Genomic DNA, 57,671 nt, shown 5'->3' with positions numbered 1-57,671 from the left:
TATACAATTTTATACTAAAATGGCCCTGATAGGAAATCTTTTAGTACTTAATATGTTGTTTTTATTACTGTTTAAAACAAATACCTTTATCCTGACAATGTCTTTTTACCAGCTCATAAACCGCATCAGCGTCTAGGTTTGAGCTATCCAGCACTAATGCATCTTCTGCAGGCTTTGATGGCGCTGCTTCTCGGTTTTCATCACGCTCATCACGGGCTTTAATCGTCGTAAGAATCGCATCAAAATCTGCCGTTTGACCAGCCTTTAAAAGCTGTGTGACACGGCGCTCAGCACGGGCTTTGGCACTTGCCGTCAGATAGACCTTAACATCGGCATCTGGAAAAACCACTGTGCCCATGTCGCGCCCATCAGCAACCAGTCCTGATTGGGTCGCCATGTCTTGCTGCAGTTTGAGCAACGCTTGACGCACCTTTGGATAGACCGCAACTTGTGAAGCATAACCGCCAACCGTCTCGTTACGTACTTGCTCGCCAATCTTCCCGCCATTGACAATAATATCTATGCGGCCTGACTCACTATTAGGCTCAAAAACAATCTGTAAGCTTTTGGTCAATGCTAACAGCGCCGCCTCATCAATGCTTTGCTTGCCTTCTGTATCCAGCAAACCTGCTTCAAACGCCTTTAGACCAACAATGCGATATAACGCCCCAGAATCTAACAGCTGATACCCTAACGCTTGGGCTAAGCGCCAGGTAACCGTGCCTTTACCCGCCCCGCTTGGACCGTCAATACAGATAACCGGATAGCGCAATGATGGCATGTCCCTATTATCATTAGCATCAGGTGTGAAGGCAGTCATAACACTCACTTAATCGTTGGCATGGCTTAGGGGTAAATAGAGTAAATTTTACAGGTTTATCAGACGCTTGCACGCCAACAGACTGGTTCGTAAGCAAATAGGGCAATAGTATAGCAAACAAACCTTCTCATCACTAGCAATGACAATAATATCTTGTTAACAGTTGATGCTGACTTTCTATTTTAACGTTTGTTCTTTACTGCTTGCCGGCGCTCACGAAAAAAAGCTTTTAGCATGTGACTACTCTGCTCACGGCACAAGCCTTTATGCACTTGAATACGATGATTATAAAAAGGCTCGGCAGCCAAGTTCATTTGACTGCCCACCATACCTGCCCTTGGTTCACTTGCGGCATAGACAAGCCTATCGACGCGAGCATGAATCAATGCGCCAACACACATGGTACACGGCTCTAAGGTCACATAGAGCGTCGTTTGTAATGGCAAGCGGTAATTGTTTAGACGCGTACAAGCATCGCGTAACGCAACAATTTCAGCATGAGCGGTTGCATCATGACGTCCAATTGGCTCATTAAACCCTTGCCCTATAACCTGCTGCTCATGTACCAATACCGCCCCTACGGGCACTTCTGCACGCTTAGCACCCTGCTCGGCAAGCTCAAGAGCTTTTTGCATCCATTTAACATCTTCATCTGACCAAAACTTACCTGTAGTAAGTTGGCTATGAATTGGCTGATATGGCTGCAAGCTTATATTTTGTATATTTTTCATTTATTGCGGCAACTGCCAATCAATCGGTTTTCGGCCATGCTGTACCAGATAGTCATTGGTTTTAGAAAACGGCTTAGAACCAAAAAACCCACCACGGTTAGCAGCAAGGGGCGATGGATGCACAGCGGTTAAAATTAAATGTTTATCAGTATTGATATATTTGCCCTTTTTCTGGGCTTTACTGCCCCATAAAATAAATACGGTATGCTCTGTTTGCTCATTAACCACATCAATCACCGCATCAGTAAATTGCTCCCAGCCTTTATGTTGATGGCTGTTTGGCTCGCCTTCTTGCACAGTCAGTGAGCTGTTTAATAATAAAACGCCTTGCTGCGCCCAGTAGGTTAAATCACCATGTTTTGAAGGGGCGATACCGATATCATCTGCCATCTCTTTTAGCACGTTGTTTAGGGACGGCGGCTTTGGAATGGTTTTTGGCACAGAAAACGACAGCCCCATTGCTTGACCTGGACGATGGTAAGGGTCCTGACCCAGTATCACGACTTTGACCTGCGATAAAGGCGTCAGATTAAAAGCATTAAACATCAGCGGTGCTGGTGGATAGATACTGTCGTCTGACTGATACGCTTCTTTTAAAAACGCCCGTAAGTCATCCATGTTAGCAGAAGTCAATTCTTCTGCTAGGGCTTTTTTCCAGTCTTCTGGCAAGCGTACATTGTCTAAAATTGCTTTTTTTTGCGCCTCTGTTTTTACAGATTTTTCATCGAACTTTTCCATGATGTGGCCTTTTTTATTTGTTATAGGATAATTGGAGGTACTGTTATTCAATAAATTATAGCAATAAAAAAACGGCTACCATTGTAACCGTTTTATAACGCCGTAACCTTGTTGTTATATCAGTAGCAAGAACTTAGCTGGCTAGTGACTCAGAATCTGGACGCGGCTCATGCGTCTCAACGACCGTTAAGATAATACGGCTGTCTGATGACCCTATATCCGAAGATTTAGCGCTATTTTTCTCAAGCTTAACAGACGCGCCGTCTTGCTCACTATCTTCTTTTGGCTCTAAGCTTAGATGTACGACCCCGCCATTCACCAAGTCACCAAACAAAATCATACTTGCGAGTGGCTTTTTGATCTCGTCTTGAATTAGGCGCTGCATAGGACGCGCGCCCATTAGGCGATCATAACCTTTATCCGCCAAGTAATCACGGACTTCATCGTCAATCTCTAGCGTCACTTGCTTATCATCAAGCTGTACTTGCAGCTCAACCAAGAACTTATCGACCACTGAGACCACGACCGAGGTATCTAACGCGTTAAACTGAATAATCGCATCCAAACGGTTACGGAACTCAGGGGTAAAGACACGTTTGAGCGCTTCTGTATTATCGCGGCTGTGATCTTGCTGGGTAAAGCCCATAGAAGAGCGGCTGATACTTTCAGCACCGACGTTGGTGGTCATGATGATAATGACTTGTTTAAAGATAGCCACGCGGCCATTGTTATCAGTCAAGGTACCATGATCCATGACTTGTAATAACAAGTTAAAGACATCAGGGTGCGCTTTTTCGATTTCATCAAGCAGCAAGACGCAATGCGGATGCTGATTGATTTTTTCGGTTAGCAAACCACCTTGGTCATAACCGACATAACCCGGAGGCGCACCAATCAAACGTGATGCAGTATGCGCTTCCATATACTCTGACATATCAAAGCGTACCAGCTCTACGCCGAGTAAGTTGGCCAGTTGACGCGACACTTCTGTTTTACCAACGCCCGTAGGACCTGCAAACATAAACGAGCCAATTGGTTTATCCGGCGCTTTTAGACCGGCACGCGACAGTTTAATCGCATCCGCCAAGGTTTCAATCGCTTCATCTTGACCAAATACCAAGTGCTTAAGATCACGGTCCAAGTGCTCAAGAATGCTCTTATCGTCACTCGATACTGATTTGGGCGGAATACGCGCAAGCTTAGCAATGATGGCTTCGATATCGGCAACATCGATTTTTATCGGCGCGCGTTTGGCTTTAGATTTTTTAGCGCCACTAGCTTTATCATTGGCTTTTGCCGACTCTGCTTCCGCTTGCATTTCATTGGCAGTGCTTGCGTCATCAAGGCTGTCATCGTCACTATCGCCAGCAAGACCTTCTTCATCGGCCTCGATTTGCGCATCAAAATCTTGCTCTAAATTGGCAATAAAGTTTTCTTCGGCATCAATATCATCCAAATCCGCGACGATGCCCAAGCGCTTATAAGCACCCGCTTCATCGATGACGTCGATGGCTTTATCGGGTAAAAAACGCTCGTGAATGTGTTTGGCCGATAATTGAACGGCGGTTACTAAGGCCTCATCGGTATATTCGACATTATGAAATTCTTCATAACGTGGTTTCAGCCCACGTAAGATATCAATACTGTCATCGACACTTGGTTCTTTTACGTCAATTTTTTGGAAACGACGTGACAAGGCATGATCTTTTTCAAACACTTGACGATATTCAGTAAAGGTCGTTGAACCAATACAGCGCAGCTCACCATTAGCAAGGGCTGGTTTGATTAAGTTTGAGACATCCATATTGCTGCTCATTGACGAGCCTGCGCCAATAATCATATGAATCTCATCAATAAACAAAATCGCATTGGGTTTTTTCTTTAATGCATCAAGTAGCGACTTCATGCGTTTTTCAAAATCACCGCGATACTTAGTACCAGCGATTAATGAGCCAATATCTAGGCTATAAATCACGCAGCCATTTAAAGGTTTTGGTGCTTTATCATTGATAATCAACCACGCCAAACCTTCGGCAATCGAGGTTTTACCAACGCCCGGCTCACCAACAAGTAGGGGATTGTTTTTACGGCGACGGCATAATACTTGGGCGGCGCGCTCAATTTCTGGGCCACGACCAATCAATGGGTCAGTTTTGCCTTCAGCGGCGCGTTGGTTTAAGTTGGTGGCAAATTCAACCAACGGGTCTTTACTGGTTTTTTCTGACGCACTGCGGCGCTCACCAGTCATCGAAGCACGTGGCTCAGATGGCTCGTCCTTATCTTGACCATGTGATAAATACTGGGTCAATTCAAGACGGCTGATGCCCTGCTTTTTAAGCAAATAAACGGCATAGGTGTCATGCTCTGAAAACATGGATACCAAAATATCAGAACCTTCAACCAAACGACCGCCACCGATAGACTGCACGTGGAAAATAGCACGCTGCAAAATACGGTCAAAGCTCTGGGTTGGCTGGGGTGATTGTTCAGAATCTGCGTCTACTGTTGGCGTATGCTTATTGATATAAGCTTCTAGCTCACTACGCAACGTTGACACATTGGCATTGCAAGCAGTCAACGTATTGGCAGCATTGGTATTTTCCAATAATGCCAATAGCAGATGTTCAACAGTGAGATACTCATGCGATTTTTGGCGCGCAAGTGTCATTGCTAAACGCAAAGAAACTTCAAGATGACGACTTAACATAAGGACTTCCTACGGTTGTACCTATCTTATTATTGATAGCTTTATGAATGAGTTAGTAACTAAATCAGGGCGATAGATGGATTGTTCAAGGGCAATGTTGAGATTATTAACAGACATGACTGTACATTATTGAATGATGCCTTCCTTGGCTTGAGTGTTATTTGCGTCTTACCTTTATCTCAACATGATACTTAAACATAGTCAATCTTTTAACGCTTACTAAAATGTATCGAAGTGTCCAGCACGTCTATGATCGGATATAGAATCTCGGATATAACATAAATAACAGACAATAAAGCACTTCAATTAGATATTTTCGAAATTAACGGTTGGCTAGGATAAAAATAAAAAAAGGTCAAAATGACTGGTAGAAAATGAGGGGCTAGATGCCACTAAGTGTACAAGAGTATACTTGAATATATAAGGCTATAGCGGCGCAAAATCAAGTCTGAAATTAAAGGATAGAAAGAGTGAGAGGATAATAATTAAAAGAACTACTACCACACTTATAGGAGATAAGTATTTTAGAGCAAGCCCGTGAATAACACGTCAGGCCTGCTCTATGTTAGAAAGATTTGTTGAGGGATAGAAACGAGAAAACTAAAAAACGGTAAGAATTGAAGAAGAATGAAAACAAAAATACGCTAAAAATTATTCGCCTTGATGCGGCTCGATCTGAGTCAATAAAGGATAACCTTCACGGTGAGCAAGACTATTAACCTTTTTGGCTTTGGTTTCAGCGATGTCTTTAGGATAGACACCAGCAATACCTTTGCTACTATTGTGAATCGTCAGCATAATCTCAACGGCTGTCTCCATGCTGTGACGGAATTCGGACTGCAGCACATAGACGACGAACTCCATCGGAGTGTAGTTATCGTTGTACATGACCACAGCATACATCGGCGGCTTTGCTACTTCTGGCTCTGCCACTAATACATCAGCTTGCGGAGAGGTTTCAGCCTCAGTATCGCCATCTTGCGCCAAATGCAGAGGCATATTTGGAAGATGCCAATCTGCAACGGTGGGCGTCAATTGTAATATGGTTTGTTTTGTCATAATTAAAATATAAATTAACAGAGAGGTTTATAACAGTATAAGGAAGAATGAAAAAGGATCAGCAGACATGTCACATGACATTAAACATTAGGCATAAGCCGTTGGACACAAAAATTTTACAGATGAAAAAATAAAAGCTCAATCAAATACTAAAGGATTAAGGCTCAACGGGGCTTTCATCAAGCTCTGGTAAGTCTAGCAACGACAACGGCATACTATCAACCTTATCGCCAAGCTTCCAGTCATATAACTGCTCTACTTCTTGTCCGCCTGCTTTTAAGTTCAGTTTAACCTGTAAAGGTTTAAAGCCTGCTGGCAGCATAAAACGACCACGAATACGCGCTATGCCTTCAATGGTATAACTTGATGGGTCCAACGGTACTTCTACAAAATCATTGTCATTAAGCAAGGTTAAAGTCGGTTTTAAGCGCTTAGCTTTGCCGTCGCTGGCAAGCATACCAATATCGAAGCCGTATTCAAAAGCATTCTCAGGCAATGGCTCAATCTTAGCGCCCAGTATTTGTAAAGGCATACCGCCTTTCTCGCTAATAATTTCGGCATATATCTCATTAAGCTGTGCCACTTGCTTGCTTTCAACCGTCAGTTCCTGCTGATTTTCGCGCAGCTCTTTTAGGTTTGCCAAGCTTATTTCTAACTCTTGTTTAGCGGTAGCTGCTTCGTTGGCGGCTATTTTGCTACTAAGGCGTAAATCTTTTAGCTCCTGCGTCGCTTCTTGGCTGGTAATAACCGCTTGCTTGGCTTCGGTCTGCATCGAATAGTAGCCACGCTGATAACCAAGCTTATGACCAAATGCCAGACTAACCACGGCCGTTACCAATATCGCCACTACAAATAATGCCAAAACTAAGGTAGAAGCACCTTGCTGTGTACGACTAATAGCACGACTGTTTATCATCGCATCATTGCGGTAATACTTAGAATAAGAGAGATGCGAAACGCGCCCCACATCATAGGAAACAGAGTCTTGGCACGCTAAACGTGCAGGCTGTTGGCAAAGGCGTGGTGCACTCTTCAAACGCATTTAGACGATATCTCTTAACAATAAGGGCAGGTTATTATAGCGGAATTTATAATCAATACCTAGCGCCATTAATATGAAGGATTTGATAGCTAATAAACATCTGTTAAGGAACGATAGGGGCAAAGTTTAAGCCCAGTGTTTCATCGAAACCAAACATCACATTCATATTTTGTACTGCTTGCCCAGCGGCGCCTTTCACCAAATTGTCTTGCACAACAATCACCGTCAGCTCGGCACGCTCATTGTCTTGGTAAATACCAATACGTAAGCGATTACTGGCGCGCACACTGCGCGTATCTGGATAAACGCCTCTTGGCATCACATCAATAAATGGCTCTGCCGCATAGCTTGTCCCAAATACTTGCTGCCAATCAATAGCAGCGCCCGCCTCTGTCAGCTCTAAATGGATGGAGCTCAGCATGCCGCGTATCATCGGTACCAGATGCGGTAAAAAACGAATACGATGGCTAAATTGGCTTTCTAGCAACTGCGCAACGCCTTGCTCAATCTCTGGCAAATGCCGATGACCTTCAACGCTGTAGGCTTTAAAATTGTCTGTCGTTTCAGCATAGTTAAGGGCAAGCTTTGCCTGACGACCTGCACCCGAAACACCAGATTTTGCATCGATAACGATACGTGACTCAACCAACCTCTCTGCTTGCTGATTTTGCGCATCAATAATGGGCTTTAGGCCCAAAATAGCCGTGGTTGGATAGCAGCCAGGGTTGCCAACGACCAAGGCATTGGCAAGTTTTTCTCGATTGATTTCAGGCAAACCATAAACGGCTGTCCTTAACAATTCAGGACACGCATGCGCCTGCTGATACCAATGTTCAAAATCGGCTAATGACTGCAAGCGAAAATCTGCCGCCAAATCAATGACCTTGACGCCCGCTTCGGTTAACGCCTCTGCCTGCTTCATTGCTACGCCATGCGGAGTGGCAAAAAACACCACATCGCATTGTTGTAAGGTAGCAAGCGTCTCATCACCTAAGTCACTAAAAACGATATCTGAGATACCGCGTAAGCTTGGGAATATCTCATCAGCGCGGGTGCCGGCTTCGCTACGCGAGGTGAGCAAATCAATAGACACTTCAGGATGGGCAGATAATAAGCGGATGAGCTCAATACCTGTGTAGCCTGTGCCACCAACAATCGCTGCTGAAATCATAAGATATCCTTTTTTCTCTTAATGCATAAAAATCTTGATAGCTAATCTAGGCAGCCATAAGGTCTAAAGTTAACATTAAACCTTATTAGCTGCTAAATATGAGCGCTATTACTAGCACTGTTAAACGCTCGCTCATTTAATGGTTAGCGGTGTTAAATTTTATAACTTAAATTTATGACTTAAATTTTATAGTCATGCACCGCATCGATAAATACTTTGGCATTTTCAGGGTCGACCCACTGGGTAATACCATGACCTAAGTTTGCCACATAGCCCGTTTTTTCGCCACTGGCGTACGCGCTATCGAGCATGGCATTGACTTCAGCACGGATGGTTGCAGGCGAGCCGTATAAAGTCGCGGGGTCTAGGTTACCCTGAATGGCCTTGCTGCTTTGTAGTTTTTTATGTTGTTTGGTCAATTGACGCTGACTTTCCGTCAGCACTTGACGAGCACGGTTAATTGGCATCGTCCAGTCTAGACCCAAAGCATCGGCCTCGCTATCGGCTTGCACGTCAAGCCAAATTCCGCCGCCTTTGGTAAATAGTACGACGGGTATATCGGGATGGCGCACTTTTAGCTCAGCGACAATGCGCTTATTATAGGCATGCGAGAAATCGACAAATTGACGATGGCCAAGGGCGCCGCCCCAGCTATCAAATATCTGTAAGATTTGCGCCCCAGCAACCACTTGCGCATCCAAATAATCAATCACCGCTCTTGCTAGTTTGTCTAATAATTGATGTAAAAAATCAGGATTGCTGTATAAAAATCCTTTGGTATAGCGATAATCTTTTGAGCTACCGCCCTCAATCATATAGGTTGCTAGCGTCCAAGGACTACCAGAAAAACCAAACAATGGCACTTGTCCGTTTAGCGCTTTACGGATACTTGTCACCGCCCGCATGACATAATCAAGCGAATCATTAACATCCAGCACTGGCAATCTGTCTAAATCCGCTTGCGTACGAATCGGATGTTTAAACTTCGGGCCTTCACCCGTTTCAAAATACAACCCAAGCCCCATGGCATCAGGAATGGTTAGAATATCACTAAATAAGATGGCGGCGTCTAAATCAAAACGACGTAACGGCTGCAAGGTAACTTCAGTCGCACGCGCGGTATCTTTACACAGGCTCATAAAATCACCAGCTTCAGCGCGCGTGGCTTTATATTCTGGTAAATAACGGCCGGCTTGGCGCATCATCCACACAGGCGTCGTATCTATGGGCTCAAAGCGGAGTGCTCGTAGCAATCTATCGTTTTTTAAAGGCGCAAAGTTCTGCTCAAGCGCATGGTTACTGTCTAAAGCACTCATGTACAACTCTCCAAAACAGCCCTGTATTAAATAAAATGAATAACAGGGCTAGATAAAATAAGTGAAAGAAAAAAATAATAAACGCTTATCACCGATAGATAACGGCATTTAACTCTAAAAACTCTATCGTCAGTCGATAGCTGCTTTTGTATGTTAAATGCCCTTTACTATTAAGCTTTGAAAACACCTACTAGGGTATGACCGTCATTCAGTCGATGGCCCTCTCAATAGGCCAAAAATGGCTACGCTGTTAACGCCAAGCTACGCTGTCAGCGCCAAATTGTCTCGGTGTACCATAACCACACGCTCCTCCTTACTACCAAGGATTCTATCAAACTGCTCGGTACGCTCACGAGCCACACGGCAAGCGTCACGCGATGAGAAATTCACTTGACCGACCGCGATACGCTCGCCCGTGTCTTGGTGCACAATCTCAACCACGTCGCCTTCATCGAAATCACCGCGTACTTCGACGACGCCGACTGGCAATAAACTCTTGTGATGCTCGACGACCGCTTTTACAGCGCCCGCATCGACAATCAACGTGCCAGCCATACGCAAATGCGCCGCTAGCCACTGTTTACGAGCGATGATTTTATCTTCATCATTGGTGGTCAGTAGCGTACCGACAGCTTCACCAGATACCACACGCGTAATGACATCGTCGATAGCGCCGCTGACGATAACCGTCGGACAGCCGCCCATAGCAGCAAGCCGACCGGCACGGATTTTGGTGAGCATACCACCGCGACCAAGTTTGCCGCCATCGCCAGCAATATCAAATAAATAGTCGGCCATCGCCCGCTCTTGGCGTATCATTTTGGCGTTTGGATTATGGCGAGGATTGTCGGTAAAGACCCCTTCTTGATCGGTTAAGATAATGTACAAATCAGCATTAACCATCGCCGCGGCCATTGCGCCTAAGGTGTCATTGTCGCCGAATTTGATTTCGTCAATGGTGATGGTATCGTTTTCATTAATCACTGGTAGTACGCGCCACTCTAACAATTGCGTTAGCGCCCCCGTCGTGTTCAAATAGCGACTACGGCTAGATAAATCATCATGGGTCAGTAGCAGCTGCGCGCTTTGAATACCATGCTGAATCAATGCCGACCACCAAGTTTCAATCAAGCCCATCTGGCCAATAGACGCACAGGCTTGTAGCGCCGCCAGTTTTCTTGGGCGCTCATCCAGATTCATGCGTACCACGCCTTCAGCGACGGCACCTGATGACACTAGTAAGACTTCCACGCCTTGCTTATGCAGTTTTGCAATCTGCTTTGCCCATTCGTAAATGGCAGTTCGATCGAGCCCTCGTCCATTATTGGTTAATAACGATGAGCCAATCTTGACAATAACGCGCCGAATATCAAAGTTGCGAGCTTGCTTAACAAACCTTGCTTCTTCTGTCGTGTTCTCTATGTCAACTGCCATATAAACTCCTGTTGCTAGGGTAAATGAATTACGTGGATTATATTAAAACTGTACGCCCACCTATGTAAAAAACGAAAAATAAACGCTTGTTGATTTAGCCTTGGGCCTATTTAACCTTAGCGATACTTAAGGAACGTATACCACTTCAACGCCATCGTCGAAATCGTCATCGTCGTCTAAATTCGTTCCTTCACGCGCCGCCTTACGAGCCGCACGATAGGCTTCCCGCTGCGCTTCGGTATTTAAACGCACTTCTGCTTCTAAGCGCTCAAAACGCTCTTTTTGGGCTTCTGCAAACATAGGATCTTCGATTTCGCGCTCACGCTCACGCTCAATCTCATTCATTAAGTGGTATTTAATCGTATCAACGCCTTCGCCGGTCAATGTCGAGGTACGAAATACCATACCTGTCCAGCCAAGCTCAGCCACAATATGGGTACAAAGCTCGTTTAAGTCTTCTTCGGCAACCTGATCGATTTTATTTAGTACCAAAATTTGTGGCAGATTGGCCAATTCAGGCGAAAAACGCTCGAGCTCATTTAAAATAACGCGGGCATTTTCTACGGGATCGCTGCCATCGACCGGTTTTACATCAACCAAGTGTAGCAGACGACGCGTACGAGCGACATGTTTTAAAAAACGAATACCAAGACCAGCGCCTTCTGAAGCGCCTTCGATTAAACCTGGAATATCGGCCATCACAAATGAGCGATGACGACCGATATCCACTACGCCTAAGTTTGGCACTAAAGTGGTAAATGGATAATCAGCAACCTTAGGTTTGGCCGCAGAAACCTGACGGATAAAGGTAGATTTGCCCGCATTAGGCAAACCAACCAAACCCACGTCAGCCACGACTTTTAGCTCAAACTTAAGTACTTTTAGCTCGCCTTCAAAACCTGAAGTGGCTTTGCGCGGTGCTTGGTTGGTCGAGCTTTTAAAATGGGTATTACCCAGACCACCGTCGCCACCTTTGGCAATCAGCAAAGTCTGACCAATTTCAATCAAATCGCCCAATACTTCGTCGGTCTCGGTATCGACTACCGTCGTACCAATTGGCACGGGCAAATAGATGTCATCCGCACCCTTACCCGAACAGTTCTTACTTTGTCCGTTCTCACCGCGCTTTGCATCATAGCGGCGCGTGTAGCGATAGTCCACTAGCGTGTTGGTGTTGTCATCGGCAATGACATAAACATCGCCGCCCTTTCCACCGTCGCCGCCATCAGGGCCACCGCGTGGGACATACTTTTCTCGGCGAAAACTGGCGATTCCGTTACCACCGTCACCTGCTTTTACCGTTACGACGGCTTCATCAATAAATCGCATCTTACGTTCCTTTATTTACCATCTTGATTATCAGCTTACAGTCGGCGACTGTATTTTAGATGGTAGCTATATGTTTGGGTAGTTATAAAAAACTTAATAACTATAAAAAATTTTTTAAAAATTGTGCTGCTAGCATGCAATAGCACGCTTAGCCTTTATTATGACAACAACACCCGATAACCATTCGGACTATCGGGTGTTTGAATACTATCTTTAATAATTGACACCGATTTATCTAGGATAAAACTTACTGCTGGATAGCTATTTTTCCTTAGCATTTTAGCTAAATAGAAATAGCAAAAACAGCAGCTGTGCAAATTTTTACGCTGGGATTTGCGCGTAGCTGATACCAGCCATTTGCGTTGCCAAGCGTAGTACCTGAGTGCTATAGCCGACTTCGTTATCATACCAAATATAAACGATAGCATGATTGTCTGTCAAAATCGTCGCTTGCGCGTCAACAATACCGACATGCGTATCACCAACAAAGTCAGTCGATACCGCCTCGGTAGAGTCGGTATAAGCAATTTGCGTTTGCCACTGACTGCTATTAGACACTTTACGCATAAACTCATTTAACGCGTCTGCACTCTCTGGCGCGGTTTTTAGATTTAAGTTTAAAATCGCAAGGCTAACGTTTGGCGTTGGCACACGGATAGCATTACCGGTTAATTTACCGCTAAGCTCTGGTAATGCTTTACCAACCGCTTTTGCCGCACCCGTGCTGGTGATAACCATGTTAAGTACCGCACTGCGACCGCGGCGATCTGATTTGTGATAATTGTCAATTAAGTTTTGATCGTTGGTGAACGAGTGAATGGTTTCGACGTGACCGTTTTCAATGCCGTACTCATCATTCAATACTTTGAGCGTTGGCGTAATGGCGTTAGTCGTACAGCTCGCTGCACTGACGATAGTGTCATCGCCAACGGTATCGTTATTTACGCCATAGACGACGTTTTTGATATCGCCGCCAGCAGGAGCTGTTAGCAGTACCTTTTTCACGCCAGTTGATTGTAAGTGCTTGCCAAGACCATCTTCATCTTTCCAAATACCCGTATTATCAATCACCAGCGCATCATTGATGCCATAAGCAGTATAATCAATCTCACTTGGGTCTTTGGCGTAAATAACCTGCACAAAGCGGCCATTAACAATCAAACCGTTATTTTCATTATCAACCACCACCCCGCCAGCGAAGCCACCATGGATTGAGTCACGCTCAAGCAATGAGGCACGCTTAGCCAAATCGCCTGCTTTTGCCGGACGGACAACAATGGCTTTTAATTGTAGGCCTTTGGCACTTGACGCTTGAGATAACAACAGACGCGTTAAAATACGACCAATACGGCCAAAGCCATATAGCACGACATCAGACGCGCCATTAGCAGTGCCTTTATCATGATTAATAGACTGCAAAGCCGTTTGCAAATCACTGTCATTGGCAATTAGCTGACCAACATCGATTCGCGCTGCTTGGATATCTTTATTGTCAGCAAGCACCTTAACCATCGCTAAGGTATCCGCGATATCGATAGATTTAGCATCTTTATTACGTAGCGCTGCTTTTTGATGCAAGGCCAATATCTGACCGACAGACGTCGTATTTAGCGCATCGCCAAACAAGGTCACTTGCACATCTTGCTCGTTATAAAGCTTGTTTAATAGCCCCATGAGCTCAATGGCTTGTTGCTCTTGTTGGTTATAATTGCTCAAGTGGTCTTGATGTAATTGGCGTAAGGTATCAGCGTTGCTCACGAGAAACATCCTTCTGGTCAGTAATTAGGTAATCAGTAAAGTAGAAAGCAATATAGATAGGTCATCATTAATTTAGATAACGATTTTAAAACGATAACGCTCGGCTATTACAGCAGTGGTTATCGTCACAGTTTTTATCGTCGCAGTATTTAGATAAGGGAGATTTTAGCCTAAAACGCCCTATTTTGCTAGTGATAACCAAATTTGTCGAACTTATGACATTTTTTATGGCTTTATAAGTTGCTTAATAAAAATAAAGTCAGCTTATACAGCTAACCCACTTTTAATTGTCTAAAACCTGTCTAAAAATATGTTAAATATAAAACACTTATACGGCTACGACATCCTTAAGGCACCAGCTTCACCGTCTGATTGCTTTGCGGGGTAAGCTTAAATTCTCTTAAATCATAGCCCTGATTTTGTGCAATTTGACGATATTTTGCATAAGTTTCTTGGCTTACATTTGGTGAGCGAGCCAGCAGCCATAAATAGTCTTTATCCGGCGTGCCTACCAATGCTGTTTTGTAATCGGCGTCACGGGCAAGCACCCAATAATCAGCACGGCCGACGGGCACCCAGCGAATCCACGACGGTAAAAAAGTAACCTTTAATTTACTGCCAGTGCCATCTGTTGGTTTCGCTAACCCTTCAGCCGTAATAGCTGAGCCGTCTTGCGCTTTGCACTCATTAATCACCTTTATGCCTGAACCATCAGTTTTTTCAATATAAGTTGCCGTCACATCACTGGCACAATTACGCTGAAAATACATCGGTAAACGCCCTATTTCATACCAAGTGCCTGCGTATTTTTTTAGATCAACGCGATCGACTGTGGTTGGGGTTTTGGCAGATTTATGAATAATAGCACTCGGCTTGAGAGACAAAGTCTCGGTGGTAGTTTTATCCATGGTCGCATTAGCCGTCACATCAGCTTTAGCCGCTGCGTTGCTAGGTGGCGTTGCCGCATACGCTGAAAACGCCGCCAGCGGTATGATAATCGCCAAAGCAATACCTGTATGCTTGATGAGACCATTCATAAATACACGTTCTGGTATTGTTGTTAGACCTGTGTCTTCAGCTTCATAGGCAGCAAAAGCTTCAGAGGTGACAGGGCTTTTAACTAAGCTATCTAGCGCATCATCAATGTTGATATCCGTCGTCTTCTGCACTTTTTGATAATGATGGGCTTTTTTGTATCCACGGCCATTTTGTGAACAGCTACCTTGTAAACTGCTACCTTGTGAATCGTTGCTGCGTAATATTTGAGCGCTTTGTGCGTCTTCTTTATTGTTATTATCGCTTTTCTTAACCGATGCAGACTCTGACGCCTTAGGAATGCTTTTCTTAATGCTTTTATAGCCAAATTCGTTGTTTGTTGCTGGTTTAACTGGCGCAAAATTGTTTACTGACACGTCGTTAGCGCTATCGCTGTCATTGTGATAGCTAGCGTCATTACTGGCATTACTTGTTTGCGATGCGTTATCTGTATTGAGATAACTTTTATTGAAATAATCTTTATCGCGGTAATGCTGACTTGGCTGGCGAGTCTGCTTTGATTGAGAACCAGCTGCCTGCGAATCAGGCCATGCTGATTTAGGTAACTTATTGGTTTTCATAGGAGTACCATTTATTAATAGTGAACGTTAAAAATTCTTCATGTATCAAGCTTTGTATTGATTAACTAAGTATGAAATAATTCTCAACAATCACTTTAGAGATAAAAGAGGGATAACTGAAAATTAAATACTGTAATAGTCCATATTTACTATAATTTTTAAATGGCGCTGCAATGAATAACATAACGATAGATAAGAAGTGGTTGGATAAATAATTTCTCGATAAATCGCCCTTAACAAACTGTTTCAGCGCCCTTTAATAATTTGCAGATTTATATTAATGGCAAAGGTCTTTTAAGAACAGTGTCGCAATGTAGGAAAACGCAACGGTTTGTAAGTAATTCTATATTTATCGCCGACGTTGAATACATCGTTACTGAGTGTAAAAACAAATTTAAAATCAGTGGTTTGTCATCCTCTAAATCATGCTGGTAGGTAGCTTCGCATCTGGTTTTAGCTTTGTCCTGCTCTTCAATTTCTTGGCTTATCTTCTGGTTTAACGGTGGCTTAAAAACGCCTCTGTCATAATAAAAAAGTCATCCTAAACTTTACTAAAAAACTGACGAATCCCAGCAACTGCTACGCCGCCGTACTGCGCTACTTGCTCACTCATCTTCGGTGACAGGCCGCCTAACCCAATCACTGGCATATCTGCTAACGTCGCAAGCTCTGCCCAAGTTTGCCAACCAAGCGCAGCCGTTTCAGGATGGCTCTGAGTGGCTAGAACAGGCGACAAAAAAACACCGATAACGGGTGGTAATTGCTGCTCTAAACGCGCGTATGCCAGCTTATTAGCGGCAGCGATACTTTCAGCGTCGTGACAACTTACGATTAATGGATGGCTTGTAGAATAGTTTGCACAGGTACCGCAGTAAGATTTATCATCGCTGTAATGAGTGCTTAACCCTTGCAGCAGGTCGGTGTGAGTTAAATGTTTCGCTACAATTTGATGATGTATGATGATCTCATCTGTTTCGTTGTATTGGAACCCATCAGGCACAATCGCATGGATATCTGGTCGTAAACGCAGCAACTGCTCGATGGTATGTTCTGCATCTACGGCTTTTAATCGAACATAAACCCACGCGTTATACGCCAAGTGCGCCGCATGATACTGTAACCACGCTGCTGCTGGATGAGCCGCGTCGCTAAAATGGGCTAACGGATAGGTGATGGCTATTTGCTCTGGTAAGCGCAGCCATTCAAGAATGGTCTTATTAGCGGCTGGTAACGCGTAATCTCCCGCTAGCAGCTTTGATTTATCCACCCAAGTTAGTGCTTGTCCTTCTAATCCCTGCTCACAATCTTTATGCTGCTCATACTGCATTGCTGTCAATGCCACCTTGTACACCTGCAAGCAAACCTGCTTATCGCCATAGTCATGATGCAGCCGACCAAGCTTCACGGCAGTATTACTGGCAACATCAATGCCCGTCTCTTCAGCGACTTCACGTATCAGTGCTTGCTGAGCAGTTTCACTGCTATCTATCTTACCGCCCACAAATTCGTAACGATTACCTTGGTGTTGCAGGGCATTTCTAAATCCAAGTAAATACTGCTCCTGATGATAAATAACCGCCACCGCGACATTAACGATGGTCACTGGTTTATCCGTGCCCGCTTCATTTGTGCTTGCCTTGTTTGTATCTGATGAGTTGTTAATCGAAGAGTTTGAATGGCTGGGCATTCGAGTATCCTTTATCAATAAGTTGCTGTTTTGAGTTATAAATTAGGCTATAGCTTTGCCGCCTTTATAAATAAAGCTTTATATAAGTTTACATAATAATTGCAATTTATTTTGCAAATTGACTTGCAAAAACTATCAATGTAAATGACAATTATTATCGTTAATAGCTTATTTTAAGCCCGTACATGTTTAAAACCACTACGCTGCTTTGTCCACTTTACCAAAAGGAATTCACTATGAGCATGGTCATCTCTCGTTACTTAAACTGCCGCGAAAATCGCTTGCCTACTCTACAGTCACAGCACCTATTTGCGCTAACTAAAGAGGTCCGTATCGAGCACGAAGGTGAAGAATACCGCTTACGCTTGACGCGTAACAACCGCCTAATTTTAACCAAATAAACTGCCAACCTCATAAAAAAACGCCTTTCTCAAAAGGCGTTTTTTATTGACTCAAACTAGAGCGTGTCCTCAATTCAATCGATGAACTTCTAAATGGCTAAAAACAGCTAAATTTTACCACTAGAATTGCCAACTGTAGACCACGTCCACCGCATTTTCCGCCGCTGAGGTTGCTTCCACATAAATCCGGCGCGTCAGCTGATAACGGACAGATAGGCTGTTTTGGGCATTAAACACACCAACCCCGTAGCGAATATATAAGTCAGGGGTCACATAACCGGTGACGTTGACGTTGGTATCCTCACTACTTCCCGAGGCATCAACCGTCAAACTTTGAAAGCCAAACGCTTGACCTATCTGATTGGTCAGATTACGTGTGCCACTGAGTCCAAAGCTTAAACCTGCTGCCGCCAGATTATTGGTGACCTGTGATTTAAAGCCTTGCTCACTGATTTGGGTGGCGCTCTTATTATTAATACGGCCCGTTACCAAGGCATTCATCGCTTGCTGCTGGGTGAGCCCAGCATTATTAAAGACAATGATGTTTGGATTTTCTGTATTGCCTTTCACGCGCACGCCGACCGTTTTACCACTAATGGTTTTCACCGCCTCAATGCTCAGATTGGGTTTCATCACATTGCCGTTAAAGCGCACTTGACCATAATTAAGCTCTAGGCTCTGACCAAAGATGTTGACATTGGTACGACGAGACACCTGCACGACGCCTTTGGCGCGCATGACGCCAGTGCCGCTTTGCGTGACATTAATTGCGCCTGCTAAAGGAATCACTGCCCCAAAACCACGGAAATTGATATCGTCGCCCAAGTCAACACCAATATCGGCGTTGATTGACCAAGGTTTTGAGATGGCCAAAACCTCGTCAATATTACCAATTAAACGGCGATCGAGCACGACAGCGTCTTCGGTTTGGGTAATGATGTCTTCACTGGCTTCTGGTGGACGAATGGTCGCTGACGGCACGCTGACGGCACCGGTAATATTGACATAACGGTCGCCTGGGCGCACGATGATGTCAATATCAGGATTAATCTCAGCGACCAACAATGGCGGCTGGGTTAATATCAAACGCTCGCCAATAATGCTTAATTTAGCCTGCAATTTTTGTTGCCAATTGACCGTACCCGTCAGCGTGCCTGTGCCCGTACCGCTATTAAACTTGCCAGCAATGGTCGCCTGCGTGCCGCGAATTTTAGCATCCGCATTGACCTTGGTTAAGTTGATGGGCAAATCAAGCATCGCAATACGGCCGTCAGCCAGCTTAACATCGCCATAAAACTGCGGCTTATCGAGCGTACCACCTAAACCCCCTGCCATGGTGATATTGCCTTCTAGCACCCGCATACCAGGGAAGAATGGCTTAAATATCACCAAATTAAGCTCGTTAAGCACCAGTGCACCCGAGATTGGTTTTGGCGTTTTATAAGGGTTCACGATGACTTCGGCATAGCCACGCGCACCGCGGCCGGTATTAATATCCGTACGCAGCTTGATACCTTCAGGAACCGACAAAGCAATCACGGACACGCGCTTATAAGGCAAAGTGACGGGCTCACTATCACCATCTTGAATCAAGCCGATTTTGCCGTTGTCAGAATACAGCGTGGTATTAATCGTCGGCGGACGACCGCGTTGCCAACCGACGATCGCTTTACCATTAATCTTGGCTTGCCAATCGATGTCTTTTGGTAAAAAGACTGAGAATAGCGAGGTATCCAAATTTTGTACAGCCAAATTGACCTGACCGCTGGCTGGTGAGGCAATTAAGTTTTCACGTAAACACAGCTTGCCCGTTTGGTCGGTCGCTTGCCAACAGTGAGCGGCTAATTGCACTTTTAAGTCGGTTGAATTTTTACCTTGTTTTTTGGGTAAATTGACAATCAATTGCGCAGGCTGTAGTTGGTTTAACGTCGCATATTTGGATTTGATTCGGCCTTTACCGATGACGCCTGACCAACTGAGCCTATCGCGATTAAAACCGCCTTTAAGCCTCGCTGCGATAGCCAGCTCATCATTCGCCACCTCAAGATTGACGACGTGCGCCTGCTCTGTGCCGTTAAAGGTTGCATAGACCTTTTTAAAACTTTGCCCCGCCGCATCCAACCCTTCAGCGCTGATAATAAGCTGACTTGGGCTGTTGGCCAAATTGACCAGCTTACCGCGAATACGACCTTGACGCAAAATAAAGCCCGGCAACGCAAGGCGTTCACCAACCAAATCAATATAAATCGTCGGTAGCGCCTGTCCTGCTGGCTGCGATAAGGTGACACCGCCCGTCACTTTGCCAGCAAGCTTGTCTGAGAGCTGATCAAGACTGGTGATATTAACCTTAGCTTGTAGCTGTCTGGCATTACCATTGGCGGTGAGATAATTATCGCCCCAGCGCAGTACCAAGTTATTGGCATTTAAGCTGTCGATTAAGGCGTTAACTTGCTTATATTGCGCCTGTGCGTCTTGGGCTTGTAAGCGTTTAAAATAACTGGTCAAGTCTTTTGGCAGATGCATCTTCGCCGTCAAACTGCCTTTCGCACTGAGCGGCTGGCCTTTTAACATGCCACTTAGATTGACTTGTTTGATATTAATGGTTTGCTGATTATCGCTCCAACGCCCATCGGTATCGATGCTGCCAGTGATGGTACTTGGGATGTCTTTAAAGAAATAGCCCAAGTTAAAGCGATTCATCACCGCCTTGATATCCCACGCGATGCCTTTACGCACATCCACCGTACCGCTGGCATCGATGCTACCTGCCGCGCCCACATGGCGAAGACGCTTGATACGGATTAGCTGCGCATCACCACTGGCATCGATGGTCAGTTTGCCAGCTGGCAATTGCTCAGCGTCTAATACGCCATCAAAATTTACCGCAAAGTTTTTAAGTTGCCCTTTAGCATTAGTATTGTTTTTTGGTGCGGTTTGCCACACGCCGCTGGTTTTTAAATCACCCGTGATAATGGCCGCATTATTAGGTAAAAAATAGCCAAGGTTAAATTTGTCAAAGCGGCCATCGACGGTCCAGCCGATGTTTTGACGTAGGTCAATAACGCCATGAGCTTTTACTGCGCCCGCTTCACCATTATAGTTAAGCTTACGAATACGAATCAGCTTTGGCGTACCAGCAGCATCAAGCGCTAAGCGCCCTTTTGGCACGTCAGCGGTATCAATGTGTCCATCAAAACGCGCATCAAAAACAGATAGCTCACCGCCGATAATATCGACGCTGGCATCTCCGCCGCCCGTGATACCAATAGCACGGCTATCTTGACTGGCATCAAGGTTTGCTTGCAGGTCTGTATTTTTAAAACTAATAATATGGCGCTGACCTTTGATGCGATTTTTACTAATATTGAGCATACGCCCGCGCGCACTGATATGCCCTGTTAGGCGCTCAAGCGGCAAATCACTGCGATATTTTTTGGGTAATAAACCCGTGGTACGCGCATCAATTTGCCACGTTAGCGGACGTTTTTTGCTGGCCAGTTGTATTTGTCCCGTGCCCGATAAATCGCCGACGATGCCTTTATAGTTCAGGCGGTTGATATTGATGACATCGCCTGCTTTACGTACACGCACATCGTAGTTGCCTTTGGGCGCCGCATTTAGCTCGTTAATGACTGCCTTGCCATCGACCGATAAGTTTGAGCCGCGAATGATGACATCCGCTTGTCCGCTTGGGCTGTCAATATTGCCGATATTGGGAACATTTCGGCGCACAAGGTTTTGCCATTTGGCATCGATATAAAAAGGCGCGACTTGTTTGGATTTTGCGCTTCGGCCACGCGTAAGCGTTTTGCCGCGAACGATATTGGCATTTACGTGCTCGCCATCGCGCTGACGCAAATCTGCATCCATCTCTAGATTGCCAGCCTTGTTTTTATGCTGATAATGCACTGATAAGCGGCCATTAAGCTTTTGCGGTGCATAAGCTTTAAAATCGGCATATTGGTTAGGAATGGCGCGACGAATATCAAAATTGGTACCAGTAGCGCGCACTTTGGCATCAAAGCTGTTTTGCCAGTCTAAGATACCTTGCAATATCAAGTTGCCCGCTGGCACCTGAGCTTCCAAGCGATCAACGCGCAGCTGACTATTGGCGATGATACCGCGCCCTTGATAGTGGCCTGATGGAATGTCTTTGGCGGTAAGCTCGCTATTGATACGCAGACGTATCTCTGAGATGACGCCCGATGCCGTCGCCACACCACTTTTTAGGTGGATATTTTGGCTGTCAGCATAAGGAATCAAAATATCATCCCATTCTAGCTTCGCTTGAAACGGCGAATCTTTATCCAAGCCTTGTACGACAAAATCACCGCTGACATCGCTGTCATTATAGCGGCTACGTACTTTACCTATGGTGCGTTTAAGCGTACCCGTTGCGGTGATATTGAGTGGGTCAATATAGGCTTTTTCTAGTGCACTCACCTCGACGATGGCGCTTAAATCTAAAGGATAGTCGCCTTGTAAATCCGCCTGACCTGTTAAAGCGCTGACTTTAACAATATCAGCATACTGCAATTTGCCGCGCCCGACATTCACCACGCTACCCACCCAAGTCAAATCTCGCGCTTCGATATCATGCACGACGATAGGGTCTTTGGTCACTTGTTTATAAATGATGGTTTTTACTTTTGCCTGATCAAAGCGCAGGTTAACCGGCAAACTAAGGGTACGATAATCGTACGGCTCGCCCGTTGGCGGCTTATTATTGATAATCTCAATGGTTTGAATATCAGCATCGCGAAGATGCACTTCTTTAGCAAATATCGCACGCCAGCCTATTTTGACATAGGCTTTATCGACCAATATCTCAAGGTCTTCGTTGGCATTGATATCGATATCGCTGACCCAAATACCATCGCGCAGATTGCCACGGCCATATTTAAACCCGATACCCGTCTCAGCGCTGATTTTTTCTAAAATGAATTTTGTGCCCGATTCAGTACCGACCGCGTATAAAAATATGGCAAACATAATCGCCAGTACAATAAGAATAAGTACCGTTAATTTGAGCAAAAAAGACAATGGATACCAGTGTCTGACGGCGCGGGCATCACGCTCTGCTGGATCTTCATCCGAGGGCTTATTTGGCGGGGAATTTTTGGTCAACATGACACTCAGCTATGTTAAAGAATGATTACCAGCAAGCGCTAGAATGAAAAATTAAGGCTTTTTTGCTGCTTATACTATAGTCGATTCACTTTAGAACCAATACAGTTGGATAACCTGCTACTGGGATGAATTTTTCGCAGCCTCTGTCGGCGTAGGCACAGCAAGCAAGCAAGAAAAAATTGTACCAGTAGCATACGATTATTAACGTATCGTTTTATTTTGGACTGCCTATAAGCACGGTTTTTAGTGATGCTTTTATAGCCACTTATAGTGAGTAGCCATTTATAATGAGCAGCAACTTATAAAGGCGACCCAATAAACAGATGCAGTCTAACAGGGATACTCTCTTCCGTCACGCCAGCGGCAACATCGACACGTACCACGCCAACTGGCGACGCCCAGCGGATACCCACGCCAACGCCGACTTTGGTATCTGTCTCAAAATCTTTGTCATAGGCATTACCGACATCGGTGAAAACTGCCCCGCGAAAGCCCGGTTTGAACTCATAGTTATACTCAGCACTACCGACGGCGAGGATTTGCCCGCCAGTCAGATAACCCTTGTCGATCGGTGATAGGCTCTCATAATCGTAGCCGCGGATACTTTGATCGCCGCCAGCAAAGAAGCGCAGCTTATAGGGCACTTCATAAAAGTCATCTGCCCAGATATAACCGGTATTTAAACTGCCCAGCACTTGGTGTTTATCGTCAGCACCAAAGCTATAAATACCGCTCACGCCTGCGCGCGCTATCGCCATGTCTGTATCACTGAGGGCGCTTTCTGAACCTGCCTCAAGCGAGTAATACTGGCGGATACCGCGCGTAGGATTGGCAGCATTATCGACGTCGGTCTTACTCATGCCGTAACCAAATAGCAAGGCATGCTGCGTAGGCTTAGAGGAGGTAAAGCGCACTGGAAGATTTTCTAATTCTGCTTCATCAACTCCCGTCTCTAACTCATCCAAACGGTAGCGCACCGAGTAGCTACGATCCCAGCCATTCTCACGGCGAATATTACGCGCCAACGCCGCTTTTAGGGTTTTGGTAGACAAATCAAAATTGCCTTCGCCTTGGTCGATGACCTCTTCTTCATACGTCAACCGCGCATCCAACTTATCATTTAACGGATGCTTCCATGGTCGACTGCCATAAACGGTGACATTTTTTGTGATGCGTGAGACTTCGGTCTCCGCCCCTGCTTGATACCCTTTACGATTGATCAGATTATAATCTATCTTAGCGGTTGCCCGCACCCCAGTATCGGTACCATAACCAAGCCCGACTTGGGCATCGCGTGGTTTGTTGGCAGAGACAAACACGTACAGCGGTACTTTTTTAGTTTCTAACACTTCTTGCGGGGTTTTACGTCCCGCAAGCGTCGGCGGCACAAAGTTTTCATCGGCAAGAAGACTTTTTTCATCGGGGAATATTTTTTGTGCAATATTACTGATAGAGTCGCTGATTTTACCCAAAATACTGCTGGACGCTTGGTCTTTTTCATCCAATACCCGATCGTTTGGCAAGCGGCTTAGGCGTTCTGCTTTTTGTTTAATGGCTTGCAGTTTACCCAAAGTTTCTTCATCTGCTTCAAATTCAATGGCGGCGATATCGGCTGGGTTAACTGTTTCACCACTGTTGGCGTAGGGCTCACCATTACTGCCATTAATAACCGCGCCACTTTGTTCAGTATTATTTATATCAGCAGCATTATTGGCATCAGAAGCACCATCAGCATTACCAGCCTCATTGGTAGTAGGTGAGTTATCAAAAGCCAAGGTAGTGCTTTCAGTGCGTTCATCTGGCGGCAAAATCGTCTCGACGTTAACGGTATTAAAATAACGGGTCGCCGATAAATCATTACTAAACTTGGTCACTGCGGGACGATAAAAATGATCACCTTCTTCAAAGCCGACCAATTGCTTTAACAAGGTCAATTCAACGGGCAGCTTTTCAGGATCGCGCGTCAGCGTGCCTGACTCTTGATCATAAGTAAAAAATACCACTTCATCAAACTGGTAACGATCACCAGTGTTATAAACCAGCGACACATCGGCGGTATTGTCCGGCAAGATAATATCGACCGATTTGTTTAGCCAATATTGATCAAAGTAACCATAGGTATTGCTGAGCGACTCAAGCGCCGCTTTGCTGTCTTTATAAACGCGGTGATTAAAAATATCACCTTCTTGTGGCGGCAAATCATCTTCAAGCTTAGCAAATTCTTCTTGCTCGCTGCCTTCGCCGCGAATATCAACAATGCGGCTATCGACGCGTACCGGCTCACCTAATTTTTCAATAATGACATCAATGGTATCGCTACTGGTTTGGCGCAAACGCAAAGTCACTTCATAGTAACCGACAGCTTTTGCAGCATCTAAGGCGGACTGGCGCAGACGCGGTAGCGCGGCGGTAAAATCAACCACAGACTGCACCGTGGTGTCATCGATTGCTGCCTTGATATTTTTAAATGGTTGAACATCATCATCCGCTTTTATGAGTTTTGGTTGGGTGTTTCTGGCACTGTTTTCGGTATTGTCGCTTAAATTGTCCGGCGCTGCTTGTTGCAAATAAACGGTCGTTTCAACATGCGGTAGCATGATGGCACCGCCATTAAACAAGCGATTATAGAGGCGCTTAATGATATTGCCTTTATTGCGCGCTAAGGGTTTGGGTTTTGAAGCTTGCTCGATACTTTCTTTGACGGCTTCAGTATCGTTTTCATAATTCGGTAAATAATCATCAGGATTGATACTGCCTGACTGAGCATAACCTGACTGCTCATCTTCTACACTACTATCCACCGCCATGCTGGCCGTGCTATTACTGGGGCCACTACTGACTGCGTCGCTGACATTAATAGGACGCGACATAACATCAGCCGTCTCTGCCTGTTTAGCAGCTGTCTCATTGCCATTTCTACCTAGCGTCTCAAGATTGCTTGGGGTTGGCAGATTGGTGGCATCCAAATCCACGTCTAGACCAATTGGCGGGGCGGTATCATTTAACGTCGCGACGGGTGCATCGAATGTGTCCGACATATCCAGTTTAGAAGAGTCGTTTTTAGAAAGGTCGTTTTTAGAAAAGTCGCTGTCGTTATGGCGGCTACCATTCATATTACTAACGTCATTGCTCTGATTGATATTGTCGATATCTTGGGCGTTTTGTCTATCCATCGCCGCCAGCTCGCGATCAATCTCAGCAGGCGTCATCATCTGATAGCCTTGCTGCTGTACGGCATTTGCTTGCTGCTCTAAATCTGCATTGTCGTTAAATGCTTGAGCGTCATCCAGATAATCGACATCGTTAAAGTCATCATTTAAAAACTGCGAAGCATCAGCGTTATTTGCAGCTCCGGTCTCGTTTTTTTTAGGTTTTTTGATACCTAAGTTTTGCTCGCTATAATCGTCCAATACTGATTTATCGATAATACCTTGTTCGACGGCTTTTTTTAGACGTAGGGCATCTAAGGCGATATCGAGCTGACTATCTTCATCCGCATCATTTGCACTGTTTTTGATAAGTTGGCTGCTGCTCGGACTGTTGCTGGTGTTACTATTTAAATCGGTGGCAGCAAAAGCGGCAGGCGCGATACCAACGCTCACCCCAAAACCAACCAAGCTGGTGGTCAGCGCACTAAACAACGCCGTACGCGTAAAATAAAGACGCGGATTGTCCATACGATTAGTATGATCAGGATGAGCAAGATTGGCTGAGCACGGCGGCGCGTTTGCCACATCGCGTGGCATCACCGATAAGTTGGGCGCTAGAGTTGAAGGCTGATGTGTCATATGTATTTCCTATCACCTCACGCGGCACAAGGTTGCGAGTGGTTGCTGTCCATTTTTACCGGTGAATAAACGTAGTGCTGTTAGCTAAGATTATAAGTTTGGTCGGCTAAAATTTACAAATCATAACTTAGTTAATTATCAAATCATAGCATCGCGCGCATGTATTTTTATCAAAGCCTTGCTATTATACGGCTTAACAGCGATAAAACCTATGCTATATTTCGATAAGTTTTTGATACTGTTGATAATTGTTTATATAACAACAACGGCATAATACCCTTTTCTCTACTTTAACCGCCCTGACCCATTTTTCTCTACTTTAACCGCCCTGACCCATTTGTAGGAATTTTCATGGCCAATCAGTTTCAATTATTTAAGCGCCGCCGGTTTAGCGCCATGTTTTTTACCCAGTTCTTGGGTGCGTTCAATGACAATATTTTTAAGCAAGCGTTGATATTGGTACTGACCTATACCGCTGCCAGCCAATTGGGCGTGGAAGTGAGTATTTTAAATAACTTAGCGGCGATGTTATTTATCTTGCCGTATTTTTTATTTTCAGCATTGGCAGGGCAAATTGCTGATAAATTTGAAAAATCAAAGCTGACACGCTTAATCAAATTGCTTGAGATATGCATCATGATCATTGCTGCTGTCGGCTTTGTCTTTGAATGGTATGCGCTGTTATTTGTGGCGCTATTTTTGATGGGCACCCAATCGACATTTTTTGGCCCGATTAAGTACGCCTATTTGCCGCAAGCAATGAGAGAAGATGAGCTGGTCGGTGCCAATGGTCTGTTTCAAATGGGCACCTCGCTTGCCATCTTGCTCGGTATGATTATCGCTGGGGTACTAACCCAAATTACCCAGCCGTTATTTTGGATTAGTGTCACTGTACTATTTGTCGCGGCAATCGGTTATTTTGCCGCGCGTTTTATTCCGACCATGCCAGCGATGCAGCCTGAGCTGAAGATTAACTGGAACATTTTTACCACCAGCATGGCAACGGTGCGCTATTTATACTCCTTACCCTTTTTATTCTTTGTCATTCTTGGTAATAGCTGGTTTTGGTTTTATGGCGCGACGTTTTTGACCCAAACGCCTGAGTTTAGCAAAGTTATTTTGCATGGCGATGAGTCGGTGGTGATTTTCCTATTGACACTATTTTCAGTCGGGGTGTCGATTGGTTCGCTACTGTGCAAATCCTTGACCAAAAATCAAGTCAGCCTGCGCTTACTCCCCTTTGGTATTGCTGGGCTTAGTATTTTTGCCATTGATTTATATTTTTCTTTGTCAGGGCTCAATATCAATGCCAGCTCGGCTGAGCTATTTGGTATCAGTGATTTATGGGGTCTGAGCGGTAGCTGGCGCGTATTTGCCGACTTGTTCTTTTTAGGTTTTAGCGGCGGTTTATATATCGTGCCTTTATATGCCTCTATGCAGGCTTATGCGCCAAAAAGTCATCGCGCGCGCATCGTTGGCGCCAATAATATCTTTAACGCCATCTTTATGGTTGGCTCGGCGATATTTTCGATTGCGGTGTTAAATGCGTTGGGTCTGACCCTGCCACAACTGTTTTTAGTGACCGGTATATTAAATGTTATTTTCGGGTTATTTTTATATATCAAACTTAATAAACATATCAAACACGCCGTCATCCAAACCCATGATGACGAACGTAATCGGCACGATTAGAGCGTTGAGCAAAGTAAATCAGTAAGCTTATAATTTTACTGCCGACATTCTGTATTGTTTGCTATAGTGGTTTGATATAGTAAGGCTCATAAGAAATTAAGCAGCCTGTAAGCATGCAATTTTAAACATGCAGTTTCAAAAGAAATCAGATAACTTAAACTTGTTAATCATACGTTCTATTTATAATAACTGTTTATAATAACTATAGCATCAGGAGTGAATCATGGCCCTGCGTCCCTTATCAAAAATTGACCAGTTATTACTTGGGGTGGACAAGGTATTGCGAGCGGTCGTACCGCATTCAAATCCCAGCACTCGCCCCCTACCTGTGAGCAGTGACGAGATTCCTGAGCTCAGTATCACCGAGGCGCGTCATGTCGCAGGCTTGATGCGTATCAATCATACGGGCGAAGTCTGCGCGCAAGGGCTGTATCACGGGCAAGCGTTTGCGGCAAAAGATGATAACGTCAAACAAGCCATGCAACAGTCGGCTGAAGAAGAAGTCGATCACTTAGTGTGGTGCGAGATACGCTTGGATGAGCTTGGCAGCCATCCTAGTATTTTTACGCCATTATGGTACGGCATGTCGTTTGGGCTTGGCGCGGTAGCAGGGGCTATCTCTAACGAGTTTAGCTTGGGCTTTGTCGCCGAAACCGAAGCGCAAGTTAGTGAGCATTTACAAGATCATATCGGGCAATTACCACCGCAAGATCAGCGCTCAAGAGAGATATTGGCGCAAATGGATATTGAAGAATTACACCATCGCGAGCTGGCACTGTCCAATGGCGGCGCGGCATTGTCACCGCTGGTACGCCACACCATGCGCTGGATGGCCAATCGCATGAAAGCCACGGCTTATCATTTATAATACGTGCGCAGTACTGTAATTGGTCTTTATTATAGTAGCTACAGATAAGACGTTGTTATTTACTTTTAACAATCCTACTACTGTTCGCACTCAGATTAATTTGCTAGGGTATTAAAAATTTGTACGATTTTGCGCCATACTACAGCCTTATGACCAATCAATGGACGGATATATAACGAGTCAGTAAATACAATAACTGGTAAACGATAACGATTAAACAAGGTAATTATTTTTATGAAAGCCATCAGCCAACCGAATGTCACTAATAATGTCTCTAGCAATGTTTCTAATAAGGCACCGAAGTTTGCAACCCTCACGGCATTAGCTGCCGCCTGTGCCATAATGCTATCAGCGCCTGTCAATGCAGCAGAAGCCGATACTGCCGCAGCGTCCGCTACGAGCAGCACAGCAGTGCCTAGCGCAATCGACTCTAGTAGACGTGTGATTCGCCTAGCAAAACCGAATGCGGCCATCAGCACTACTCAAGCTGATGCACAAGCAAATATGGCGACACCAAATAACGCTCAGCAAAATAACGTGGCTCAACCAACGTTTTCTCAAGCCAGCAATGCGCAACAAGGCAATGTCCAGCAGGCTATTGCGCAACCAAACCCTGCACCTTTAAACACTGCGCAAAATGCTGCCCAGCCACCAGCCGTACCAGCCCCAGATACCTCCGAATTGACAGGTACGACGCGCGTCTATGAGCGTGGACCTATCAGCGCAACGGGGACTGATTTGCGCAGCGGTCAGCTACCAAATATCCCAACGCCGCAGGTCAGTATCTCGGATATCAGCTTTGTACCTACCGTACTCATCCCGCAGCAGCAAGGGCTTGGCACCGACAAACTCGATGTCAGCTTACTCGATGACTTTATTAAAGAAGTGTCGCCAAATGCGCGCCATTATCCGCCAAACTTCCCTAACCGTACCCAACGCCACAACGCGCGCGAAAAAATCAAGGTCATGACTGAATGGATTGAGCCGTATGCCAAAGCGCCAAATGCTTCCTATGATGTCTTGATTCGTGCCGCTAAACTCAATGGCATGGGACGTAACTTAGATTTAGGCTCAGAATATACGGTACGCGGCGGACAATATATCGATCGCGCCATCAAACTTAAACCGAATAGCGGTGAAGCCAATTTTATTTATGGCATGATGCTCTCAGAAGGCGGCGGCTTTAAAGAAGGGCAAAAATACCTCGATCAAGCGGTCAATCTTGGCTACACCGAAGCTGAGCAAAGCCTCGCGCAGTCCGACTTATTAAGCGATCGCCGCGATAAAGCGTTAGAGCGCCTGCGCCGCTTAGAGCAGCAAAACCCGGATAATGCCATTATTCGTCAACAAATTAAGCTGATCGAAGACGGTAAATTCTATATTTGGGATATCCCGGCACCAGATATTGATATCAAGCCAAGTACTTAAATCCTCGTTATTTAAAGCTTAATGGGTTAGCTGTTTGGCAAAATATCGCTCACACTTACCTATTGCTAAAGAGCCATAAAAAAGCGCGCTTCAATTATTGTTAATAATATGAGCGCGCTTTTTTGTGCCTAATTTTGTGTCTTATATACAAATATCATGCGCCATTTTCGAGCAGTGCCTTGCCCATCTTTTCGATAGTATTTCATGCTATAGGAATATAAGATAGCTGAACATAAGAGAATAAATACAATAGCCGCATAACGAAAGTTACATTACACTCATGCTGACCTATAAGTGAGCCATTTCACCATTTATTGTGCATTCCTGACTATTATTACTGGAATTACCTATGACTTTTGCTGACCCTGCCGACAGTACATCGCTGCCAAACCATAAGAATAAGTATAAAAACAAAAAGCCTATCGCTCTATTGGCAGTGGTCGCAGCGATGGCACTGTTACCTGCGTGTAGCACCGTTTCTGTTAACAAACAGCCATCAGCAAAGACCATTGCAGCCCAGCGCGGCAACATCGTCACCGATAACAAACTTAGTAGCGATACGGCTTCGGCTTTATTGTCAGCAGGGCTTAACGAGCAGGCTTGTATGCAGCAGTTTGATCTGTGCCTAACGCAGCTTACTGACAGCATGCTGAATAAACACTACCGTCCAGCGTTGGCGGTTTTTGCCGAATTGCACTATGCAAAAGCGCGCCAGCTTGGCGAATCTAAAGATTGCCGCAATGCCCTTGCCCGCCCGCCCATTGATCCTTACTATGCCAATGCGCCTTTAAGTGACGCGGATGCTAAGGCGCAAAAGGAAAAAACCCAAAGCTGTTTGGTTGACTACCAAGGACGGCTCTTTGATGCCATCAAATCCAGTTATACCTATTTATTTTATGACAGTTTAAAGCACGATTTTGAAGGCGCGGATAAAGGAACCAGCCACTCACGGGCGCAAAGCCGCATTCCAAGTGAGATGGATATCCAAACCCAAGACATCTATAACGCTGCCAGTAATGATGTCATCACTCAGCTTTATCAGTCGGCTGACGGTAGCAATAAAATGATGGGTGACACTAAAGTAGAATACCTGCCAATCTTGCCAGCGGCGGCAGACTCGCGTAAGAGTAGTGAGCAAGCGGTGATTAGCAATCGAACGCCTGTAAGCGGTAAGCCGACCGATCAAATCAAAGTCATGAAGATACAAATAGATAATTATAATCTGAATGTTTATTTGCCCAACGAAAACAACTATCTCAAAAATGCCAACCAACAAACCGCCGCGCTAGCAGATCTGGTCTCAACCTATGAGCTGCGCCTCTCTGGACTAAACTCTATCAGTAAACGCCCGGGTCTAGGTATCAGCTTGGTGGCTTCCTTAGATGACCGCTATACCACCACCATTCGCGAATTGTTGCTCTCGTCGTTATCAGGCAGACCTGGCAGGCTGCATCAAGAAGCCAGTCATCAAGAAACTAGCCGCCAAGAAGCACGTCATCAAAAAATAGATAATCGTGATAGAAAAGGGATTTCAAATGGCAGTTTAGACAGCGATGATGTCAGTGCACGCATTTACCCAACTGGTCACTTACTGATGACAGGGCTGATCAAGCCTGCGGGCGCTAGCGTGCTTGATACCCTGAGTAGCAAACAGCTTGATATACATCTATATAATCCTTACCGCAGCGAGAGCGCTAATATCTTAGGTGACGATTATCCACTGGCGGCAAACTTTTCGGCAGGCTACGGATTATGGCTAGCAGAAAATCAGCTCGATGGCGTCGGCTATTTAAACCTCATCACTCGCAAAAAAGAAGCCAGTTTACCCAAGCTCTTTATGCTAGAGCCTTATGACCCAGACAAGCGCGTCATCATCATGCTGCACGGTTTGGCGTCGAGCCCAGCGACGTGGGTGAATTTAACCAACGATATTTTTAATGACGATAAATTGCGCAACAACTATCAAGTTTGGCAAATTTTTTACCCAACCAATTTGCCCATTTTAGAAAATCGCTATCAAATCCAAAAGCTCATCAATACCACCTACCAGCAGACAGACCCAACAGGGCAAAATGCTGCCAGCAAAAACAGCGTTATTATCAGCCACAGTATGGGCGGTATCATTGCGCGTATGATGCTATCTGATGAAAATTTGGTCGATGATTTAGACCGTCTTGATGACCAAAATATCCTGTCAATGGATGAGAAACGCCGAATACGTGAGGCGCTCAAACAATCTTTGGGCAAAGAGCAGCTAAAAGAGCGTTTTGAGCTAAAAGCCCTGCCTCAAGTGGATACAGCGGTATTTTTATCGACCCCTTTTCGCGGTACCGATTATGCCGATCGCTGGTTTACTCGCGCGCTACGCCGCATTGTTTATCTGCCAGTCGGTTTGGTGAAGACGGTCACCGATAACTTGGCGGCGCTTGCTATTCAAGGCGACTTGGCCCAAAACCCGCTCGGCGCCCTTTATCTACAAAATGGCGCCAGTCAATTAAGCGATAAATCCTCTTTTATTCAATTAACCAAAGACATCAGCATCAATGAGCGCGTCACGTATCATTCGATCATCGCCAATAACGATGCCGATATCACCAGAGGTTTGGCGGAAATGCAGCCAGCTGGCGCAAAGCTTGATTTGTCCGAAGCAGCAGCAGAGGAGGATAACGCAGATGACGCGATCGAGGTCGATGATAGCAATGCGCTGTTAACGGATAGCGAGGCGTTACCAGGTAAGCCGCTGGTTGCCGCCGTGACAGTTGATGGCGAGATTGGGCAAGCGCTAACAGAACGTCTGTCAGATGGCATCGTGCCTTATACCAGCGCTCACCTCGACGGGGCTGCCTCAGAGACGGTGATTAACGGTGGTCATAGCATTCAGGAAAACCCGCAAACTATTTTGACCTTACGGCGTATTTTGCATCAGCAATTACAACAAAAAGAGGAAAACTAAGCTTCATAAGTCGCGTTACTACAAAAAACGCTGAAAGCCTATTATGGTAAATTGTTTTTTTATATTACTGTTTGGTATCTATTGATAACAATAGTTAAACAATGGCTGTTATTTAAAATAGTATTGGCTAATATTGTAAGTGCTTTATGACCGCTAGGTGTGCGATAACACACTTGTGCAACTTGCGCGTGCGCAGGGTCAGGCGCATAATACTCAAGCATTTAATCTTGAGCATTTAAACTTGGTCATATTGTCATTGATGACTATTTGATAATTTATAAGGATATAAATTATTTACTTTAGCTAAATAGTAGTAACTGCAACCTATGAGTAGGACAGCATGACAATTATTAGAACATTTATTAAAACATTGTCGTTACTGAAATCTAATAACTACTAAGGCACTGCTGTTATTAACGCTAATTTAGCTAAATTTTTCTCTTAACCACATTTGCCGCTAACTATACTTAGCGATTGCCCGTAATAATTAGCGCCCTGATTGATGGACGGTTACGGACAGTTACTTGAGCGTATCATGGAAGCCAGCGCTATTCAGCTAACAGATAAGGGTAACCGTTTATGTTCGCTACATTTATGATTGATCAAATGGATGCGTTGTTGCTTGCGCGTATCCAATTTGCCTTTGTTATCTCATGGCATATCATCTTTCCTGCTTTTTCTATCGGTCTTGCCAGCTGGCTGACCGTGCTTGAGTTTCGCTGGCTTAGAACTGGCAAGCCTATTTATGTCGAAGTATACAAACACTGGGTCAAGATTTTCGCTGTCGTCTTCGGGTTAGGCGTGGTCTCAGGCGTTGTCATGTCTTACCAGTTCGGTACCAACTGGGCCGTCTTTTCTGATAGAGCGGGTAATGTCCTAGGACCGCTACTGGCTTTTGAAGTATTGACGGCATTCTTCCTAGAAGCCTCCTTTTTAGGGATTATGCTGTTTGGTTGGGGACGGGTGAGCAAACGCATGCACTTTGCCTCCACCGCTATTGTAGCCATTGGTACGATGATATCAGGATTTTGGATTTTGGCGGCCAACAGCTTTATGCAAACGCCGCAAGGTTTTATGTTAGGGGCTGATGGGCTGTTATATCCCGTCAATTGGCTTGAGATTATCTTTAATCCTTCGTTCCCTTATCGCTTTGCCCATATGATGACGGCGGCATTTTTAACCACCGCCTTTGTCGTTGGCGGTATCGGCGCTTACTATCTACAGTCCAAAAAACATACGGAACATCGAAAGCATGGTCGCGTTATGCTGGGCATGGCGATGATTATGGCGATATTTGTCGCGCCAACACAGGTACTTATCGGTGATATGCATGGTCTAAACACCCTTGAGCATCAGCCGGCCAAAGTAGCAGCGATGGAGGGTCTATGGGAAGATGCACGCGGTGCGCCGCTTGTACTATTTGGCATTCCAGATCAAAAAAACCAAACCAATAAATACGAAGTCAGTATTCCTTATCTATCAGGTCTCATCCTTACCCACTCGTTTGATGGCGAAGTCAAAGGGCTTAAGAATTGGGCACCAGAGGATCAGCCGCCCGTCATTATCGTGTTTTGGGCTTTTCGTATCATGGTTGGTATTGGTATGTTGATGCTGCTCATCGGTTTGTTTAGCCTTTATAAGTACTTCAAAAAACAGCAGTTCAATCCTGAGAGTAAACTTTTCCACCGTGCATGGATGATGATGACGCCGCTTGGCTTTGTCGCTTTGCTCGCGGGCTGGTTTGTGACCGAAACGGGTCGTCAACCCTATACAATCTATGAAGTCATTCGTACTGCTGAAAGTATGTCCCCTGTCGCAGCGCAGCAAGTGGCGACAACCTTAATTGGCTTTATCGTTTTATATGCCTTTGTATTTGGCGCAGGCAGTTTTTATATTCTGCGTCTTATTGCGCAAGGACCCAAACCGTACGAAGATCCGTCGGACGATCATTTTTATGATCATTCTGTCACTGAAGCCCAAGGGCGTACCTTGAGCGGTGATAAGCACGCCTCTGACAAAACCGAGGGGCATGACAAAGACATGGAAGAACCTGCTGACGACGTCGATGATGGAGGGTTACGCTAATGTTTAATTATGGTGATGTATTAGATTTACCCTTAATTTGGGGCGGCTTAATTGCGCTATCGGTCTTTATTTATGTCTTGCTTGATGGTTTTGATTTGGGCTGCGGTATCTTGTTTCCATTTGCAGGCTCGGATAAAAACCGTAGCCGCATGATGAACTCTATTGCCCCTTTTTGGGATGGTAACGAGACTTGGCTGGTGCTAGGCGGCGGCGGTTTATTCGCGGCCTTCCCTGTTGCCTACGGCATCATTATGAGCGGTCTTTATTTGCCCGTTATCTTTATGCTGTTTGGTTTAATCATGCGCGGCGTGGCGTTTGAGTTTCGTTTTAAAGCAACCGCGCATCGCTACGTTTGGGATGGTTTCTTTTTTATCGGCTCTGTCGTTGCGACTTTTGCCCAAGGGATTATGCTTGGGACGCTAGTGCAAGGCTTGGAGGCAAGCAACCGCCTATATACCGGTGGGCCTTTTGATTGGTTCTCGCCCTTTTCTATCATGTGCGGTTTTGCGCTGTTAATTGGTTATGCGCTACTTGGCTCTACTTGGCTGATTATCAAAACCGAACACACGCTACAAGTATGGGCGCGCAAAGTTTCAGGGTGGCTGCTCACAGCCTTAATCGTCGCAATGATTGCGGTCACGATATATATGTACTTTTCAGATATCGAGGCGCTTGAAGGCTGGTTTAGTTTACCAGGTTTGTTATATTTAGCGCCTATGCCGATTATTGTGTTGCTGTTGTTCTTTTTTATGCGTAAAAACTTAAAAACTGAGCGCGAATATCGTCCATTTTTATTGACCGTTGCGTTATTTTTGATGGGTTATATTGGGGTTTGTATGGCGGTCTTCCCGTACATCGTACCGTATCAAATGACCATTTATGAAGCGGCAGCGGCTGATACTTCGCTCTCCTTTATGTTAATTGGCGCAGGTATTATGTTGCCTATCATTTTGAGTTATACGGCATTTGCGTATTATACTTTTAAAGGTAAAACCAACCACGAGCACATGTATTAAACAGTATTCTAAACCCCAAGTTTTCAGGAGTTCGATGTGAAAAAACTCAGTAAAAAACAGTCGCAATGGGCATGGTTTATTGGCTTATATCTCGCCGGTTTTTTGGTTGTTTTTACCATTGCCCAATTAATAAAATTGGCCATGGGTGTATAAAATCCGTCTATTTTTATCACACTTATGGGCCTAAAAAAGCAGCGCTGAGTACTAATATTCAGCGCTGCTTTTTTGTTTTAACTTTAACTGTCGTAAAACCGTTTAAGCGCCGCGATGATGATCAACGCTGTGATTTTCGATAAATTCATTGACTTGTGCTAAGCGCTCAGGGGTACCAACGTCTATCCAATTGTCTTTAATCACCTCAGCGGTAATTTGGAACTTTAGCATGGCTTGTTTTAACAATGGCGCAAGCGCTGCAGGTTGCCCTGTTACCAGCCCATCAACCAGTCTAGGCGAGATAACGCTGATACCGGCAAAGGTATATTTGTTGGCGTCGGCAATTGGCTGCTCGCTTGCCAGTCCATTATTGATGGCGAAGTCGCCGCCATTATTATGCTCAGGATTGTCAATCAATAATAAGTGCGCAAGTTGGTCAGGCCCCAGCGTATAGTCCTGCAACCGAGCAAAATCATAGGTCGTCCAAACATCGGAGTTGACTAAGATAAAAGGCTCATCGCGCAGCTTATGCGTTTGCAGCGCATGAAAAATGCCGCCAGCCGTTTCAAGCGGCTCATCGTCCTCAACCGACCAATGCAGCGTCACGCCATACTCTGCACCATCACCCAGCGTCTGCATCAGCTTGTCCGCAAGCCATGACGTATTGATAGTAATGTCAGTGATACCAGCAGCCTGTAGGGCTTTGATGTGCCAAACAATAAGTGGCTGCTCGCCCACTTCAACCAAAGGCTTTGGCGTCTCAAGCGTTAGCGGTCGCAGGCGCGTACCCTTGCCAGCCGCCAAAATCATTGCTTGCGTTATTACCGACATACACGCTCCTTGTTGTTCACTGAATTATTGCTAGTTTTTAATAATTAACCGTTAATGATTGACCGTTTTAAATGCTTTAAGCATCTTTACTTTTTTACTCTCATTTAAACGTATTGCTGGGCAAATTTATGTTGATAAGCAGGCAAGATAACCTCACGCAGCCATTCATTAAAAGGATTGACCGCTTGTTGCATATCGGGACTGCCATACTCGGCAAGCCACTCTAGCTCAAAGATTAAATCACGCATGACTTTTGGAATATCAGCCAAATAGCGACTTTTGCCATCACGTTCAAATAAGCGGATAAAGATGCCCAGCACCTTTAAATGCCGCTGTACGCCCATGACGTTGACGTCGTTTTCAAACTGCGCCGCATTATCAGCGGTCGCAAGCCCTGCTTGCTCTTGCAGTTGCCAATAATCCTGAATCCAGCTTGCTACTTGACTCTCTGGCCACTCTACGTAGGCGTCGCGTACTAATGACACCAAATCATAGGTATATGCGCCTATCACCGCATCTTGAAAATCAATCACCCCCAAGCGCGTATGATCCGCTTGGTCTTGCATCAAATTGCGGCTGTGATAATCGCGATGCACGACGACCTGCGGCTGTGACAAAATCTCAGCGATTAAAGCAGATTTAAGATTTTGCCAAAGCGATTGTTCAAGCTCAACGCCAATATAAGGGATAAACCATTCGCTAAACAAATCCATCTCACGGTTTAATAGCGCCGTGTCGTAATCCGGCAATTGGTAATCCGCTTTTGCTGTCGCCACAGGCAGCGCTTGCAAGGCAACCAAAGTACGCATCGCCAATTGATAATAGTCATTCACCTGAGCGGCTGACGCATCGACCAGCAGATGGGCAAACTCTACCGTCCCAAAATCTTGCAATACCAAAAAGCCTTTTGCCACGTCTTGAGCTACAAGCGTCGGGACATTGATTGCTGGTGACATGAGCTTTGCGACATTGATAAACTGCTGCAACGCGTCTTGTTCATCAGCCGAATCCATGACAATATAGCGCCCAGTTTCATAGTGACCAGTTTCTACGTCGTCATTGCCCAGTAACTGCATACGGTGATATTGGCGCGCGCTGGCGTCACCAGGCAGACTATCAAGGGTAAATTTCTGATTGGCAAACACGTCTTGCAGCCATTGCTCTAACTGCTGCTTGCGAGCAGCATTTACACTAGGGTCTAATAGGGTTTTATTCGTCATAAAAAACATCGCAGATTAAATATCAGTCATAACTGACTAAATTAGTGATATGGGTGGCAAATAGTTGTTAAAATAATGGGCGCGCGACTGACCAACGCAGCGGCTTTAAGCAGATTAATCATTCAGACTCTCGTGCTATGAAGCAGTGAGAAAGTCTATATAGTCCGCTATATTATAAATTTTGGTAAATAGTGTAGCTGATTTGGTTTTTTTTGACTATGATTAGTCGTCATTATATATAAAACGTTCCGATTTTCGAGATTAACGTCTGAATGACTGGTTTATTTGCCGTTAAATGGCGCTAAAATATGGCCAGCAATCCAACGCTCGCAATCCAATAGGCTCTACAATCATAGGTGTGCCCTTGTTATATTCTCCGCTTTACCAAAGCATTCGTTTGATTTTATTTGGCGCCTTGGGCTTATCCAGCTTGACGGTCAGTGCGGCTCCTAATAATGTCGATAACAACGTTGATGCGCAGATGACTGAGGCATTGGTCACTGATAACGCTAGCGATTATGTTTCTGAGGTCGCGGCTAAAACTAAAAGCCCAGTCAATCAAGACATTCGTTATCACAGCAAGCGTGCGCAAAAGACGGACAATAACAGTACCGACTTTGACAATATTGGCGTTAAAAACGCTGCCTTTAAAGAAAGCGACAGTCAAACCAAAAATATTGCCGCTGATAAAAATAAGCCGCTTCTCACTAATGATGACGCTTTAGACAATGTTATTAATGTCAACAATGTTAATAGTGATAATAACGATAATATAAATATCACAGCCATTAATGACAGCAGTGCCAGTATTAATGCCACTAGCAATGGTAATAAGCAAAACAATGCTGAAACTAACGCTGGTAAACGCCGCGTTAATACTGATGACGACAGTATTCAAGACAGTCTGATGCGTTTGGCAGAATTTTACGAATTAACGCCAGATACAGATCCTGCAACGTTAAATAATAATAAAAAAGATCACGTAGCAGACAGCAATAACAGCGATATTCAAAATGCCTTTACCGCGCAAACCATTCCAGCCGTAGGTAGCGACTTAAAGCTGCTACCAAATAGCGTCGATAGCGCCCAGCGCTGCGAAGGCCAATGGGTCTATCCCAAGAAAAATCCTAATTACCAGCGCGCTGTCAATGAAACGGGCGCCAGTAACGGTCAGCCAGCGCCCAACTTAAACGGCATTCCAAATAATCAAGCGCCGCTGTTCGCAGAATCGGATTATGGCTATTATGATAATGTCGATTATGCTGAGCTCTCAGGCAATGTCATTGTTGACCAAGGTACGCAGCATGTCGAAGCCGACAAAATCGTACTCGACCTAAATAATAATGTGGCAGCCGCGCAAGGTAAAGTGATGTTTACCGACCAAGCGACGGGGCAAAACATAAATGCCGCTGGTTCATCGCAAGCTGGCCGTGTTCAAAACGGCAACAGACAAAACAGCAATGCTCAAAACAATAAAGCCAGCCTTACTGATAAAGCGTCAACTGGTGGTCTTATCGGTGTCGCGGACAGCTTAAACTATAATACCGAAACCGGCCAATCAACAGCAAAAGACGTGGCTTTTGCCAGTGTAGAGCTGCAAGCACACGGCTACGCTAAACGCCTCAATCGCCCCAACGAAACCCAGTATGAGCTTGATGAGGTGATGTTTAGCACCTGTCCGCCGACCAATCGCAAATGGCAGTTTGATGCCAAAAGTATCGACTTAGATACCGAAACGGGTCGCGGTGAAGCTTATAATACGACTTTTAGAATTGCCGATGTGCCAGTATTCTATTTACCCTATTTTAACTTTCCTATAGACAATCGGCGCAGTAGCGGCTTTTTATTACCGAGCGCGAGTGTTGGTAGTGAAAGCGGTCTTGAAGTTGATGTGCCTTATTACTTTAATTTAGCGCCTAACTACGACGCCACCCTGAACACCCGTGTTTACACCAATCGCAACCCCATGCTATCTGGTGAGTTTCGCTATCTAACTGAGGAGTATGGTGAAGGGATTTTTAACGGCTCATACTTGCCCAGTGACAGAAAATATGACGGCGAAGATCGTAGCAGCTTTTTTTATGATCATTACTGGTCGTCTAGCAGCATTCCGCGCTTAAGTGGTGATGCAAAATACAGCTATGTGTCCGATGCCGATTATCTCAATGATTTTGATACGTTAGGTTTGTCAGACAATACGTTAAACCTACCGCGCCGTGCTCGGGTTAATTATTATAATGACTATGTTAATGGTGAATTAAAAGTCGAAACCTTTCAAACGCTCGATGCTTTTAATAATAATGGGCAGCCATTACAAGACAAAGATAAGCCCTACTCGCGCTTGCCGCAGCTCAAACTTGATTATCGCCTGCCGTGGGCAAAAAGCTTTGATATTACGGGGGTAAGTGACTCCGCTTATTTTAAAAAGTCCATCGATGATGGCTCTGAAAATGAAAAAAGTGGCACGCGATTTTATAATAAGCTAAGCGCCGTTTATCCAATGGAAAAATCTTGGGGCTATATTAAACCTAAGCTTAGCTTACAGCATCTGTATACGTCTTATGATGAAGACAGTTTGGCGGATAATGATCTGAGTAAAGACGATGGCAGTCAATCGGTGTTTGTGCCACAAGTCAGTGTCGATGCTGGGTTGCACTTTTATCAAGCAGGCTCGCCTTTTGGTGCCTTTGACGATACCTTAGGCGGTTATCGCTTACTCAGTCCGCGCTTAAAGTACACCTACTCACCCTATAAAGACCAAAACGATATTCCTAACTTTAATACCCGTATCGCTTCTATCAACTATGAGCAACTGTTTTCGGACAGCTGGTTTTTAGGCCATGACCGCCTGCAAGATTTGCATGCCTTTACACCAGGCATTAATTATCGTTACATCGATGCAACGGGTGTGACACGTTTTGATGGTAGCATTGCAGAGCAGTTTTATATCGACGATGGACGCGTGACCCTCGATGGCGAAAAACCCGTACTAACGTCCTCTTCATCTGGACTGGTATGGGATACCAGCGCCCAGCCTTATAACAACGTCTGGGTCGATATGAGTGGCGCCCTGACCAATAGCTATGATTTAAACTATATCACCACTGAGCTGCGCTACCAGCCGTCCGACAACAGCTTATTTAACGTCGGTTTTGTAAAGCGTATGCGTGATGAAAACACCGATCAACTACCTTTATCGGCATTTACCGCATCGGCGATTTTCCCCGTTAATAACAACTGGCGTGTACTGGCGCAGGGTCAGTATGATTATAATCGTAATAAGATGCTGGATTCATTAATCGGCGTCGATTATGAAGATTGCTGTTTTGGTTTTGCAGTTTACGGTCGTCGTTACTATAATGACTTAAACATCAAAGACAAACCCACACAAGCGATTATGGCCGAGATCAGACTCAACGGTCTTGGTAGCGGTAGCAGCCGTTTAACGCGCTTACTTGCTGACAAAGTGTTGGGTTTTGAGCCGGTTCAAAGCGCATGGAAGGATTAATAAGGATGAATAAATATCATCTATACGCTTAGATTCACGTATGATTGATGGTTTATGTATAAAGTATCATTTGTGATATAACATTGTTTGTACCCTATTATAAACAGCCCTAGCCGCTACTTCACTATTAACAGTAACGTCAATAGGCTTAACCGATTACCATCCGATGCAATGACATTGATGAGGAGCATCATGAGATTTTTTTCTTTACGTCAGACAAGCCGAGCTGTATTGCTTTCTATGGGTATGACAGGCGCTATTGCCCTCAGCCTGAGTGTACAAGCAGCAACCGTGAAGCCTGCAAAAACTTCAGCTGCAAAAGTTGATGCTAGTACTCAGCAAAATAGCGCCGCACGTTTGACGCCAGCCAATAGTACAGACGGTATCATTGCTTTGGTCAATGAAAACGCCATCTTAAAAAGCGACTTGATCGCTGCTATGGCGCAAACTCAAGCACGTGCTCAAGCAGCGGGCGAACCGATTGCCAATTCTGCCCAATTGCAGTCTGAAGTGTTAAACGCCCTTATCTTGCGTGAATTACAGCTGTCGATGGTCAAACGTATTGGCTTAAATCCTGATGAAGCCGCGATTAATCAACGTTTGGCTCAAATCGCCCAAGCCGAAGGACTCAGTAGCATTGGTGATTTGCAACAACGTTTGGACGCCGCCAGACCAGGAAGCTATGCCACCTTACGCGCGCAATTGATTGAAGATGCCGCGATTCAAGCGTTGCAGCAGCGCCAAATTGCAAGCCGCGTGCGCATTAGCGAACAAGATATCGATGCATTTTTGGCCTCTCCTGAAGCCAAGCGCTTAAATCAAAGCGAATATCAAACCATTCATGTGCGCGTGCCCTACATGGATGACTATAGCCGATTGTCTGACGCCCAGCGTGACGAAGCGCTAAAGGTCGCGCAACGTCTACGCACTCGCTTGCTTGCACCAAACGTTGATGTCACAGAAGCCATTACGGCAAGCCAAGGCAGCTATCCTATTCAGTTGCAAGGCGGTGATATGGGCTTTCATAAAGCCGCGGCGCTACCGACCGAGCTTGCCAGCGAAATCACCAAACTCGAGGTCGGCGCTGTGAGCGCTCCGTTAGTAACCCCTGAAGGCATTGATATCATTAAACTGGCTGATAAAAAAACCAGTGATACCATGCTAGTGCCGCAGTGGCATACCCGCCATATCTTAGTGAAAGTCGATGAGCTGCAAACCGATGCCTTGGCTGAGCAAAAAATCAATGACCTTTACGAGCAATTACGTAAAGGCGCTGACTTTGCGAGCCTAGCAGCGACGTATTCAGATGATCCCGGCTCAGCAGGGCGCGGCGGCGATTTGGATTGGGTTGGTGAAGAGCAGATGATTGGACCATTTGAAGCCATGATGAAAAATACCGCGGTTGGCGACTATTCTGCGCCCTTTAAAACGCAGTTTGGTTGGCACATCTTAAAAGTCGAAGGTAAGCGTGAGCAAGATGTCAGCGATGAATACCGTCGTAATATGGCGCGTCAAGCGTTATACCAGCGCCTTGCGCCGCAAGCCAAAGAAGACTGGCTACAAGAACTGCGAGCAGGCGCTTACATCCAAGTACTGGGTTAGCCGCTGTTAATCAGATAAAAAAGGGTAGATGCTGATGTCTCTACCCTTTTTGCTATCTAAAGCATTTATTAATACCAACAATTTTTGGAGATAAATTTAATTGCTACTTTTGCGCCTCTATTACGATTAAAGAATTGGTGATTAAAGAGGATTTCCAAACATTCATAAAAACCAACACCCAAAGAAAAGCCCCGAACCTAGGGCGATGGGTTCAGGGCTATGGCGTTTCATATTGTTGTTATTATCTCTTCCGTGTTGACTCATCCTAAGTCATAAACAGTAACCTATAAGACAGCGGGCTGACCTGTGCTTTTATCGTTACTGCCTCAACACTGCATCCTTGCGTATCCTTGTGTTGATGGTTGTATTCTAGGTTAATTGACGGGAGACGACTAGAGGCTAAAGACCTTATTTAACGTAAGCATTTGCTTACATCCTAATCGCCGCGTTCAAAAATATTCAAACAACTCATCAATCTATCTTATCAATCGCTCTTATCCTCTGCCTGGGCGTGCTCTTTTGACACTTTACAGCCCTCTTTTTTGCCTGCCTCGATTTTATGTTCTGTCTCTTTGACATCTGCTGCTTGCTTGGTCGGCGCATGACTTTCTTGTATGCTTGCTTCTTCTGGCTCGTATTGCAGCGTTGTCATCACCGGAAAATGGTCGGAACCAATAGAAGGCATACGCTGGATATCGACCAAGGTAAAGCACGCACTATGAAAAATATGATCCAGCGCCCAGCGTAAAAAGGGGTAGTCGACATGGAAGGTATTGATAAAATGGCGCCCAATACGCGGATCTAACAAGCCTGAGATGCGCTGAAAGCGGCGGGTGGTCTTTGACCAAGCCACGTCGTTTAAATCGCCTGCCAATATCGCCGTTTGCTTATTTTCTTTGATGTGTTTTCCGACCATCAATAGCTCAGCGTCACGCGTCGTCGATTTATCGGCTTCTGTCGGACTTGGCGGCATGGGGTGCAAACAGTATAGCCAGATAACTTGGCCGCCCTGCAAACGCATCTGTGTATGAATAGAGGGGATATCATCAATCATCAAATATTTGACTTCAGGTTCTATAAGCTCAAGCTTAGAATACAGGTGCATACCATACAGATTATCCAGCGGTACTTTGACGGTATAAGGGTAATCTGCTTCAATTTGATGAAGGGCTTTTTCCCATTTTTTATCTGTCTCTAAAGTAACTAAAATATCGGGGCGCTTATCTTTTACCAGCTCCACCAATTTTTGCGTATGATTATTAGGCGTTAAGACATTCGACACCATAATTTTGAGCTGGTGCGCTTGCCCCTCTGGCATGTCTTTGGCGCTTAGCACTTCTTTTTTCCACAGTTTGGTATAGGGCAATACCATTCTAAGCTGAAAGGCGAGCGCAATGCTTAAGACAATAAATAACACCCACTGCGCAAACTGCCAATCGGAGCAAAATAGCAACATAACTATCCAAGCAGCGATACCAAGAAATATAATCTGAATACGGGGGAACTCAACACCGCGCACCCACCAGTTATCGAGAGGTAACCAGCCCCAAATGGTGACAAAGGCAATCAATCCCGCTAACCACTGTGCGCCATAATATAATAGGGAAAAATCCATAAAGTGTATCGACCGTTTATTGAATGAATGGCTAAGCCAATGATGCTGATGTTGATGGTAACGTTTTTAACAGTGACATTTTTAATAGTGAGGCTTTTAATAATAAGTTTTTTTAATATAGTGACCGCTTAAATTAAAAATAACTGTTTAAACTGCTAATCTTTGTAATTTTACAGCAAGATAAACAGTGAGATAAATAATAGCTGCTCACTTTAGCATCTCATGCTGCCATCGCCTACTACTGCATACTCATCGCGCGTCTGTTCACCGTAAAAAATTACACTCTGAGCCATTTTAATAGTAGTTAAGTTATTTGTATTCAGGTTATTTATAACCTCTTTTTCACCGGTGTCCTTAATTTATCGAGAATGCAAGAAATACGCTTATAAAAAACCTATCCTGATAGGATGGGCTTGTATTTAAGCAGCGTTGGCACTATTTATAGCAAATAGTCAGTAAGCCAACAGTTAATAGCCAATAATCAATAAGCTGAACAAGTAGCAAGATGCATAAGCATTAAACCTAATCCCTGCTTTGTCATCGTAGCTGGCAGAATCATCACTCAACGTTATAGTGTATATAATAAATCGCCGCTAAAAAACACTGTGCATTCTCTAAAAAACCTTGCTTTTTGCTGCTATTCACGGCATTGTTATCGGTTGGCGATGCAACAATTTATGGTAAAAAGGATTCAGTTTCATGAGTAATTTAACAGTAGGTTTGGTAGGCTGGCGCGGTATGGTCGGGTCAGTATTGATAGAGCGGATGCGTGAAGAAAAAGACTTCGATGGTATCACACCGGTGTTTTTTTCGACCAGTAACGCAGGCGGCAACGCGCCAAGCTTTGACGGTATGAAGACCAGCCAACTAAAAGATGCTCATGATATTGAAGCACTTGCTGCCTGTGATGTGATTATTACCTGCCAAGGTGGCGACTACACCTCAAAAGTGCATCAGCCCCTGCGTGATAGCGGCTGGAATGGCTACTGGATTGATGCGGCAAGCACGTTACGCATGGAAGACGATAGCATCATCATTCTTGACCCCGTTAACCGCAGCGTCATTGATAAAGCACTAGCGAGCGGCAAAAAAGACTTTATCGGCGGCAACTGTACCGTGTCACTGATGCTTATGGCGATCGGTGAGCTGTTTAATAAAGGCTGGGTCGAATGGGTCAGCGCCATGACCTATCAAGCAGCGAGCGGCTCTGGGGCCAACAATATGCGCGAGTTAATCGAAGGCATGGGCGTGCTTCATGATGCCGTTAAAGACGAGCTTGCCAACCCTGCTAGCGCCATTCTTGAGATTGATAAAAAAATCGCCCAGACGCAGCGCTCAGATGATTTTCCTAAACAGTACTTTGGCGTGCCATTAGCGGGTAGTTTGATTCCTTATATCGACGCACAGTTAGAAAACAAACAATCGCGTGAAGAATGGAAAGGCGGCGTTGAAACCAATAAAATCCTTGGTAATTCTGAAGCAGATAAAATTGCCATTGACGGTATGTGTGTCCGCGTTGGTGCCATGCGCTGCCACGCTCAAGGGCTAACGATTAAGCTCAAAAAAGATATCCCGCTAGAAGAAATCGAAGCCGCGCTTAAAAATAGCGGTAATCAGTGGTTAGATGTGGTCGAAGACGACAAACAAGCGACCATGAACCGTTTGACGCCTGTGGCAGTAACGGGCACTTTGACCGTCGCGCTAGGACGCCTACGTAAGCTTAACATGGGTCCTGAATACCTAGGTGCCTTTACCGTTGGTGACCAATTGTTGTGGGGCGCAGCAGAGCCGCTACGCCGTATGCTAAACATTATCCGTGAGCAAAACAGCTAAATTCATTCTCATCGGTTTAATCTTAAATTAAAAGAAGACAGCGCTTGCTGTCTTTTTTTTATTGGTCATTAGACCATTTTTATGGCTGGCTTTTCTATCTATACAAATTATTCGCCGCTTAAATTTCGCTGTCCAAAAAAACGCTTAACAATGCTATAATTAGCGCCATTTTCATAGCTTAAATAGCGATTATCTTATGCAATTTGTCTTACACAAAACGGCCAGCGGTATCACGCGCGCGCGCCGTGGTACGGTTCATCTCAATCACGGCGACGTGCAAACGCCTGCTTTTATGCCAGTGGGTACTTATGGTACCGTAAAAGGTATGCTACCGCGTGATATCGAAGCGATTGGCGCGGATATTATCTTGGGCAACACTTTTCACTTATGGCTGCGTCCAGGTACCGATATCATTGATAAATTTGGCGGTCTGCATAAATTTATGCATTGGGATAAGCCCATTCTCACCGATTCGGGCGGCTTCCAAGTATTTAGCCTTGGGGCAATGCGTAAAATCACCGAAGAAGGGGTGACTTTTAAATCACCGATTGATGGCGCAAAAGTATTTTTATCGCCAGAAAAATCGATGCAAATTCAATATAGCTTAAATTCAGACATCGTCATGCAATTTGATGAATGTACGCCCTATCCTGCCACCCATGACGAAGCCAAAAAATCCTTAGAGTTGTCACTACGCTGGGGTCAGCGCTGCGTTGATGAGCATAAGAGACTTGGCAGTACCAATGCGTTATTTGGCATCATTCAAGGCAGTATGTATGCCGATTTGCGCCAGCAATCTCTTGAAGGGCTACTTAATATTGGCTTTGATGGTTATGCCATCGGCGGCTTGTCGGTTGGTGAGCCAAAAGAAGAGATGATAGAAGTACTAGACTATATCGCCGATGATATGCCAGCCGATAAGCCGCGCTATTTGATGGGCGTTGGTAAGCCTGAAGACCTCGTTGAAGGGGTACGCCGCGGCGTGGATATGTTCGACTGCGTCATGCCAACTCGCAACGCGCGTAACGGTCATTACTTTGTCACTGGTGACGCCGAAAACGCTGGCATCATACGTATACGTAACAGCCAATATCGTACCGATGAAGGTCCCTTAGATCCTGAATGCGACTGCTATACCTGCCAAAACTTTAGCCGTGCCTATTTATCACATCTGAATAAATGTAAAGAGATGCTGGGTGCGCAGCTGGCGACTATTCATAACCTGCGCTACTATCAGCGCTTGATGCAAGGTATCAGAGACGCGATTGAACAAGACAGATTTGATGAGTTTGTAAATGAGTTTTATAGTAAACGCGGACAAAGCGTTCCTGAACTCAATTTACGTTAGGCGTTTCTAAGATTGTTTGATCTGTATCACAGTCTTTAAATTAAGTTGGTTAAGAGGCAAAAAGGGCTTAAGATATTTCTTAAGCCCTTTTTTATATTTTATTAATGGGATGTATTAATGGGTCATTTTTACTATCTAGGCTATGCTCATACTTTAAGAACACAGCTGATAGTATTGATGAAGTCAATTTAGTTCATCAAAGAGGTCACGAAAACGATAAGTACAGCGATTGGCGCAACAAATTTAGCAATGATTTGCCATAATTGCCACGTGAAATTCGACAATCCAAGCTCTTGCTGGATGCTACGCTGATCCATTTGCCAACCGACAAAAATAATCGCGGCAAGGCCTGTTAAAGGTAGCATAAATTTACTGGTAACCTTGTCTAGGGCGTCAAAGATACCATTGCCCATGATGGTAAAGTCGCTCCATAGATTAAATGATAACAAGGCGGCAATACCTAATAGCCAAACAGCGATACTAGCCACGATGGTCGATACGGTACGGCTCATCGGCGTACGCTCTTCTAAAAGCTCAACCGTTGGCTCAAGCAGCGAGATTGATGACGTCACGGCGGCAAAGGTAATCAATAAGAAAAACAAAGTACCAATAATGGCGCCCGCGCCCATGCTACCAAAAGCGATTGGCAGACTGACAAAGATAAGACCAGGTCCTGAAGCAGGATCAAGACCGTTGCTAAAGATAATTGGGAAAATTGCTAGACCAGCAGCCAAAGCGATAACGGTATCCAAAATGACAACCGTACGCGCCGTGCTTAACAAATTAACGTCACGGCCCAAGTAAGAGCCATAAGCCACCATAATGCCCATACCGATAGATAGCGTAAAGAAAGCATGCCCAAGAGCTGCTAGCATCACATCGCCGTTTAGTTTACTAAGGTCTGGAGCAAACAGATAATTGACCGCTTCGCCAAAACCACCATTCATGACGTTGTAGCCAACGATAACAAATAAAATCACCCCTAGTAACGGCATTAAAATCTTGGCCGCATTTTCAATACCTTTAGTCACGCCCACACCAACGATTACAGCGGTGATGACCATAAAAACAGTATGCCAGATCGTCAACGTACCCGCTGACGCTAGCATCGCATCAAAGGTAGCCGCTACAGAATCACTGTCTTGACCAGCAAAGCTTCCTGAGCCAACTTTGGTGATGTAGTTAAGGGCCCAGCCACCGATGACGCTATAAAACGATAGAATCAAAAAACCGCCCAGAATACCCGTGGCACCTACGATACTCCAACTACGGGACTTGCCTTCGCTTGCGGCAACATCAGAATAAGTATTGATAGGGTTTTTTTGTCCGCGGCGACCAATCAACCACTCTGCAACTAAAATTGGAAAACCAATCAGAGCAAGACAAAATAAATAGGCGATAACAAAAGCGGAACCACCGCTCTCCCCAACCATGTAAGGAAACTTCCAGATATTTCCTAAACCAACTGCCGACCCCACTGCCGCCAGTACGAAGCCAAAACTTGAGCTCCACTGAGCGTGTTCTTGTTTATTAATAGCCATTTTGCCTTCCTCGTGCTTCAATGAATGCTGCTGATAACCTTCCTTGATTATCCTAAATAGCGCTTTATTGTAGCGCGCTATTTAATCAACGTGTCAATGTGACGCGCCTAGCAACATTATGAAAGAATTGTTTACAATATCGTAAACGCTCAGTTTCTGCTAAGCAACCAAAAAAGTCAAGTAGTCATAAATATAAAAAGCCATAACTAATAGTTATGGCTTTTTATATTTTTAGCAATAATTTATAAATGTTTGCTTGTTAAGCGTAAGGCTTTAAACTATTTTTATTGTCAGTAAAACAATATTTATCGTACCACGCCGCGACGGCTTTTTTGTAGCGAATCTATCAATAAAGCAATCTTTGGCTCTTTTGGTAACAGCTCTTCTTTTAAAATCTCAAGCGCTTGAACCGTCGTCAGCCCTGATCGATAGATAACACGGTACGCTTGGCGCAGTACATCAATCGTCTCTTTTGACCAATTTTTACGGCGCATGCCCTCGACATTTAAACCATGGGCTTTAGCAGGATTACCAGAAACCATAGTAAAAGCAGCCACGTCCTTTAAAATCAGACTAGCACCGCCAATCAAGCTGTAATCATCAACCGTACAAAACTGATGAATACCTGAGTTGCCGCCGATAATTGTATGATTACCGATGGACACATGTCCTGCCACACCGACATTGTTAGCCAGTACATTATGGTCACCGATTAAGCAATCATGAGCCACGTGGGTATTGACCATTAATAAATTGTGGCTACCAATCTTGGTCAGCTCACTGTCTTGTGCGGTGCCACGATGCAAACTGCACGCCTCGCGAATGGTATTGTGATCACCAATCTCAAGCCAAGTGCGCTCACCAGCGTATTTTAAATCCTGCGGGTCTTCACCGATGCTGGCAAACTGATAAAACTGATTGTACTCCCCAATGCGCGTAAGTCTCGCTACGACCACATGTCGATGCAACACTGTATGGGCGCCGATGGAAACTTCATCACCGACAATACAATAAGGACCAATGATGGCAGTCTCATCTATCTTAGCGGACGGTGAGATGAGTGCTGTTGGATGGATCTGACTCATAATGTGGGCCTTTGTATTATCTGATGCGAGTAAATGGTAAAACAAATACAGACCGTTTAGCGTTAACAATCACCCTAATATCCGCTCTGTTTAGAAGTACAACTGTTTTAAAAAAATAACTTTGTTTAAAAGTACCACTATGTTTAAAAGTACAGCTTTGCTTAAAATGCAGCCATGATTTTCATCAATTTTATTGACGACAATAACAATCACTGACTTTTATTGTCCCTGACGGGCAATCATAATCTGCGCACTCGCAGCAAGCTCGTCTTCTACATGGACGGTACAATCAAACTTATAAATGCCCTGCTTTTGTAGTACGGTTTTGGCGCGAATAATCAGCTGATCACCTGGGATAACGCGGCGCTTAAAACGTACTTTATCCACCCCTGCAAACAGATACAGATAACCGTCTTCTGCTGTCAATCCGGCACTAATAAAACCAAGCACACCTGACACCTGCGCCATTGATTCAACCATCAACACCCCTGGCATAATCGGCTGATCAGGAAAATGGCCATTAAAAAATTCTTCATTAATGGTCACATTTTTAATAGCGGTAATACATTCGCCAGGCGTGCAAGATATCACTTTATCGACCAGCAAAAATGGATAACGATGCGGCAGATAATGCTTTAAGGTATGATAGGTTAATGGGAGTGTTAAGCCTTGCTCTGCTAAGCTTTTGATGTCTTCATCACTCGGTCTATCAATATCAGTCGTGCTCATAATGGCGCTTCCTTGCTATATTCTAAGCGTTGCTTTAATTTTAAGCATTGCTGTGTTTTAAAATTCTGTAAATACTTATCGTAGCGCTAAGCACTCATTGTCATTTATTAATTTTAGGGTCTCGAGCCGTAATAGAATAGTCACGCTGTCCTAGTCACGTCCAAGCTGGCGAAAACGTACCGCTGCACGGCGCCAATTGGCCGTTGGCATGGCTACCGTTCCAGAAGAGTATGAGCCAGCCTTGGTGATGGATTTGGTCACCATAGACATACCAGATAAGGTCACATCATCAGCAATGTCAATATGACCGGTAATACCAACAGCGCCGCCGATAATACAGCGCTTACCAATACTGGTGCTACCCGCGATGCCGGTTTGCGCCGCAATGGCCGTACCATCGCCGATACGAACGTTATGAGCAACTTGTACGAGGTTGTCAATGATAACATGATTACCAATCACCGTATCATCGAGTGCGCCGCGATCAACACAGGTTTGGCTACCAATTCGTACATGATTACCTATCACCACGCGTCCTAGCTGAGCAATACGCTCCCAGCCCGTAACGCTAGGGTTGCTTGTGGGCGCAAAACCAAAACCTTCTGCCCCTACACTGACGCCAGCGTGCAATCTAACATGGTTACCAAGTACACAGTCATGCCCTATCACCACTTGGGATTTGAGCACACAATCACTACCAATGGTGGTGTTTGCCTCGATGACCACATGAGCATCAAGCTCACTGCGGTCACCAATTTGCACCTCTTCACCAATGACACAGAAAGGCCCAATAGTGACTTCATTGCCAATAACCGCGCTTTCTGCCACGACAGCGCTTGGATGAATACCGCTCACCACCGATTTGCAGGCAAAAAGCTGACTGGCACTGGCATAAGCCAAATAAGGCGCAGCAACGACTAGGGCAACCGTGTTCTGTGCAACCTTGTCTTGATGCTCTGCCGTGATCAGCACTGCCCCAGCCTGACTACTTGCTAGACTAGAAATATAATGCGGATTGGCTAAAAAACTTAACTGCTGCGAATTGGCGGTTGTTAAATTACCAATACCGTCTAATTTTAGACACAATTGCTCAGCGCTAAGGTCGTCCTTATTAAGAACAGGCTGACGCTGCTCAATCCGAGTGATAAGTTGCTCAATCGTTGTCATAGTTTCTATTAGTATAATTGCTAGTATAGTTGCTCTTGGTATGAATAAGAGAGTCGCCAAGTTGAGATGTCATCTTGACGACCTACTAAATTTTAATTGCTGGTTAATAGTTATTTGCGCGAACAAAAGCCATTAAACCGCTCTACAGGGCTTTATGAGACTAAAAAGTGTTACCAATTTGGAACTGAACTTTTTCGGTCTCATCGCCTTCTTTGTCACCGATAGGCACCGCATAACTGAGTGAAATCGGGCCAATTGGCGTATACCAAGTGACACCTAAGCCCGCACTAAAGCGGAATTTATTGTCTTGAGTTAGTAGTGGAACACCAGTATCGTTACCTTTAACTGGATCAATAAAAGTACGATCTTCTTTATCTGTGGTATCAAACACCTGACCACCTTCGGCAAATAGTACTGGACGTACTTGGTCTGCCCAATCGCCTTTAAACGGCATCGGTAAAATCAGTTCGGTACCAAAAGTGACTAGCGCATTACCGCCGATCTCTTCTGGTTTTAATGTGCCCGGTTGGTCGCTCACAGCATCATAGTAGCTTTGCGATTTAGGTCCTAGCGTTGATGCTTCATAACCACGCACTGAGCCATAACCACCGGCATAGAAGTTTTCATAAAACGGCAAATCATTACCATAGCCAAGCTTAGTATAACCGCGAGCTATCCAGTCTTTATAGATAGGATAATAAATGTTACCGCGATAAATAAGCTTTTGATAACTTTCGTCACCAAGACCAATCGTTGCATCGATGGTATGGCTCATGCCTTTATTTGGAAATACGGGCCGATCTAGGGTGCTGTAATCCCAGCCTAGTAGTAAATTATAGGTTTGATAGTCATTTTTAAAACCAGTACGACCCGAGAATTCATTATCATCATTAATAAATTTCTCGAATGAACCACCGCCATCAATAATTTGCTGCACGTTTGATACACCAAGACGGCTACCACCGCGTACGGTTGTCTTATCAACGTTTAAGCCTGCACTGACGCGTTTGGTTTCATCAACAGGATAGCTGTAGTTCAGCGTGGCACCATAAGCATCGGTGACATAGTTACTAACGTTTCTGTCATCGTATTTGGTTTCACGATAATATGCGCTGATACCTTGCGACACGCCGTTTTCGGTAAAGTACGGATCGGTATAACCCAAGCTATAAGAATCACGCGTTTCAGAACGTGATAGCGCTGCTTTCACACGGTTACCGGTGCCCATAAAGTTATTTTGGGTCAAGTCCAACTGAAAAGTGACGCCGCCGCTTTGCGAGTAACCAGCCGCAATCGTCGAGCTACCAGAAGGCTGCTCTTCGACCGTATAATTGACATCGACTTGATCTGGCTGATTAGGCACGGGCTTCACATCGACATTGACGGCTTTAAAAAAGCCAGTACGCATCAAGCGCGTGCGTGACAGCTGAATCTTGTCGTTAGAAGCAAGCGCGCCTTCTAACTGACGCATTTCACGGCGCAGTACTTCATCTTGGGTTTTTAAGTTACCCGTAAAGTTGATACGGCGCACATAGATAGGACGCGCAGGATCGATATAATAATCGACGTCGACCACTTTGGTCTCATCATTGATACGCGGTACTGGTCTGATTTGGGCTAAATAATAGCCTTCATTACCATAACGGCTTTTAAGGGCGGCCGTTGTGGCATCAAGTTTGGCTTGTGAGTATTTTTCATTGGACGCAAATGTCACCAGCTCTTTTAGCTCACTGTTATCAAAGGTTGGCTTACCTAAGAAGTTGACTTCGCCAAACTGATATTGCTCGCCTTCGCTTAAGCTAACTTCGATAAACACACTGCTTTTATCTTCACTGATATTAAGGACTGCATTATCTACAGAAAAACGCACATAACCATCATTTTGATAAAGCGCTTTTAAGTTTTCTAAACTGGCTGCCAGTTTTTCTTTAGCATAGCGATCCGACTTAGATAGCAGGCGTGTCCACGACGACTCTTTGACGGCAAAGACGTCTTTGATCTCTTTATCACTAAAGTGCTTATTACCAATAATATTGATATCAACCACTTTGGCAGGTTTACCTTCGATAAAGCGCACGTCAAGTTTGACGCGGTTGCCATCAAGCAGCGTTTGATCGACTTCAATATTACTATTGTAATAACCTTGGCTGATGTATTGCTGCTGTAGCTCGTTAGCAACCCCTTGCAATGTCGCTTGTTTAAGCACATCGCCGACTGATAAGCCTGCGTTACTAAGCCCCTGCTCAAGCCCTTCTTTTGGGATGAGCTTATTGCCTTCAAAGTTGACTTCAGCGATGATAGGGCGCTCGACGACATCAAAGCGCAGCTTGCCACCTTCGACACGACTTTGGATATCGGCAAAGTTTTCCGTCGCATACAGCGCCTTAATACTGGCGGCCAAGCGACTATCATTGACCGTATCACCTACGGTAATAGGTAACACTGGATAGAGACTATCAGGAGTTAGGCGTTGTAGACCGTTAAAACCAATATCAGTGACCACAAATTCTGCAGCCTGAACCGGCATACTCATCATCGCTACAACTAACGGCAACCCAGCCGCGCTCATAAATAAAGGCGTACGCATAAACACTATCCGTCAATAAAAAACTTGCTTAAGTTAAGTTAAAAAGCACATCTTGTCCAGCCTATTTCGCGCGCAATTATGCAGGCGCTCATGGCGGACTCAGGACACTTTATATAAAACGCATCATAAAATAAACTAAAAAATAAAATTAGTACAGTAGCGGTACTATAAAATAAACGCCGTAATGCCTTAACAATCTGCTATGAAGAAACGTACAACCATTAATCTGTCGTGCCTTAGTTGCTAAATCGTCACATCCTTTGTCAAAACAGCCGACTGATGTCATTACCAATTGCTAACACCATGAAACCTGCCAGCAAGAGTAAACCAATATTAAGGCCGACCATTTGTACGCCTTCAGAGAGTGGTTTGCCGCGTATCAGCTCAATCAGATAATAAACAATATGGCCACCATCTAACACAGGAATGGGCAAAAGATTCAATACGGCAAGGCTCAAACTAATCAACGCCGCCGTCGATAATACCATCTGCCAGCTAATATCAAAGCTTTGTTTGGCGACCTTAGCGATGGTAATCGGTCCTGATAAATTCTCCAAACCTATCATGCCTGAGAGCATCTTACCCATTGAACTGACCGTCATAACGGCCAACTGCTCAGTCTTTTCAAACGACTTCACCAACGACTCGCCAGGACCATAGACGACCATGGTTTTGTAAGCATCAGGGATCACGATTTCAGACTCTGCTACCATAGCACCAATTTGCCCATAAACGTTACCTAAATTGTCTTTTTTACCTTGCGGCATAATAGATAACTGAACTTGTTTGCCGTCACGCAGCACGGTGAAACTGAGCAAAGTCTCAGGATTGTCGCGAATGATTCGCGTGGCGCTAATCCAGTCTTTAATTTCTTTATCATTAATGGCAGTAATGCGGTCACCAACCTGTAAGCCTTGACGACTGGCCGCGCCATCAGGGGTCAAGTCGCCAACGATTGGCGCAATTTGTGGCTGCCACGGTAGCATACCAAAGCTTGATAGCGCGTCTTTGCCTTGCGCATCGCCTTGCATAAACTCTTTAATCGGTGCTTGGTAGGTCTTAATAGCGCCATTAGCTTCTGCATCTGACTGCAAGGTAACACTGACATTATCGGTTTCGCCCATACGCCCAGCAAGGCGGTAGTTAATGCCTTCCCACGTTTGTACGTCATGACCGTCAATAGCGACAATTTTATCACCCACAGGTAGCTGCGCCATCGCTGCTGGGGTATCTGGCAAAACCTCACCAATCTTCGTTGCTAATTGCTCAGATGGGGTCATAAATAATACCCAAAATAGCACAATAGCAATCACAAAATTCATGACAGGGCCTGCCGCAACAACCGCAATTTTCTTTAGCGGATGCTGACGATTAAACGCCAAATGCAGCTCGTCTGCGGCTACCTCGCCTTCACGCTCATCGAGCATTTTGACATAACCACCAAGCGGCAGTGCCGAAATACGATAATCAATGCCGCTTTTTTTACTCGTCCAACCAAAAAGCTTGGGGCCAAAGCCAATAGAATACGTGAGCACTTTAACGCCGCAGAGACGTGCCACGATATAGTGACCCCACTCATGCAAGGCAATGAGCGGACCTAAGACAAATATGGCCGCAAGCAGCGTTAATAAAAACGTCATGATCTTTTCTCAGTATTCTCTTTTACCCCACTCTCAACTTGAA

General features: G+C 44.9%; 36 protein-coding genes. 12 read left to right on the top strand and 24 right to left on the bottom strand.

Annotated features, from left to right (window positions below; genetic code table 11):
* Positions 1–64: 64 nt before the first annotated feature.
* From cmk to B4240_RS00495, 13 genes are all read right to left on the bottom strand, one after another.
* Positions 65–820, bottom strand: a complete 756-nt coding sequence (cmk, locus tag B4240_RS00555) for a (d)CMP kinase (protein WP_296236250.1) — start codon at positions 818–820, stop codon at positions 65–67.
* A 182-nt stretch (positions 821–1,002) separates the two neighbouring features.
* Entirely contained in the window at positions 1,003–1,551 is a 549-nt protein-coding gene (gene tadA / locus B4240_RS00550) for a tRNA adenosine(34) deaminase TadA (protein WP_296236249.1), read from the bottom strand.
* A complete protein-coding gene (locus B4240_RS00545) occupies positions 1,552–2,289 on the bottom strand; it encodes a uracil-DNA glycosylase (protein WP_296236248.1) in 738 nt (245 codons plus the stop codon).
* A 133-nt stretch (positions 2,290–2,422) separates the two neighbouring features.
* On the bottom strand, positions 2,423–4,996 hold the full coding sequence (gene clpA / locus B4240_RS00540) for an ATP-dependent Clp protease ATP-binding subunit ClpA (protein ID WP_296236247.1): 2,574 nt from the start codon (positions 4,994–4,996) through the stop codon (positions 2,423–2,425).
* Positions 4,997–5,647: 651 nt separating this feature from the next.
* Complete coding sequence (locus B4240_RS00535; protein ID WP_296236246.1) at positions 5,648–6,055, bottom strand: ATP-dependent Clp protease adaptor ClpS; 408 nt, start codon at positions 6,053–6,055, stop codon at positions 5,648–5,650.
* Positions 6,056–6,212: 157 nt separating this feature from the next.
* Positions 6,213–6,971, bottom strand: coding sequence for a hypothetical protein (locus tag B4240_RS00530; protein WP_414707058.1), 759 nt, complete (start codon positions 6,969–6,971; stop codon positions 6,213–6,215).
* Positions 6,972–7,200: 229 nt separating this feature from the next.
* Positions 7,201–8,268 (bottom strand): N-acetyl-gamma-glutamyl-phosphate reductase, encoded by a 1,068-nt coding sequence (argC, locus tag B4240_RS00525; RefSeq protein ID WP_296236244.1) that lies wholly within the window; start codon positions 8,266–8,268, stop codon positions 7,201–7,203.
* 179 nt (positions 8,269–8,447) lie between these two features.
* Complete coding sequence (gene hemE / locus B4240_RS00520) at positions 8,448–9,584, bottom strand: uroporphyrinogen decarboxylase (protein WP_296236243.1); 1,137 nt, start codon at positions 9,582–9,584, stop codon at positions 8,448–8,450.
* Positions 9,585–9,845: 261 nt separating this feature from the next.
* The gene (gene proB, locus B4240_RS00515; protein ID WP_296236242.1) at positions 9,846–11,018 is read right to left on the bottom strand and encodes a glutamate 5-kinase; all 1,173 of its coding nucleotides are present in this window, start codon (positions 11,016–11,018) and stop codon (positions 9,846–9,848) included.
* 126 nt (positions 11,019–11,144) lie between these two features.
* Complete coding sequence (gene cgtA / locus B4240_RS00510; RefSeq protein WP_296236241.1) at positions 11,145–12,347, bottom strand: Obg family GTPase CgtA; 1,203 nt, start codon at positions 12,345–12,347, stop codon at positions 11,145–11,147.
* Positions 12,348–12,668: 321 nt separating this feature from the next.
* Entirely contained in the window at positions 12,669–14,114 is a 1,446-nt protein-coding gene (locus tag B4240_RS00505; protein WP_296236240.1) for a glyceraldehyde-3-phosphate dehydrogenase, read from the bottom strand.
* Positions 14,115–14,452: 338 nt separating this feature from the next.
* The gene (locus B4240_RS00500) at positions 14,453–15,721 is read right to left on the bottom strand and encodes a lipocalin family protein (protein ID WP_296236239.1); all 1,269 of its coding nucleotides are present in this window, start codon (positions 15,719–15,721) and stop codon (positions 14,453–14,455) included.
* A gap of 541 nt (positions 15,722–16,262) precedes the next feature.
* A complete protein-coding gene (locus tag B4240_RS00495; RefSeq protein WP_296236238.1) occupies positions 16,263–17,408 on the bottom strand; it encodes an NUDIX domain-containing protein in 1,146 nt (381 codons plus the stop codon).
* Between the two features lie 242 nt (positions 17,409–17,650).
* Between B4240_RS00495 and hemP the strand changes: the two genes are divergently transcribed.
* The gene (gene hemP, locus B4240_RS00490; protein ID WP_227672156.1) at positions 17,651–17,809 is read left to right on the top strand and encodes a hemin uptake protein HemP; all 159 of its coding nucleotides are present in this window, start codon (positions 17,651–17,653) and stop codon (positions 17,807–17,809) included.
* 120 nt (positions 17,810–17,929) lie between these two features.
* On the opposite strand, the gene B4240_RS00485 is transcribed toward hemP, so the two are convergent.
* Both B4240_RS00485 and B4240_RS00480 read right to left on the bottom strand, forming a co-directional pair.
* Complete coding sequence (locus B4240_RS00485; RefSeq protein ID WP_296236237.1) at positions 17,930–22,939, bottom strand: translocation/assembly module TamB domain-containing protein; 5,010 nt, start codon at positions 22,937–22,939, stop codon at positions 17,930–17,932.
* A gap of 299 nt (positions 22,940–23,238) precedes the next feature.
* Positions 23,239–26,727 (bottom strand): autotransporter assembly complex protein TamA, encoded by a 3,489-nt coding sequence (locus B4240_RS00480; RefSeq protein ID WP_296236236.1) that lies wholly within the window; start codon positions 26,725–26,727, stop codon positions 23,239–23,241.
* A 351-nt stretch (positions 26,728–27,078) separates the two neighbouring features.
* Here B4240_RS00480 and B4240_RS00475 point away from each other — a divergent pair, with 351 nt between their 5' ends.
* The 7 genes from B4240_RS00475 to B4240_RS00445 all read left to right on the top strand — a co-directional run bounded on the left by B4240_RS00475 (position 27,079) and on the right by B4240_RS00445 (position 36,922).
* On the top strand, positions 27,079–28,419 hold the full coding sequence (locus B4240_RS00475) for an MFS transporter (RefSeq protein WP_296236235.1): 1,341 nt from the start codon (positions 27,079–27,081) through the stop codon (positions 28,417–28,419).
* A 229-nt stretch (positions 28,420–28,648) separates the two neighbouring features.
* Positions 28,649–29,287: a 2-polyprenyl-3-methyl-6-methoxy-1,4-benzoquinone monooxygenase gene (coq7, locus tag B4240_RS00470; RefSeq protein ID WP_296236263.1), complete on the top strand. Its 639-nt coding sequence runs from the start codon at positions 28,649–28,651 to the stop codon at positions 29,285–29,287.
* A gap of 234 nt (positions 29,288–29,521) precedes the next feature.
* The gene (locus tag B4240_RS00465; RefSeq protein ID WP_296236234.1) at positions 29,522–30,715 is read left to right on the top strand and encodes a tetratricopeptide repeat protein; all 1,194 of its coding nucleotides are present in this window, start codon (positions 29,522–29,524) and stop codon (positions 30,713–30,715) included.
* A 349-nt stretch (positions 30,716–31,064) separates the two neighbouring features.
* A complete protein-coding gene (locus B4240_RS00460; RefSeq protein WP_296236233.1) occupies positions 31,065–33,668 on the top strand; it encodes an esterase/lipase family protein in 2,604 nt (867 codons plus the stop codon).
* A gap of 579 nt (positions 33,669–34,247) precedes the next feature.
* On the top strand, positions 34,248–35,753 hold the full coding sequence (locus tag B4240_RS00455) for a cytochrome ubiquinol oxidase subunit I (protein WP_414707057.1): 1,506 nt from the start codon (positions 34,248–34,250) through the stop codon (positions 35,751–35,753).
* Positions 35,753–36,769, top strand: coding sequence for a cytochrome d ubiquinol oxidase subunit II (gene cydB, locus B4240_RS00450; RefSeq protein ID WP_296236232.1), 1,017 nt, complete (start codon positions 35,753–35,755; stop codon positions 36,767–36,769). Before B4240_RS00455 ends, cydB begins: the two co-directional genes overlap by 1 nt.
* A gap of 36 nt (positions 36,770–36,805) precedes the next feature.
* Positions 36,806–36,922, top strand: coding sequence for a DUF2474 domain-containing protein (locus tag B4240_RS00445; protein WP_102077207.1), 117 nt, complete (start codon positions 36,806–36,808; stop codon positions 36,920–36,922).
* Between the two features lie 102 nt (positions 36,923–37,024).
* Here B4240_RS00445 and murU read toward each other — a convergent pair whose 3' ends face one another.
* The gene (gene murU / locus B4240_RS00440) at positions 37,025–37,753 is read right to left on the bottom strand and encodes an N-acetylmuramate alpha-1-phosphate uridylyltransferase MurU (protein ID WP_296236231.1); all 729 of its coding nucleotides are present in this window, start codon (positions 37,751–37,753) and stop codon (positions 37,025–37,027) included.
* A gap of 104 nt (positions 37,754–37,857) precedes the next feature.
* The gene (locus tag B4240_RS00435; RefSeq protein ID WP_414707056.1) at positions 37,858–38,982 is read right to left on the bottom strand and encodes an aminoglycoside phosphotransferase family protein; all 1,125 of its coding nucleotides are present in this window, start codon (positions 38,980–38,982) and stop codon (positions 37,858–37,860) included.
* A 355-nt stretch (positions 38,983–39,337) separates the two neighbouring features.
* Here B4240_RS00435 and B4240_RS00430 point away from each other — a divergent pair, with 355 nt between their 5' ends.
* Positions 39,338–42,481: an LPS-assembly protein LptD gene (locus B4240_RS00430; RefSeq protein ID WP_296236229.1), complete on the top strand. Its 3,144-nt coding sequence runs from the start codon at positions 39,338–39,340 to the stop codon at positions 42,479–42,481.
* Between the two features lie 192 nt (positions 42,482–42,673).
* A complete protein-coding gene (locus B4240_RS00425; RefSeq protein WP_296236228.1) occupies positions 42,674–44,083 on the top strand; it encodes a peptidylprolyl isomerase in 1,410 nt (469 codons plus the stop codon).
* A gap of 484 nt (positions 44,084–44,567) precedes the next feature.
* Here the strand turns inward: B4240_RS00425 and B4240_RS00420 are convergent, their stop codons facing one another.
* The gene (locus B4240_RS00420; RefSeq protein WP_296236227.1) at positions 44,568–45,698 is read right to left on the bottom strand and encodes an endonuclease/exonuclease/phosphatase family protein; all 1,131 of its coding nucleotides are present in this window, start codon (positions 45,696–45,698) and stop codon (positions 44,568–44,570) included.
* Between the two features lie 699 nt (positions 45,699–46,397).
* Between B4240_RS00420 and asd the strand changes: the two genes are divergently transcribed.
* Both asd and tgt read left to right on the top strand, forming a co-directional pair.
* The gene (gene asd, locus B4240_RS00415) at positions 46,398–47,531 is read left to right on the top strand and encodes an aspartate-semialdehyde dehydrogenase (RefSeq protein WP_296236226.1); all 1,134 of its coding nucleotides are present in this window, start codon (positions 46,398–46,400) and stop codon (positions 47,529–47,531) included.
* Between the two features lie 196 nt (positions 47,532–47,727).
* Complete coding sequence (tgt, locus tag B4240_RS00410) at positions 47,728–48,879, top strand: tRNA guanosine(34) transglycosylase Tgt (RefSeq protein ID WP_296236225.1); 1,152 nt, start codon at positions 47,728–47,730, stop codon at positions 48,877–48,879.
* 188 nt (positions 48,880–49,067) lie between these two features.
* Here tgt and B4240_RS00405 read toward each other — a convergent pair whose 3' ends face one another.
* The 6 genes from B4240_RS00405 to rseP all read right to left on the bottom strand — a co-directional run bounded on the left by B4240_RS00405 (position 49,068) and on the right by rseP (position 57,628).
* Positions 49,068–50,420: a sodium-dependent transporter gene (locus B4240_RS00405; RefSeq protein ID WP_296236224.1), complete on the bottom strand. Its 1,353-nt coding sequence runs from the start codon at positions 50,418–50,420 to the stop codon at positions 49,068–49,070.
* A gap of 305 nt (positions 50,421–50,725) precedes the next feature.
* Complete coding sequence (lpxA, locus tag B4240_RS00400) at positions 50,726–51,505, bottom strand: acyl-ACP--UDP-N-acetylglucosamine O-acyltransferase (RefSeq protein ID WP_296236223.1); 780 nt, start codon at positions 51,503–51,505, stop codon at positions 50,726–50,728.
* Between the two features lie 219 nt (positions 51,506–51,724).
* On the bottom strand, positions 51,725–52,234 hold the full coding sequence (fabZ, locus tag B4240_RS00395) for a 3-hydroxyacyl-ACP dehydratase FabZ (protein ID WP_296236222.1): 510 nt from the start codon (positions 52,232–52,234) through the stop codon (positions 51,725–51,727).
* A gap of 150 nt (positions 52,235–52,384) precedes the next feature.
* A complete protein-coding gene (gene lpxD, locus B4240_RS00390) occupies positions 52,385–53,401 on the bottom strand; it encodes a UDP-3-O-(3-hydroxymyristoyl)glucosamine N-acyltransferase (RefSeq protein ID WP_296236221.1) in 1,017 nt (338 codons plus the stop codon).
* Positions 53,402–53,561: 160 nt separating this feature from the next.
* A complete protein-coding gene (gene bamA, locus B4240_RS00385) occupies positions 53,562–55,988 on the bottom strand; it encodes an outer membrane protein assembly factor BamA (protein ID WP_296236220.1) in 2,427 nt (808 codons plus the stop codon).
* Between the two features lie 263 nt (positions 55,989–56,251).
* A complete protein-coding gene (rseP, locus tag B4240_RS00380) occupies positions 56,252–57,628 on the bottom strand; it encodes an RIP metalloprotease RseP (RefSeq protein WP_296236219.1) in 1,377 nt (458 codons plus the stop codon).
* Positions 57,629–57,671: the final 43 nt, after the last annotated feature.

Origin of the sequence: Psychrobacter sp. UBA5136 (genome assembly GCF_002414005.1) — a bacterium.
Lineage (GTDB): Bacteria > Pseudomonadota > Gammaproteobacteria > Pseudomonadales > Moraxellaceae > Psychrobacter.
This window is presented reverse-complemented; position numbering and strand designations above follow the sequence as displayed.

Bases quoted from the DNA above. Each gene is read 5' to 3' on its own strand.
- tadA (WP_296236249.1), bottom strand. From the start codon at position 1,551: ATGAAAAATATACAAAATATAAGCTTGCAGCCATATCAGCCAATTCAT.
- B4240_RS00475 (WP_296236235.1), top strand. From the start codon at position 27,079: ATGGCCAATCAGTTTCAATTATTTAAGCGCCGCCGGTTTAGCGCCATG.
- B4240_RS00425 (WP_296236228.1), top strand. From the start codon at position 42,674: ATGAGATTTTTTTCTTTACGTCAGACAAGCCGAGCTGTATTGCTTTCT.
- B4240_RS00465 (WP_296236234.1), top strand. From the start codon at position 29,522: ATGAAAGCCATCAGCCAACCGAATGTCACTAATAATGTCTCTAGCAAT.
- lpxD (WP_296236221.1), bottom strand. From the start codon at position 53,401: ATGACAACGATTGAGCAACTTATCACTCGGATTGAGCAGCGTCAGCCT.
- B4240_RS00530 (WP_414707058.1), bottom strand. From the start codon at position 6,971: ATGATAAACAGTCGTGCTATTAGTCGTACACAGCAAGGTGCTTCTACC.
- B4240_RS00420 (WP_296236227.1), bottom strand. From the start codon at position 45,698: ATGGATTTTTCCCTATTATATTATGGCGCACAGTGGTTAGCGGGATTG.
- hemP (WP_227672156.1), top strand. From the start codon at position 17,651: ATGGTCATCTCTCGTTACTTAAACTGCCGCGAAAATCGCTTGCCTACT.
- B4240_RS00405 (WP_296236224.1), bottom strand. From the start codon at position 50,420: ATGGCTATTAATAAACAAGAACACGCTCAGTGGAGCTCAAGTTTTGGC.
- B4240_RS00535 (WP_296236246.1), bottom strand. From the start codon at position 6,055: ATGACAAAACAAACCATATTACAATTGACGCCCACCGTTGCAGATTGG.
- asd (WP_296236226.1), top strand. From the start codon at position 46,398: ATGAGTAATTTAACAGTAGGTTTGGTAGGCTGGCGCGGTATGGTCGGG.
- argC (WP_296236244.1), bottom strand. From the start codon at position 8,268: ATGATTTCAGCAGCGATTGTTGGTGGCACAGGCTACACAGGTATTGAG.
- B4240_RS00505 (WP_296236240.1), bottom strand. From the start codon at position 14,114: ATGTTTCTCGTGAGCAACGCTGATACCTTACGCCAATTACATCAAGAC.
- hemE (WP_296236243.1), bottom strand. From the start codon at position 9,584: ATGAGTGCTTTAGACAGTAACCATGCGCTTGAGCAGAACTTTGCGCCT.
- rseP (WP_296236219.1), bottom strand. From the start codon at position 57,628: ATGACGTTTTTATTAACGCTGCTTGCGGCCATATTTGTCTTAGGTCCG.
- lpxA (WP_296236223.1), bottom strand. From the start codon at position 51,505: ATGAGTCAGATCCATCCAACAGCACTCATCTCACCGTCCGCTAAGATA.
- cgtA (WP_296236241.1), bottom strand. From the start codon at position 12,347: ATGCGATTTATTGATGAAGCCGTCGTAACGGTAAAAGCAGGTGACGGT.
- B4240_RS00455 (WP_414707057.1), top strand. From the start codon at position 34,248: ATGTTCGCTACATTTATGATTGATCAAATGGATGCGTTGTTGCTTGCG.
- B4240_RS00480 (WP_296236236.1), bottom strand. From the start codon at position 26,727: ATGACACATCAGCCTTCAACTCTAGCGCCCAACTTATCGGTGATGCCA.
- B4240_RS00500 (WP_296236239.1), bottom strand. From the start codon at position 15,721: ATGAAAACCAATAAGTTACCTAAATCAGCATGGCCTGATTCGCAGGCA.
- clpA (WP_296236247.1), bottom strand. From the start codon at position 4,996: ATGTTAAGTCGTCATCTTGAAGTTTCTTTGCGTTTAGCAATGACACTT.
- murU (WP_296236231.1), bottom strand. From the start codon at position 37,753: ATGTCGGTAATAACGCAAGCAATGATTTTGGCGGCTGGCAAGGGTACG.
- B4240_RS00495 (WP_296236238.1), bottom strand. From the start codon at position 17,408: ATGCCCAGCCATTCAAACTCTTCGATTAACAACTCATCAGATACAAAC.
- proB (WP_296236242.1), bottom strand. From the start codon at position 11,018: ATGGCAGTTGACATAGAGAACACGACAGAAGAAGCAAGGTTTGTTAAG.
- B4240_RS00545 (WP_296236248.1), bottom strand. From the start codon at position 2,289: ATGGAAAAGTTCGATGAAAAATCTGTAAAAACAGAGGCGCAAAAAAAA.
- cmk (WP_296236250.1), bottom strand. From the start codon at position 820: ATGACTGCCTTCACACCTGATGCTAATGATAATAGGGACATGCCATCA.
- cydB (WP_296236232.1), top strand. From the start codon at position 35,753: ATGTTTAATTATGGTGATGTATTAGATTTACCCTTAATTTGGGGCGGC.
- B4240_RS00460 (WP_296236233.1), top strand. From the start codon at position 31,065: ATGACTTTTGCTGACCCTGCCGACAGTACATCGCTGCCAAACCATAAG.
- B4240_RS00435 (WP_414707056.1), bottom strand. From the start codon at position 38,982: ATGTTTTTTATGACGAATAAAACCCTATTAGACCCTAGTGTAAATGCT.
- fabZ (WP_296236222.1), bottom strand. From the start codon at position 52,234: ATGAGCACGACTGATATTGATAGACCGAGTGATGAAGACATCAAAAGC.
- bamA (WP_296236220.1), bottom strand. From the start codon at position 55,988: ATGCGTACGCCTTTATTTATGAGCGCGGCTGGGTTGCCGTTAGTTGTA.
- tgt (WP_296236225.1), top strand. From the start codon at position 47,728: ATGCAATTTGTCTTACACAAAACGGCCAGCGGTATCACGCGCGCGCGC.
- B4240_RS00485 (WP_296236237.1), bottom strand. From the start codon at position 22,939: ATGTTGACCAAAAATTCCCCGCCAAATAAGCCCTCGGATGAAGATCCA.